The 55046-nt window shown below is 62.5% G+C and carries 58 protein-coding genes, 4 tRNA genes, 1 pseudogene and 1 riboswitch (1 of these 64 running past the window's edge); of the genes and pseudogenes, 30 read left to right on the top strand and 33 right to left on the bottom strand.

Features of this window, described 5'->3' with window-relative positions:
* From F6X37_RS25680 to F6X37_RS25645, 8 genes are all read right to left on the bottom strand, one after another.
* Positions 1 to 199: the beginning of an acyl-CoA thioesterase gene (locus F6X37_RS25680; RefSeq protein ID WP_187613231.1), read on the bottom strand. Its footprint begins 242 nt before the window's first position; the window shows 199 of its 441 coding nt (coding positions 1–199); it begins with the start codon at positions 197 to 199; its stop codon lies beyond the left edge, outside the window.
* A gap of 96 nt (positions 200 to 295) precedes the next feature.
* Positions 296 to 2020: a glycosyltransferase family 2 protein gene (locus F6X37_RS25675; RefSeq protein WP_187613230.1), complete on the bottom strand. Its 1725-nt coding sequence runs from the start codon at positions 2018 to 2020 to the stop codon at positions 296 to 298.
* On the bottom strand, positions 2020 to 3744 hold the full coding sequence (locus tag F6X37_RS25670) for an AMP-binding protein (RefSeq protein WP_187613229.1): 1725 nt from the start codon (positions 3742 to 3744) through the stop codon (positions 2020 to 2022). Before F6X37_RS25670 ends, F6X37_RS25675 begins: the two co-directional genes overlap by 1 nt.
* Positions 3744 to 4412, bottom strand: coding sequence for a hypothetical protein (locus F6X37_RS25665; RefSeq protein WP_187613228.1), 669 nt, complete (start codon positions 4410 to 4412; stop codon positions 3744 to 3746). Before F6X37_RS25665 ends, F6X37_RS25670 begins: the two co-directional genes overlap by 1 nt.
* A complete protein-coding gene (locus tag F6X37_RS25660; RefSeq protein ID WP_013090186.1) occupies positions 4412 to 4663 on the bottom strand; it encodes an acyl carrier protein in 252 nt (83 codons plus the stop codon). Before F6X37_RS25660 ends, F6X37_RS25665 begins: the two co-directional genes overlap by 1 nt.
* A gap of 2 nt (positions 4664 to 4665) precedes the next feature.
* Positions 4666 to 4965, bottom strand: coding sequence for a phosphopantetheine-binding protein (locus F6X37_RS25655; protein WP_090801395.1), 300 nt, complete (start codon positions 4963 to 4965; stop codon positions 4666 to 4668).
* A complete protein-coding gene (locus F6X37_RS25650) occupies positions 4940 to 5734 on the bottom strand; it encodes a lysophospholipid acyltransferase family protein (RefSeq protein WP_187613227.1) in 795 nt (264 codons plus the stop codon). Before F6X37_RS25650 ends, F6X37_RS25655 begins: the two co-directional genes overlap by 26 nt.
* Positions 5718 to 6443, bottom strand: coding sequence for a beta-ketoacyl synthase chain length factor (locus tag F6X37_RS25645; RefSeq protein ID WP_187613226.1), 726 nt, complete (start codon positions 6441 to 6443; stop codon positions 5718 to 5720). The genes F6X37_RS25650 and F6X37_RS25645 overlap by 17 nt, the downstream gene beginning before the upstream one ends.
* A gap of 494 nt (positions 6444 to 6937) precedes the next feature.
* Positions 6938 to 7150, top strand: a riboswitch (yybP-ykoY riboswitch).
* 11 nt (positions 7151 to 7161) lie between these two features.
* Here F6X37_RS25645 and F6X37_RS25640 point away from each other — a divergent pair.
* Complete coding sequence (locus tag F6X37_RS25640; RefSeq protein WP_090805421.1) at positions 7162 to 7734, top strand: TMEM165/GDT1 family protein; 573 nt, start codon at positions 7162 to 7164, stop codon at positions 7732 to 7734.
* Position 7735: 1 nt separating this feature from the next.
* Here the strand turns inward: F6X37_RS25640 and F6X37_RS25635 are convergent, their stop codons facing one another.
* Positions 7736 to 8431: a DUF4136 domain-containing protein gene (locus F6X37_RS25635; protein ID WP_187613225.1), complete on the bottom strand. Its 696-nt coding sequence runs from the start codon at positions 8429 to 8431 to the stop codon at positions 7736 to 7738.
* Positions 8432 to 8753: 322 nt separating this feature from the next.
* Between F6X37_RS25635 and pepN the strand changes: the two genes are divergently transcribed.
* The 5 genes from pepN to F6X37_RS25610 all read left to right on the top strand — a co-directional run bounded on the left by pepN (position 8754) and on the right by F6X37_RS25610 (position 13648).
* The gene (pepN, locus tag F6X37_RS25630; RefSeq protein ID WP_187613224.1) at positions 8754 to 11450 is read left to right on the top strand and encodes an aminopeptidase N; all 2697 of its coding nucleotides are present in this window, start codon (positions 8754 to 8756) and stop codon (positions 11448 to 11450) included.
* Between the two features lie 196 nt (positions 11451 to 11646).
* Positions 11647 to 11928: a type II toxin-antitoxin system RelE/ParE family toxin gene (locus F6X37_RS25625; protein ID WP_090801404.1), complete on the top strand. Its 282-nt coding sequence runs from the start codon at positions 11647 to 11649 to the stop codon at positions 11926 to 11928.
* A gap of 16 nt (positions 11929 to 11944) precedes the next feature.
* The gene (locus F6X37_RS25620) at positions 11945 to 12397 is read left to right on the top strand and encodes a HigA family addiction module antitoxin (RefSeq protein WP_090801406.1); all 453 of its coding nucleotides are present in this window, start codon (positions 11945 to 11947) and stop codon (positions 12395 to 12397) included.
* A gap of 85 nt (positions 12398 to 12482) precedes the next feature.
* Entirely contained in the window at positions 12483 to 13499 is a 1017-nt protein-coding gene (locus F6X37_RS25615) for a class 1 fructose-bisphosphatase (protein WP_184053084.1), read from the top strand.
* Positions 13500 to 13572: 73 nt separating this feature from the next.
* A tRNA-Thr gene (locus F6X37_RS25610) sits at positions 13573 to 13648 on the top strand.
* A 23-nt stretch (positions 13649 to 13671) separates the two neighbouring features.
* On the opposite strand, the gene F6X37_RS25605 is transcribed toward F6X37_RS25610, so the two are convergent.
* Positions 13672 to 14289 (bottom strand): hypothetical protein, encoded by a 618-nt coding sequence (locus F6X37_RS25605; RefSeq protein ID WP_187613223.1) that lies wholly within the window; start codon positions 14287 to 14289, stop codon positions 13672 to 13674.
* Positions 14290 to 14478: 189 nt separating this feature from the next.
* Here F6X37_RS25605 and F6X37_RS25600 point away from each other — a divergent pair.
* Together F6X37_RS25600 and F6X37_RS25595 are read left to right on the top strand one after the other, a co-directional pair.
* Positions 14479 to 14823 (top strand): annotated as a pseudogene (locus tag F6X37_RS25600) (IS3 family transposase); the annotation flags it as partial.
* Positions 14820 to 16934 (top strand): acyltransferase family protein, encoded by a 2115-nt coding sequence (locus F6X37_RS25595; protein WP_187613222.1) that lies wholly within the window; start codon positions 14820 to 14822, stop codon positions 16932 to 16934. The pseudogene F6X37_RS25600 and the gene F6X37_RS25595, both read left to right, overlap by 4 nt.
* Positions 16935 to 18017: 1083 nt before the next feature.
* Here F6X37_RS25595 and F6X37_RS37125 read toward each other — a convergent pair.
* The 7 genes from F6X37_RS37125 to F6X37_RS25565 form a co-directional block, all read right to left on the bottom strand.
* Entirely contained in the window at positions 18018 to 18281 is a 264-nt protein-coding gene (locus tag F6X37_RS37125; RefSeq protein ID WP_410451429.1) for a hypothetical protein, read from the bottom strand.
* 120 nt (positions 18282 to 18401) lie between these two features.
* Complete coding sequence (locus F6X37_RS25590; RefSeq protein ID WP_187613221.1) at positions 18402 to 19373, bottom strand: Tim44 domain-containing protein; 972 nt, start codon at positions 19371 to 19373, stop codon at positions 18402 to 18404.
* Between the two features lie 126 nt (positions 19374 to 19499).
* Positions 19500 to 19856, bottom strand: coding sequence for a hypothetical protein (locus F6X37_RS25585; RefSeq protein WP_090801418.1), 357 nt, complete (start codon positions 19854 to 19856; stop codon positions 19500 to 19502).
* A gap of 385 nt (positions 19857 to 20241) precedes the next feature.
* Positions 20242 to 20547: a DUF4148 domain-containing protein gene (locus tag F6X37_RS25580; RefSeq protein WP_184068778.1), complete on the bottom strand. Its 306-nt coding sequence runs from the start codon at positions 20545 to 20547 to the stop codon at positions 20242 to 20244.
* Between the two features lie 491 nt (positions 20548 to 21038).
* Positions 21039 to 22298: a putative Na+/H+ antiporter gene (locus F6X37_RS25575; RefSeq protein ID WP_187613220.1), complete on the bottom strand. Its 1260-nt coding sequence runs from the start codon at positions 22296 to 22298 to the stop codon at positions 21039 to 21041.
* Between the two features lie 82 nt (positions 22299 to 22380).
* Positions 22381 to 22506, bottom strand: a complete 126-nt coding sequence (locus F6X37_RS38030) for a PliI family lysozyme inhibitor of I-type lysozyme (protein ID WP_187613219.1) — start codon at positions 22504 to 22506, stop codon at positions 22381 to 22383.
* Between the two features lie 271 nt (positions 22507 to 22777).
* Complete coding sequence (locus tag F6X37_RS25565) at positions 22778 to 23320, bottom strand: SgcJ/EcaC family oxidoreductase (protein WP_316251999.1); 543 nt, start codon at positions 23318 to 23320, stop codon at positions 22778 to 22780.
* Positions 23321 to 23938: 618 nt separating this feature from the next.
* On the opposite strand from F6X37_RS25565, the gene F6X37_RS25560 reads away from it, so the two are divergent.
* Complete coding sequence (locus F6X37_RS25560; RefSeq protein ID WP_187613218.1) at positions 23939 to 24622, top strand: ureidoglycolate lyase; 684 nt, start codon at positions 23939 to 23941, stop codon at positions 24620 to 24622.
* A 148-nt stretch (positions 24623 to 24770) separates the two neighbouring features.
* Here the strand turns inward: F6X37_RS25560 and F6X37_RS25555 are convergent, their stop codons facing one another.
* Both F6X37_RS25555 and F6X37_RS25550 read right to left on the bottom strand, forming a co-directional pair.
* Entirely contained in the window at positions 24771 to 25802 is a 1032-nt protein-coding gene (locus F6X37_RS25555) for an AI-2E family transporter (RefSeq protein ID WP_187613217.1), read from the bottom strand.
* A 47-nt stretch (positions 25803 to 25849) separates the two neighbouring features.
* Positions 25850 to 26449, bottom strand: a complete 600-nt coding sequence (locus tag F6X37_RS25550) for a DedA family protein (protein ID WP_260321038.1) — start codon at positions 26447 to 26449, stop codon at positions 25850 to 25852.
* A 6-nt stretch (positions 26450 to 26455) separates the two neighbouring features.
* Here F6X37_RS25550 and F6X37_RS38025 point away from each other — a divergent pair, with 6 nt between their 5' ends.
* The 3 genes from F6X37_RS38025 to F6X37_RS25535 all read left to right on the top strand — a co-directional run bounded on the left by F6X37_RS38025 (position 26456) and on the right by F6X37_RS25535 (position 27679).
* Positions 26456 to 26731, top strand: a complete 276-nt coding sequence (locus F6X37_RS38025) for a hypothetical protein (protein WP_410451428.1) — start codon at positions 26456 to 26458, stop codon at positions 26729 to 26731.
* A gap of 3 nt (positions 26732 to 26734) precedes the next feature.
* Complete coding sequence (locus F6X37_RS25540; protein ID WP_187613215.1) at positions 26735 to 27076, top strand: hypothetical protein; 342 nt, start codon at positions 26735 to 26737, stop codon at positions 27074 to 27076.
* A gap of 144 nt (positions 27077 to 27220) precedes the next feature.
* Positions 27221 to 27679 carry a hypothetical protein gene (locus F6X37_RS25535; protein WP_187613214.1) on the top strand — a complete coding sequence of 153 codons (459 nt, stop codon included), beginning with the start codon at positions 27221 to 27223 and terminating at the stop codon, positions 27677 to 27679.
* A 618-nt stretch (positions 27680 to 28297) separates the two neighbouring features.
* Here F6X37_RS25535 and F6X37_RS25530 read toward each other — a convergent pair.
* Entirely contained in the window at positions 28298 to 29152 is an 855-nt protein-coding gene (locus F6X37_RS25530) for a hypothetical protein (RefSeq protein ID WP_187613213.1), read from the bottom strand.
* 341 nt (positions 29153 to 29493) lie between these two features.
* Complete coding sequence (locus tag F6X37_RS25525) at positions 29494 to 29745, bottom strand: hypothetical protein (RefSeq protein ID WP_184053110.1); 252 nt, start codon at positions 29743 to 29745, stop codon at positions 29494 to 29496.
* A 664-nt stretch (positions 29746 to 30409) separates the two neighbouring features.
* Here F6X37_RS25525 and F6X37_RS25520 point away from each other — a divergent pair.
* Positions 30410 to 30559: a hypothetical protein gene (locus F6X37_RS25520; RefSeq protein ID WP_018421453.1), complete on the top strand. Its 150-nt coding sequence runs from the start codon at positions 30410 to 30412 to the stop codon at positions 30557 to 30559.
* A 278-nt stretch (positions 30560 to 30837) separates the two neighbouring features.
* On the top strand, positions 30838 to 31434 hold the full coding sequence (locus F6X37_RS25515) for a chorismate mutase (RefSeq protein ID WP_184023301.1): 597 nt from the start codon (positions 30838 to 30840) through the stop codon (positions 31432 to 31434).
* 38 nt (positions 31435 to 31472) lie between these two features.
* Here the strand turns inward: F6X37_RS25515 and F6X37_RS25510 are convergent, their stop codons facing one another.
* Both F6X37_RS25510 and F6X37_RS25505 read right to left on the bottom strand, forming a co-directional pair.
* Positions 31473 to 32621, bottom strand: coding sequence for an exonuclease domain-containing protein (locus tag F6X37_RS25510; protein WP_187613212.1), 1149 nt, complete (start codon positions 32619 to 32621; stop codon positions 31473 to 31475).
* Positions 32622 to 32952: 331 nt separating this feature from the next.
* Positions 32953 to 33156 carry a cold-shock protein gene (locus tag F6X37_RS25505; protein WP_090801445.1) on the bottom strand — a complete coding sequence of 68 codons (204 nt, stop codon included), beginning with the start codon at positions 33154 to 33156 and terminating at the stop codon, positions 32953 to 32955.
* 391 nt (positions 33157 to 33547) lie between these two features.
* Here F6X37_RS25505 and F6X37_RS25500 point away from each other — a divergent pair, with 391 nt between their 5' ends.
* Together F6X37_RS25500 and F6X37_RS25495 are read left to right on the top strand one after the other, a co-directional pair.
* Positions 33548 to 33796 carry a hypothetical protein gene (locus F6X37_RS25500; RefSeq protein WP_184058062.1) on the top strand — a complete coding sequence of 83 codons (249 nt, stop codon included), beginning with the start codon at positions 33548 to 33550 and terminating at the stop codon, positions 33794 to 33796.
* A 525-nt stretch (positions 33797 to 34321) separates the two neighbouring features.
* Positions 34322 to 35491, top strand: a complete 1170-nt coding sequence (locus F6X37_RS25495; RefSeq protein WP_090801447.1) for a porin — start codon at positions 34322 to 34324, stop codon at positions 35489 to 35491.
* Between the two features lie 134 nt (positions 35492 to 35625).
* Here F6X37_RS25495 and greB read toward each other — a convergent pair whose 3' ends face one another.
* Entirely contained in the window at positions 35626 to 36195 is a 570-nt protein-coding gene (gene greB, locus F6X37_RS25490) for a transcription elongation factor GreB (RefSeq protein WP_184053119.1), read from the bottom strand.
* 123 nt (positions 36196 to 36318) lie between these two features.
* Here greB and F6X37_RS25485 point away from each other — a divergent pair.
* Positions 36319 to 36395, top strand: a tRNA-Arg gene (locus tag F6X37_RS25485).
* Between the two features lie 74 nt (positions 36396 to 36469).
* Positions 36470 to 36546 (top strand) — tRNA-Arg (locus F6X37_RS25480).
* A 74-nt stretch (positions 36547 to 36620) separates the two neighbouring features.
* On the opposite strand, the gene F6X37_RS25475 is transcribed toward F6X37_RS25480, so the two are convergent.
* The 5 genes from F6X37_RS25475 to F6X37_RS25455 all read right to left on the bottom strand — a co-directional run bounded on the left by F6X37_RS25475 (position 36621) and on the right by F6X37_RS25455 (position 41579).
* On the bottom strand, positions 36621 to 37106 hold the full coding sequence (locus F6X37_RS25475; protein ID WP_187613211.1) for a phage protein NinX family protein: 486 nt from the start codon (positions 37104 to 37106) through the stop codon (positions 36621 to 36623).
* Between the two features lie 123 nt (positions 37107 to 37229).
* The gene (locus tag F6X37_RS25470) at positions 37230 to 39590 is read right to left on the bottom strand and encodes a RelA/SpoT family protein (RefSeq protein ID WP_090801451.1); all 2361 of its coding nucleotides are present in this window, start codon (positions 39588 to 39590) and stop codon (positions 37230 to 37232) included.
* Positions 39591 to 39688: 98 nt separating this feature from the next.
* The gene (gene rpoZ / locus F6X37_RS25465) at positions 39689 to 39892 is read right to left on the bottom strand and encodes a DNA-directed RNA polymerase subunit omega (protein ID WP_008921215.1); all 204 of its coding nucleotides are present in this window, start codon (positions 39890 to 39892) and stop codon (positions 39689 to 39691) included.
* A 60-nt stretch (positions 39893 to 39952) separates the two neighbouring features.
* Positions 39953 to 40636, bottom strand: coding sequence for a guanylate kinase (gmk, locus tag F6X37_RS25460; protein ID WP_090801453.1), 684 nt, complete (start codon positions 40634 to 40636; stop codon positions 39953 to 39955).
* 19 nt (positions 40637 to 40655) lie between these two features.
* Complete coding sequence (locus tag F6X37_RS25455; RefSeq protein ID WP_090801455.1) at positions 40656 to 41579, bottom strand: YicC/YloC family endoribonuclease; 924 nt, start codon at positions 41577 to 41579, stop codon at positions 40656 to 40658.
* Positions 41580 to 41779: 200 nt separating this feature from the next.
* Here F6X37_RS25455 and rph point away from each other — a divergent pair, with 200 nt between their 5' ends.
* From rph to F6X37_RS25425, 6 genes are all read left to right on the top strand, one after another.
* On the top strand, positions 41780 to 42517 hold the full coding sequence (gene rph / locus F6X37_RS25450) for a ribonuclease PH (RefSeq protein ID WP_090801456.1): 738 nt from the start codon (positions 41780 to 41782) through the stop codon (positions 42515 to 42517).
* On the top strand, positions 42514 to 43176 hold the full coding sequence (gene rdgB / locus F6X37_RS25445; RefSeq protein WP_090801458.1) for an RdgB/HAM1 family non-canonical purine NTP pyrophosphatase: 663 nt from the start codon (positions 42514 to 42516) through the stop codon (positions 43174 to 43176). Before rph ends, rdgB begins: the two co-directional genes overlap by 4 nt.
* The gene (gene hemW / locus F6X37_RS25440) at positions 43173 to 44402 is read left to right on the top strand and encodes a radical SAM family heme chaperone HemW (protein ID WP_187613210.1); all 1230 of its coding nucleotides are present in this window, start codon (positions 43173 to 43175) and stop codon (positions 44400 to 44402) included. The genes rdgB and hemW overlap by 4 nt, the downstream gene beginning before the upstream one ends.
* Positions 44403 to 44456: 54 nt before the next feature.
* Positions 44457 to 44546: transfer RNA gene (locus tag F6X37_RS25435), tRNA-Ser, on the top strand.
* Between the two features lie 287 nt (positions 44547 to 44833).
* The gene (locus F6X37_RS25430; RefSeq protein ID WP_187613209.1) at positions 44834 to 45610 is read left to right on the top strand and encodes a hypothetical protein; all 777 of its coding nucleotides are present in this window, start codon (positions 44834 to 44836) and stop codon (positions 45608 to 45610) included.
* 11 nt (positions 45611 to 45621) lie between these two features.
* Complete coding sequence (locus tag F6X37_RS25425; protein ID WP_090801462.1) at positions 45622 to 46041, top strand: DUF4279 domain-containing protein; 420 nt, start codon at positions 45622 to 45624, stop codon at positions 46039 to 46041.
* Between the two features lie 181 nt (positions 46042 to 46222).
* On the opposite strand, the gene F6X37_RS25420 is transcribed toward F6X37_RS25425, so the two are convergent.
* Positions 46223 to 46462 (bottom strand): hypothetical protein, encoded by a 240-nt coding sequence (locus F6X37_RS25420; protein WP_222944933.1) that lies wholly within the window; start codon positions 46460 to 46462, stop codon positions 46223 to 46225.
* Positions 46463 to 46512: 50 nt separating this feature from the next.
* On the opposite strand from F6X37_RS25420, the gene F6X37_RS25415 reads away from it, so the two are divergent.
* Positions 46513 to 46950 (top strand): DUF4279 domain-containing protein, encoded by a 438-nt coding sequence (locus tag F6X37_RS25415; protein WP_244144925.1) that lies wholly within the window; start codon positions 46513 to 46515, stop codon positions 46948 to 46950.
* A gap of 146 nt (positions 46951 to 47096) precedes the next feature.
* Here the strand turns inward: F6X37_RS25415 and F6X37_RS25410 are convergent, their stop codons facing one another.
* The 3 genes from F6X37_RS25410 to F6X37_RS25400 all read right to left on the bottom strand — a co-directional run bounded on the left by F6X37_RS25410 (position 47097) and on the right by F6X37_RS25400 (position 49249).
* Complete coding sequence (locus F6X37_RS25410; RefSeq protein WP_090801464.1) at positions 47097 to 47501, bottom strand: RidA family protein; 405 nt, start codon at positions 47499 to 47501, stop codon at positions 47097 to 47099.
* 82 nt (positions 47502 to 47583) lie between these two features.
* The gene (locus tag F6X37_RS25405; protein ID WP_187613208.1) at positions 47584 to 47814 is read right to left on the bottom strand and encodes a hypothetical protein; all 231 of its coding nucleotides are present in this window, start codon (positions 47812 to 47814) and stop codon (positions 47584 to 47586) included.
* Between the two features lie 214 nt (positions 47815 to 48028).
* Entirely contained in the window at positions 48029 to 49249 is a 1221-nt protein-coding gene (locus F6X37_RS25400; RefSeq protein ID WP_090801465.1) for a Bcr/CflA family multidrug efflux MFS transporter, read from the bottom strand.
* Positions 49250 to 49532: 283 nt separating this feature from the next.
* Between F6X37_RS25400 and F6X37_RS25395 the strand changes: the two genes are divergently transcribed.
* From F6X37_RS25395 to F6X37_RS25375, 5 genes are all read left to right on the top strand, one after another.
* The gene (locus F6X37_RS25395) at positions 49533 to 50024 is read left to right on the top strand and encodes a hypothetical protein (protein WP_187613207.1); all 492 of its coding nucleotides are present in this window, start codon (positions 49533 to 49535) and stop codon (positions 50022 to 50024) included.
* Between the two features lie 140 nt (positions 50025 to 50164).
* Complete coding sequence (hemL, locus tag F6X37_RS25390; protein WP_187613206.1) at positions 50165 to 51448, top strand: glutamate-1-semialdehyde 2,1-aminomutase; 1284 nt, start codon at positions 50165 to 50167, stop codon at positions 51446 to 51448.
* Between the two features lie 63 nt (positions 51449 to 51511).
* Complete coding sequence (ribD, locus tag F6X37_RS25385) at positions 51512 to 52663, top strand: bifunctional diaminohydroxyphosphoribosylaminopyrimidine deaminase/5-amino-6-(5-phosphoribosylamino)uracil reductase RibD (protein WP_090801471.1); 1152 nt, start codon at positions 51512 to 51514, stop codon at positions 52661 to 52663.
* Positions 52664 to 52678: 15 nt separating this feature from the next.
* Entirely contained in the window at positions 52679 to 53314 is a 636-nt protein-coding gene (locus F6X37_RS25380) for a riboflavin synthase (protein WP_187613205.1), read from the top strand.
* Between the two features lie 270 nt (positions 53315 to 53584).
* Entirely contained in the window at positions 53585 to 54403 is an 819-nt protein-coding gene (locus tag F6X37_RS25375; protein ID WP_187613204.1) for a hypothetical protein, read from the top strand.
* The last annotated feature ends 643 nt before the right edge of the window (positions 54404 to 55046 follow it).

Genomic DNA, 55046 nt, shown 5'->3' with positions numbered 1-55046 from the left:
CGATCGGCCACAGATAGCCGGACGCCCGCATCTCGCGATAGTCGTAATCGAACGCGCGCAACAGCGCCGCGCGGCCCAACTCGAAGTACTTCAGATAATTGCCGTGCCAGCACACGTTCATCGCGTCGACGTCGTGAAACGGCACTTCGACGGTCGCGCTCGCGGCGAGCACGTGCTGCGTTTTCGCGGGCTCGCTCATGCGTTGACTCCTTGGCGATCGGCAGCGGCACCGGCATCCACATGCGCCGCGGCACTCGTAACAGCGCGTACGCGTACGTGCCGTACATCGTTCAGATCATGGTCGGCCATTTGCGCCTCGCTCGGGGCTGGCCCAGAAATCGAAGAAATTGAACCATTGGTAAGGGGCCTTGCGGCAATAGTGTTCGAGGCGCAGCGCGTAGCGTTGCGCCCACGCTGCCAGATGCTGCGCGCGTTCGCGGCGCGGCAGCTCGATGCGCTCGGCGAACGGCTCGAAATACATGCGGTAACCGTCGCTTTCCTTCAGGCAGAAGAACAGGTAGACCGGACAGCCGAGCGCATGCGCGAGCACGTAGGGTCCTTGCGCGAACGGCGCGCTCGCGCCGAGAAATTGCGCGTCGGTGGTGCGTCCCGCCTCGCGCGCCGGCACCCGATCGCCGACGATCACCAGCAGCTCGCCCGCATCGATGCGCTGCTGCATCAGCACCGCCGTCTCGGGACCGAAGTCGCCGACTTCGAGCAGATGCCGCGCGAAGTCGCGATTCGACGCCGCCAGCACCTCATTGAAGCGGCGCGCGTGCCCGGTGTAGACGACCGCCGTGACCTTCGCGTATTCGCCGCGGATGGCGAGCGCGCGCATCATCTCCAGATTGCCGAGGTGCGCGCCGATCACGAGCGCGCCCTTGCCGCTCGCGATCAGTGCTTCGAACGCCGCAGGATCGTCGAACGTGACGTCGGTGTCGTCGACGCGGCCGGTCCATGCGGCGAGCTTGTCGAAGCCCGATTGCGCGAACGCGAGCATATGGCGATACGCGGACAGCCAGCCCGGGCGCGGCGTATCCGCCGACGGCGCGACCGCGCTCAGATGCGCGAAGTAGTTGTCTGAAGCGGCGCGCGCGGCGCGGCCCGTCAGCAGAAAATACGCGACGACCGGATGCAGCCACAGCGCGGTGAAGCGGCGGCCGAACAGCTTGCAGCTCAGCGCGAGCAGGCTCATGCCGAGGCGGCTGCCGCGTTCGGCGATGCGCCACCAGGCTTCGGGCCGGGGTTCATCGGCGGCGTCGGCCAGCGCGCCGCGGCGCGGCATCAGCTTGTGCGCGAGCAGCATCGGCAGACGCCACAGCATCCCGAACACGAGCCGCGTATGGCTGCGGCTGATTCGCACGTTGTCCCACAGCACGTCGAAATGCGACACGCCATCGGCCGCGTAGGTCACGCGCGTCGGGATCGAGCGGAACGCGGCGCGGCGCCAGTAGAGACGCACGAGGATCTCGATGTCGAAGTCCATGCGCGTGGGCAGTCGCACGCTGTCGATCAGCTCGCACGCGAGCGCGAGCGGATACAGACGAAAGCCGCACATCGAATCGCGAATCGCCAGCGACAGCGTCTCGATCCACACCCACACGTGGGTCAGATAACGGCCGTACAGACGTGCCTTCGGCACGCTGTCGTCGTAGACCGGACGGCCGAGAATCACCGCGCCGGGTTCGGCGCGCGCGGCATCGATGAAGCGCGGCACGTCGGTCGCATCGTGCTGGCCGTCGGCGTCGATCTGCAGCGCGTGCGTGTAGCCCGCGGCGCGCGCCGCGCGCAGGCCCGCCATTACTGCCGCGCCCTTGCCGCCGTTTGCAGGCAGACGCAGCAGCGTCATCTGCTGCGCGTATTGCAGCGCGAGCGCGGTGAGTACCCGCTGGGTCGGCGCGTCGCTGCCGTCGTCGACGACGAAGATCGGCAGGCCATGCACCGCGAGATGCGCGACGCTCGCTCCGATCGCGTCCTTGTGGTTGTAGATCGGAATGACGATGCAGGGCGCGAACGTCATCACGCGTCCTCCCGATGCACGAGCAAGCCCGACGCGCATTCGCGTCCGTCGAGCCGGTACGCGAACTGCACGCGCCGGCGCGCGGCATCATAGGCGAGCGTGAGCTCGAGCACCGCACCGGGCGACACCGGCGCCATGAACTTCAGGCGGTCGACCGATGCCACCTCTCGCACGCGCGGCCAATGCCCGGCCGCGAGCCGCGCTGCCCAGTCGACCTGCACGACGCCCGGCAGAATCGGCAGACCCGGAAAGTGGCCGGCGAAATGCTGGAGTGACTGCGGCACGCGCAGCACGTAGTGCAGCGTGTCGCAGACGCGCATGTCGCCGACGCGCATGTCGCCGACGCGCGTTTCGGCGAGCACTTCCATGCCCTCGGCGAGCGGCGCGAACGCGGCCGCAACCGCGCTCGCGGGCAGCTTGCCGCGCGCGTCGAATGGCAGGCTCACGCGAAAACGCCAATGACGCGGCAGCACGACCGCATCGAAGTAATCGGCCAGATGCCGGCGCAGCGTTTTCGCCAGCGCGACGCGGCCTTCGTCGCACAACGCAGCGCCGCCCGCTTCGGTCAGCGCGACCACCGCGCCGACGCGTTCGCGCGACGCGCCTATGAGCGGCACCAGCGCCGCCTGCGCGACATACGGATGCAGCGCGAGACGCGCCTCGAGTTCGGGCAGCGAGACGCGCTTGCCGCCGAGCTTCAGCACGCGGTCGAGGCGCCCTTGCAAGCGGAAGCGCCCGTCGGCATCGAACGCGATGCGATCGCCGGTGCGATGCCAGCCGTCGTGGTCGAGATGCGGCGAGCGCACGCACAGCGCGCCGTCGTCGTCGCGGCGCACCTCGGCGCCGGCGACCGGCTGCCACGCGTCGCCCTGATCCTGACGCCGCCACGCGATCCCGCCGGTTTCCGTGCTGCCGTAGATTTCGAGCGGCGCCGCGCCGTAGCTCGCCGCATAGGCCTGCGCGGCGTCGGCCGCGAGCGGGCCACCCGACGAAAAGAACGCGCGCGGCGCGGGCGTAAGCGCGGCGAAGCCCGGCAACTCGGGCCAACGCGACAGCTGCGCGGGCGTCGACACCACCGCCGTCGCGCCGCATTGCGCGATGCGCGCCTGCAGCTGCAGCGGCTCGACGCCGATCGCGCGATCGAAGGCGCGGCCGGCCGCGAGCGGCCACAGCACGCGAAACAGCAAACCGTAGATGTGGTGATGCGGCACGCTCGCGAGCATCGTCGCGTCGCCGAGCAATGCGCCCCATTGCCGTTCGAGCGTGTGGACTTCGGCGTTGAATTGCGCGAGCGTCTTGCGGATCGGCTTCGGGATGCCGCTGCTGCCGGATGTGTAGAGCGTCATCGGCGCGTGGGCGTCGATCGGGCGGGCGGTGTGAGCCGCGCGATGCGTCGCTGCGACGAACGGCGGCAGATCCGCATCCGTCAGCAGGAAGTCGTAAGCGTGCGCGAGATCGGCGAGATAGCCCGGCGTTGCATTGGCCGGAATCACCGGCTCCTTGCCGCACGCGAGCAGCGCGAACAATGCGCAGGCGAACTCGAACGGATCGTCGATGCAGAGCGCGCAGCGCCGCGCGTCGGGCGTTCGCACGAGCTCGATCAAGCCCTCGACGCGCGCGCGAAACGCCGCGCGATCGAGCAGCACGGCGCCATCGCGGCACACCGGTGCGGCGGACGTCGCAAGCGCGGCATCGGCCGACAACAGATCATGCAGCGCGAGCATCAGGCGGCCTCCGAATCCGCTCGCGCGGCGCGCGGCAGCACGAACAGACGTCGCCATACGTATTCGCCCGCCAGCAGCGCGCCGATCAGTGCATAGGCGATCGCGCCGTTGTACAGCGACCAGGCCGCGCGGCTCCAATAGAGCGCGGTGTAGACGGAAAACGCGCCGTTCAGCACGAAGAAAACGCACCAGACCTGGGTCACGCGCCGCGTATAGCGCACCGCACCCGGCGGCAGATCGGGACTGCCGAGGCGCGCAAATTTTTCGATCATCGACGGCCCGCGCACGAGCGTCGCGCCGAACGCGATCAGCAAACCGAGATTGACGAGCGACGGATAGAAGCGCAGCAGCAGCTCGCTATCGGTGACGACGATCGTCGCCGATGCGCAGCTCAGCATCGCCACCACGCTCCAGTCGAGCGTGGAAAGCTGCCGCAGCGACATCGCAACCGGACCGCCGCCGGCCCAGCGCTGCAGCCATAAAGTCACCAGCAGCATGCCGCCGACGAGACGCGGCGCGTCCCAGCGCCATGCGCACAAGATCAGCGCGGGGTAAGCGAGTTTCAGCAGCACCTGCAGGACGGTCCTGCTCCAGTGAGGCCGCGCGCCGGATTCGCTTGCGGCGGGACGTGGCTGCGACCTCTGCGTGCGCGGGTGCGCGACCGGCATCAGCCTTGCGCCGCGAGCAGCGATTCGACCGCGCCGATCACGTCGCCGACCGTGCGCACGGATTTGAAGTTCTCCGGCTTGATGCGGCGGCCGGTCATCTCCTGCAGCTTGATCGCGAGATCGACCGCGTCGATGCTGTCGAGATCGAGGTCTTCGAACAGGTGAGCGTCGGGCGTCACGCGCTGCGGCTCGATCGCGAAGTTTTCCTGAAAGATCGCGCGGATGCGCTCAAGAATCTCAGTCTCGGTCACGATTAAACTCCCTTCCTTGCGGTTTCGTTCGCAGCGTGCGCCGCTTCGCGCTGACTCTCGACCAACGCGGCAAGCGTGTTGATCGAGCGAAAGTGCTCGCGCGTGCGTTCGTCGTTCGCCACGATGGTCAATTGGTATTGTTTGCGCAGCACGATGCCGATTTCGAGCGCGTCGATCGAATCGAGACCGATGCCGTCGGAACCGAACAACGGGGCGTCGTCGTCGATATCGGCGGGGCTCAGGTCTTCGAGATCGAGGGCTTCGATCAGAAGCTTTTTAATTTCCAGTTTTAAAGAATCCATAGTCGAACAGGTGCTGGGTAATGTGGGCTTCTACGGCATTCGTCACGCTGCGCGCCGCGATGGCCGCGGTGGTGTCGTGCGCGGCCAGCTCGTTGACGCCAAGCGGCGCGAGCACGTTCACGCGCATCCGGAAAGCGCGCGCCGGCACGTCGTACCAGCGCATCTGCCGCGTGAACGCGGGCGGATCGCAATCCATCAATACCGGCACGATCGGCGCGCCGGCCTTCAGCGCCATGTGCGCGAATCCGCGCGAGAACGCGTGCAGCCGGTTCGGCGCCGGGCTGCGCGTGCCTTCCGGAAAAATGATCATCGTGTAGCCGGCCGCTAGCTGCTTCGCGCCGGCCTCGACGAGCGCGATCGCGTCCGCGTTGCTCACGTATTCGGCCGCGCGCACGATGCCCCAGAAACACGGGTTGTGCCAGTGCGCGTGCTTCACGACGCAGCACGCACGCGGCGTCAACGACAGCAGAACCATCACGTCGAGGTAAGTCGGGTGATTCGCGACGACGATCGCCGGCCCGCCCGCGCACAACGCCTCGGCGCCGGACACTTCGAGTTCCATCACCCCGAGACCGCGCAGCACCGCGACGAGCGCGCGGAAAAACCGGTGAATCACGACGGTCACCGCGCGCTGCCGCGACGCGCGATGCGGCCACAGCCACGCGAGCAGAAACACGAGTACCGAAAACAGCACGCCGCACACGCCGAACGCGACGAAAGCGAGGCCAGTCGCGCAAAAACGCCACGCGTAATCAAGCCGCGCGCTCATCCCACCTCCAGTGCCACAGCGCGCCGGCGCGCTGCCAGCGCGCGGGCTGGCCGGTTTCGAGGCAGTGCAGCAGCGCCTGGCTCTGGGTCGGAAAGCTCGGGGCGTCGCTCAACGCGGATCGCGGGTCGCCGCGTTGCTCGGCTACCTCCTCGTCAGCGCGGGTCAAAGAGCAAACAACCTGCCCAGCCGATGCATCTTTGTCGAGCAACACCGCAATCGCACCGCCGTGCACTTCGTCTTCGATCGTGCCGTACGCGAGATCGGCCGGTTCGTCGGCATACACGAGCAGCACCGGCGCATCCGGTTGCGTTGCGTATTGCGCGTACGCTTCGAGCAGCGCATAGCCGAGCGTCTGCGCTCCAGCCGATACCGCGCTCGCGGCCGAGCGGTCGCCGCGCGCAATCCCGAACACGCCGGTCATCGCGTTCAACACCGACAGGCTGAAGGCGGTCGGCGACACCGGCTCGCCGGCGCTGATGCTGCGCAGGATGTCGGTGGTACGGCGCAACTCCCCGTGCCGCGAAGCGAACACCACGCGCGCGGGTTCCTGCGCGACGCAGTCGTGCGCGACCTTGAGCGCCAGCTTGGACAGCGTGCTGAGACGCCGCCGCACGATCGGCTCGATGAAGTCGATATCGGGTGCGGCAGACGAGGTAGCCGGCCAGCTAGACCAGCGACCGACCGGAATGGTCCAGTGCAGATCGGGCATATTGGTGTTCGCGCGTGGAAACGGGGAAGGGGCTCAAGCGCCTGACGGAATACACAGCCGTCACGGCGAGCGCCGCCGCGCGGATCGGGAAGTTCCAGCCCGGGACCGACCAGTCTGCCAGTCAGGGAATGCAGCACCGGCGATCGGGCCGATTTGTCAGGCGCCCCTGACAATCGGTGTAGTGGATAGCGGCTCAGGCTCCTTTTGTGGCCGAATAGTACCGGGTATTTTGAATCAGATCGGCGAGGAAAGACGTATCCATCTGTATCCGCGCCTGTCACGCAACACATTGTTAGACGATTTGACAAGACCGGCCGCGCCGACGCACCGGAAAGGCGATCTCGTGCGTCGGCGCTGGCGCGACAACGCCGCCGGAACCGACGAAAAACCTTTCATTCGTCTTTCTTCGAATAAGCCGCAGAGCGAAAACACCGACGCCGCGTCGTGCGTGCAAACAACATTCGTGGCAATGATGCGCCCGCGCCTGCTATACTCCGGCCCTCATTGGGGAGTAGCCGCCCCGCGGCACGTCCGCACCGCTTCGCCGGTGCGTCGCACGTGTGGTTCGCGGGGGCGCCTGTCAACAGACTTGGCCTGCACGGCCATGGCAGTCGCAGCCTCTGGCCTGGCGAGACCGATGATCCACACGCGCCGCAACAGGGCCCGGCGTGTCGTGGGTCGTCGCTCGTTCATCTTCGGCCCGAGGAATCCGTTCAACGTGAATCAAGCTTTTCTGATTTCGACCGGAGCGGTCGCGCTCGCCGAGATCGGCGACAAGACGCAACTGCTATCGCTCGTGCTGGCCGCGCGCTATCGCAAGCCCGTGCCGATCATTCTCGGCGTGCTCACGGCGACGCTGATCAATCACGCAGGAGCCGGCGCGCTCGGCGCGTGGCTCGGCTCGATGCTGACGCCGACCATCATGCGCTGGGCGCTGGCGGCGTCGTTTATCGGCATGGGGCTGTGGATTCTCGTGCCCGACAAGCTCGACGAAGAGGAAGCCAACACGAACCGCACGCACTTCGGGGTGTTCGGCGCGACGGTCGTCACGTTCTTCCTCGCGGAAATGGGCGACAAAACGCAGATTGCGACGGTCGCCCTCGCCGCGCGCTTTCACGATTTCTTCGGCGTGGTGGGCGGCACGACGCTCGGCATGATGATCGCGAACGTGCCGGCGATCCTGCTCGGCGACCGCTTCGCGCATCGTCTGCCGACCAGGCTCGTGCACGGCATCGCCGCGGTGATGTTCGTCGTGCTGGGCGCGATGGCGTTGTTCGGGGTCGGGGTCTGAGCTATTGCGCGGCCTTCGGCGCCGACGCCGCGCCCGCGGGGGGCGTGGCCGCCGGCAGCGACACTTCGTTGGCGTCCGCGCCGCCACCGCCGCCGAGCGGAATCTTCACGGTGCGCACCGCGCCGTTGGCCAGCGGGAAATCAGCCAGCGCGCTACGCGCCAGATATGGCATTGCCCGCACCAGCGACGACTCCTCGCCGACATTGCGCGCCGTGACGTTGTAGACCTCCCGGCCGCTCGCGCGCTCGGTGATCCGGATGCCGAGCAGATGCGTGAACACCGGATAGCTCTGGTTCACGTACGTCGCCGGGAAAGGCCCCCACGGTCCCCACATATCGAACGGCCGGCCCCAGTAAGGACCGGGCCACGGGTTGTAGTAGACCGGCTGCGCGACGGTCACGATGTCCGAGCGGATGCCATAGGCGAGCTCGACCAGATAGCGCGCGTCGTCGTGCGAGACTTCGCGGAACGCGTGCAAGGCGAGCTCGTTCGCGACGATCCGCTCGTACGCGCTCAGTTCGAGATTGTTCTTCTGATCCTCGTGCCGCGTGAACGCATAGGTGCGCGTCGCGTCGCTTCCGCTCCAGTCCGAGAACGCCGTGACCTGCGTGGTCACGTAGGTCGTACAGCCGGACAGCAGCGCCGTCAGCGCGACGAACAGCAGCGCGACGCGGCGGGTCCATCGATCGATGTTCATGGTCTGCCTCGTGATGCCTCTGATTGCATCTATTCTGCTTCAATTAAAACTCTGCTTCAGTCGAGATTATTCCGTCGCGCGATCCGCTGCGCGGCGGACGATGCCGGCGCTCCGCCACGCGCGGCGCCCGATAATACGCTGACCTCGCCAGCCGGTAAATGGTTCTTCCCTGTCCGTCGAAAGCGGCAGCGCTACCCGGCGCCGAGACTCGGCCCCCTTCCCTTCCGCACGATTGCCCGAGGCTTTGTACAATGAGTCGACCAAGCCCGGCTCGCGCGCCGTTTGCGCGCCCGACCGCTCGAGTACACCACCACAGAACGCCATGGCCGATACCGCAACGCCCAATCTGATCCGCCGCGCCGATTACGCGCCGCCCGCCTTCCTGATCGACACCGTCGCGCTGGAGTTCGATCTGATCCCCGAACGCACGGTCGTCAGGAACACGATGCGTGTTCGCCGCAACCCGGATGCGTCGCGCGCCGCGCATCTCGAACTGATGGGCGAGCAACTGGAGTTCGTCAGCGCCGCGATCGACGGCAAGCCATTCCCGAACGCGCACCCCCACGAGCACGGCCTGCTGCTCGACCAGGTGCCGGACAGCTTCGAGCTGACCCTCACCAGCATCTGCAATCCCGCGGAAAACACCACGCTGTCGGGGCTGTATGTGTCGAGCGGCAACTTCTTCACGCAGTGCGAGGCCGAAGGCTTTCGCCGCATCACCTATTTCCTCGACCGCCCCGACGTGATGGCGAGCTTCACGGTCACGCTGCGCGCGAGCAAGGCCGACTATCCCGTGCTGCTCTCGAACGGCAATCTTCTGGAACAAGGCGAGTTGCCCGACGGCCGCCATTTCGCGCGCTGGGAAGACCCGTTCAGGAAGCCGAGCTATCTGTTCGCGCTCGTCGCGGGCAAGCTCGTCGCGCTCGAAGAACGCGTGAAGACCGGCTCAGGCAAGGAAAAGCTGCTGCAGGTGTGGGTCGAGCCGCACGATCTCGACAAGACCCGTCACGCGATGGATTCGCTGATCCACTCGATCCGCTGGGACGAACAGCGCTTCGGGCTCGAGCTCGATCTGGACCGCTTCATGATCGTCGCGGTCAGCGACTTCAACATGGGCGCGATGGAGAACAAGGGGCTCAACATCTTCAACACGAAGTACGTGCTCGCGAACCCCGAAACGGCCACCGACACCGACTTCTCGAACATCGAGGCGGTGGTCGGCCACGAGTACTTCCACAACTGGACCGGCAATCGCGTGACCTGCCGCGACTGGTTCCAGCTGAGCCTGAAGGAAGGCCTGACGGTGTTCCGCGACCAGGAGTTCTCGGCCGACATGGCGGGCGGCGCCACCGACGAAGCCGCGCGCGCGACCAAGCGCATCGAGGACGTGCGGGTGCTGCGCCAGATGCAGTTCGCCGAGGACGCGGGCCCGATGGCGCATCCGGTGCGCCCGGAAAGCTACGTCGAGATCAACAACTTCTACACGATGACCGTCTACGAGAAAGGCTCGGAAGTCGTGCGGATGTATCAGACGCTGTTCGGCCGCGACGGCTTTCGCAACGGCATGGACCTGTACTTCAAGCGTCACGACGGCCAGGCCGTGACCTGCGACGACTTCCGTCACGCGCTCGCCGACGCGAACGGCCGCGACCTCGCGCAGTTCGAGCGCTGGTATAGCCAGGCCGGCACGCCGCGCGTGTCGGTGCGCACGCGCTACGACGCCGCGCAGCAGCGCTACAGCGTGACACTGCGCCAGGGCTACGGCGATGCCGTGCCGGCCGCGCGCGAAACGCAGAAGGGGCCGCTGCTGATTCCGTTCGCGATCGGTCTGATCGGCAAGGACGGCCGCGATCTGCCGCTGCAGCTCGACGGCGAGCCGAAGGCGTCGGAGTCGACCACGCGCGTGCTCGAATTCACGCAGACCGAGCAGACCTTCACGTTCGTCAACGTCGGGCAGGAACCGCTGCCGTCGCTGCTGCGCAATTTCTCGGCGCCGGTGATCGTCGAATACGACTACACGGGCGAACAGCTCGCGTTCCTGCTCGCGCACGACAGCGATCCGTTCAACCGCTGGGAAGCCGGCCAGCGGCTTGCCACGCGCGAGTTGCTCGCGCTGGCCGCGCGCACGGCCACGGGCGCGGCGCTGCAGATCGACGACTCGGTGGTCGCCGCGTTCGCGCGCGTTTTGACCGACGAGACGCTGTCGCCGGCGTTCCGCGAGCTCGCACTGATGCTGCCGTCCGAAGCGTATCTGGCCGAGCAGATGGCCGAATCGAATCCGGCTGCGGTGCACGCGGCACGGCAGTTCGTGCGCAAGCGCCTCGCGAATGCGCTGCGTGACGACTGGCTGAAGGTCTACGAGCAGCATCGCACGCCGGGCGCCTATGAAACGACGCCCGAGGCCGCCGGTCATCGCGCGCTGAAGAATCTGGCGCTGTCGTATCTGACCGAACTCGACGACTCCGCGGACGCCGTGCGTGTCGCGGCCGCGCAATATGAAACCGCGAACAACATGACCGACCGCGCGGCCGCGCTGTCGGCGCTGCTCAACGCGGCCGCGCCGCAAGGCGGCAGCCCCGAGGCGCAGCACGCGCTCGACGACTTCTACCGACGCTTCGAGAAGGAGCCGCTCGTCATCGACAAATGGTTCGCGTTGCAGGCCACCCAGCGCGGCGGCGCACGACATCCGGTGATCGATACGGTGCGCAAGCTGATGACGCATCCGGCCTTCAACCTGAAGAACCCGAACCGGGCGCGTTCGCTGATTTTCAGCTTCTGCGCGGCCAACCCCGCGCAGTTCCACGCGGCAGATGGCTCCGGCTACGCATTCTGGGCCGAGCAGGTGATCGCGCTCGACGCGCTCAATCCGCAGGTGGCCGCGCGCCTCGCGCGCTCGCTCGAACTGTGGCGACGCTTCACGCCGGCGCTGCGCGACAGCATGCGCGCGGCGCTCGAGAAAGTGGCCGCACAGGTCAAGTCGCGCGACGTGCGCGAGATCGTCGAGAAGGCGTTGGCGTGATGCCTCTCTGAGTTCCCGAGTCACATCGGAAAGCCGGCACGCGTTGCCGGCTTTTTTTCGCGCTGTTTTCAGCTGCGTTCACGCGCTCGCGTGGCGCCGTTAGCCGTTTGGCCGACTGTTCATCGGACCTCGCCGGGCAGAAAGTATACGTACAGGTTTGATGGTTTACATTTAACGCGGTACGTTATACGATTCGATGATCACGACATTCGCAGACAAGGCCACCGCAAGAATTTTCCAGGGCAGGTTCGTGCATTCGTTGCCACGCTCGATCCAGGCGCTAGCGCATCGCAAGTTGCTGATGATCGACGCCGCGAGCTCCGTCTCGAATTTGCACGCGCCGCCCGGAAACCGGCTCGAAGCCTTGCAAGGCCAGCGCAGCGGGCAATGGAGCATCCGCATCAATGCGCAGTGGCGCATCTGTTTTCACTTCGTCGGCGAGGACGCGCTGAATGTCGAGATCATCGACTATCACTGACTACTGGGAGACCGACATGGTCATCAAACGCTCCGCGCTCAACAGCATCGATTTCTCCGACATCGATACGGGCGCGGCCATTGCCGAGATCCATCCGGGCGAAATTCTGCGCAGCGAGTTCCTCGAGCCGCTCGGCATGTCCGTCAACGCGCTCGCGCTCGCGCTGCGGGTGCCGGCGCCGCGCATCAACGACGTCGTGCGCGGCCGCCGCGCAATCTCCGCCGATACCGCGCTGCGGCTCGAGCGCTACTTCGGCGCCAGCGCGCAGTTCTGGCTCAATCTGCAAATCGCCTACGACCTGCGCGTCGCCACCGCCGCCGCCGGCGAGCAGATCGAACGGGAAATCGAACCGATGCCGCGCGCCGAGCGCCCGAAACTGCCCCGCGTGCCGGCCGGACACGCCCGGGCCGCGGCCCTCGCGGCCAGCGTCAGCGGCACCGTCTCGGCCAAGGCGCGCCGCAAGACCTGAAGCCGGCCGTGCGACCAAAAGCACGAAGCCGACACAAACGAGCGGTTAAAATCCCATCATTCTTCTAGCCTTCCGGAGTACAGCAATGTCTTTGCAACGTCGTACCACTCTCACGAAGTATCTGATCGAGCAGCAGCGCGAAACCAACAACCTGCCCGCCGACCTGCGCCTGCTGATCGAAGTCGTCGCGCGCGCGTGCAAGGCGATCAGCTACCACGTCAGCAAGGGCGCGCTCGGCGATGCGCTCGGCTCGGCGGGCAGCGAAAACGTCCAGGGCGAAGTGCAGAAGAAGCTCGACATCCTCTCGAACGAAATTCTGCTCGAGGCGAACGAATGGGGCGGCAACCTCGCGGGCATGGCCTCCGAGGAGATGGAACAATTCTTCCCGATTCCGGCCAACTATCCGAAGGGCGAATATCTGCTTGTGTTCGATCCGCTCGACGGCTCGTCGAACATCGACGTGAACGTGTCGATCGGTACGATCTTCTCGGTGCTGCGCTGCCCGGACGGCCATCAGGCCACCGAGCAATCATTCCTGCAGCCGGGCACGCAGCAGGTCGCCGCGGGCTATGCGGTGTACGGCCCGCAAACGGTGCTCGTGCTGACCACCGGTAACGGCGTGAACTGCTTCACGCTCGACCGCGAGCTCGGCTCGTGGGTGCTCACGCAAAGCGACATGCGGATTCCCGTCGAAACGCGCGAGTACGCGATCAACGCGTCGAACGAACGCCACTGGTATCCGCCGGTTCAGCAATACATCGGCGAGCTGAAGGCGGGTAAGGACGGCTCGCGTCAGGCCGACTTCAACATGCGCTGGATCGCGTCGATGGTCTCCGACGTGCATCGCATCCTGAATCGCGGCGGCATCTTCATGTACCCGGCCGACAAGCGCACGCCGGACAAGCCGGGCAAGCTGCGTCTGATGTACGAAGCGAATCCGATGGCGTTCATCGTCGAGCAGGCGGGCGGCGCCGCAACCAACGGCGAGAAGCGCATTCTCGACGTCCAGCCGAAGAGCCTGCACGAGCGCGTCGCGGTGTTCCTCGGCTCGAAGAACGAGGTCGATCGCGTGACCCGCTATCACCTCGAAGCGAAGAAGTGATCTCGAAAGAAAAAAATGCCTCAAGGGCTTGCCAAGGCACTAAAGTAGTCCCTATAATTTCGTTTCTCCTGATGCCGGAATAGCTCAGACGGTAGAGCAGCGCATTCGTAATGCGAAGGTCGGGGGTTCGATTCCTCTTTCCGGCACCAACAGATTCAAGCACTTAGCCCAGTCATTGCGACTGGGCTTTTTGCTTTTCGGGCTCCATGTAGGCATGGTGTAGGCATTTCCCGTCAGCGCGACGACACCAACCCTCTGTCCAAAGGACGCGATCGCGCAGCTGGACAAACTGGCGAGCCACGCCGGTGGGGCGACGTTCGTGCGCGAAGGGACCTTCCGCTTGCGCTTCGTTTCGACGCTCGGTGTCATGCTTGCATTCGCCGTCGGAGTCTGGGTCGGTATTGATCGGGCCGTTGCGTGTTTCACGCTGGCAGTCAGCGCTGTCCTCATCGTCGAGCCTGCGACACGGCCCTGTAGAGATCGTGGAACTTGTGGCCGATGGCGGCGTGCAGCCGGTTCCACGCCTGCCAGAACGTGACGAGGTGTCCGGCTTGCGGTGCAGCAGACAAGTCGCCCGCACGAGGTGGTCCGAAACGCCGCTCGCGCGGTCCATGGCGCCGAGCTTCTGGTCCAGCCCGCCAGCGAAGGCAAGCGGATTGTTACGCTGGTTCCGCAGGGCAACGCGCGTCGCACCGATGCGCGATGGATCCTCCGGTTCGCGCCGATGAAGTTCCTCGACGATGAAGTCGACATTTCTTATCGCTTCTGTGGGGGAGCGCACGAAATACATCGCGGGCCTATACATTTCCCTAAACTTTTTACGTCACAATCGTCCGTAAAAGCAAACGAGAGAAAGGGCAACGGCACCTTGGCTTTTTCTGGTTATTTATCGAGATGAAATATGCAATGATCGCCGCGGAATCAGCGGAGCAGGTCTGAACCCCGCGCGAGCAGACGTTCCGGCAACCCTGCGGCGGGCGGCAGCCAATATTGCGCGCATGCTTACCAGAATCTTGTCAGCCAGTTCGGCATGCAAGCCTCAATGAGCAGACGAGGAAACTGCTTTGACAACGCATCGATCGAATCATTTTGGGGAACGCTGAAGAGCGAGTTGGCCTATCGTCGGCGGTTCGCCAGTCGGCAGCGGGCGCAGCAAGAGATCACGGAATACATCGAGATCCTTTATAACCGGCAGCGGACACAAGCGCAGCTTGACTATCTGTCTCCCGCGGTTTTCACGCAGCGTTTCTACTTGAACAAGATCGCTGCTAAACCCGTTGGCGTCCACGGATTCCGACCGGCCTCATTAACTCTCATGCCATGAATCCACGCCATAACGCTACTACTGCGCCGCAACTCGCCCGTCCTGCGCACGCGGCATACATCGACGGTTTGCGTGCGGTCGCAGTGTTGTCGGTCATCGTTTATCACCTGTACGCGCAGTGGTTACCCGGCGGGCTTGCAGGGGTCGACATCTTTTTCGTGGTTTCCGGGTTTGTTGTCAGCGCATCCGTTGGAAACCTCGAATCGATGCAGTTTTCGCGCTTCGTGTTCTATTTCTATTCGCGTCGAGTGCAGCGGATCGTGCCAGCGCTCGTGGTGTGCCTGCTGGTGACCGGCTTGTTTTCAGCACTGTTCATTCCAAACGCGTGGCTGAGCGATACCAACAAATACACCGGCTTCTTTGCTTTCTTTGGGTTGAGCAATGTGGTGCTCGCGTTCATCGGCGATGACTATTTTTCGCCACGCGCCGAATTCAACCCGTACCTGCATACCTGGTCGCTTGGGGTAGAAGAGCAGTTTTATCTGATCTTTCCGTTGCTTTTCTTCATGTGGGTGAGCAAACGTCCGAGAAAGACGCTTTGCGTTGTTCTGTTCGCCGGCGGGCTCGCTCTGTCCGTGTTGAGCGCATGGTGGCTTTCGAGGCGAAATGAGGGGCTAAACTTTTACCTGATTCCAGGGCGCTTCTGGGAATTGGCATCCGGTATCCTGCTATACCAGTTCCTCGCGCTCGCGAAGCGCCCGCTCGGCGTGATCGACCGCAATGGGACGCTGGGTTCGATGGCGTTGCTCGTTGGTTCGCTGGTGCTGCTTGCGGCCGGTTTCAAGGTCTTGCGCCCGGAGCAGCTTCCTTTTCCGGGAGCGCTGCTGCCGGTTGCCGGCACGCTTGGCGTACTGTACGCGCTGCACGGAAGAGCGCCGCGGGATTGGCTGCACAGGCTGCTCATTTCACCAGCGGTGACTTTCGTCGGCAAGATCTCATATTCGCTTTATCTCTGGCACTGGCCTGTGATCGTGCTGCTGCGGTGGACGACGGGGATCGATGCGCCTGTCTGGCGCGTGCTTGCGGCCGTACTGAGCTTCGCGCTGGCGACAGCGTCCTGGTACTACGTCGAGAATCCTGTGCGGCGCTCGGCGGTCCTGAAAGGCATGCGGCGTCCCGCTCTCGTAGGTGCGGGCTTAGCTACGTTGACGTGCGGAGCGCTGTTGTGGGTCGGCATTCAGGCAGCCCAACTGAAACTGAATCTGTCGCTGAGCGTGGTGTCACAACGTGCCGACGACTGGTATCCGAGCCGCCCCCTTGAGCCCAGCAATGACGGATGTCTGGACACGTGGAATAGGACGAAGCTCAACGGGGGGCCCGTATGGACATATTCACGTGCGGGATGTTCGCTTCCGGCGACCTATCGCGGGCGCCTGTACGTGATCGGCGATTCGCACGCGATGGCCTACAACAGGATGTTGCGCGAATTCGCCCGGGATACTGGCGTGAAGGTCTTCGCGTACAACAATGGAGGCTGTCCGTTCATTGCTTTGCTGCCGCGCAAACAAGATGAGGTGGCGAGCTGTGCGGCGGGGACGGATGCGGCAATCGCTCAAATCGAGGCGCAGGTCAGGCCCGGTGACGTGGTCTTCCTGCCTTCGCTGCGGCTGCCACGTTTCTCCGACGAGTGGGCCCGCTTCGACGACTCGAGCGCCTGGGGCTACATGTTTGGTCCAGAGGCCGTGCAAAGCCGGGTAGACGGCGTGCGAGAGGCCATTCCAATCTTGCAGAAACTGGCAGCCAAAGGGGCGAAGGTCATCCTGGAGGGGCCGACACCCGAGTTTCGGAGCCAGCCGTTCCGATGTTCGGACTGGTTCAATCGCGACAATCCCATCTGTTCCGGCGGCGACCGCATCGCCCGTGCGGATCTGGAAGCCTTGCGGGCGCCGGTGCTCGAATCCTATGCGCACATCGTGCAGGCGGTCCCCGAAGTTAGCGTATGGGACCCGTTGCCACCACTGTGCCCAGATTCGGTCTGCTCAACGCACACCGCCGACGGCCGGCCGCTCGTCTTCGATGGCGATCACCTCAGCGGCTATGCGAACAGGCTTCTGTTGCCAAGCTTTAAGCAGCTCGTCGGCAAGCTTATGGAAGCGGGGTCCGCGAGCTGATGCGGGGAAGAGTTCCGGCGATGGCTGGCGAGGTAGTTAGTCCGAAGATCGAGTACCGGCTGTGCGAGCTTGGGTATCCACCGCAACGAGGGGCGCAGGGTTATCCACCGCGGCACCCGCGGCCCTTCTCTGGCCCGGGCGGGTGTCGCGGTGGATAACCTGTGAGAAGGCCCTCCCGGTTCATCCGTTCATCGGTAACATTCCCCAGGTCGTCAGGGACACGATTCGGCATCCAGCGGCGAGACAGGCTGCGCACCGATAAACGGCCTTGCTGGGCGGTGTCGTTGCATGCCCGGGCCCGGATAATAACCGCGCAGCAGGACTCCATTCGGGACTCGGTGTACGTTGTCACGTCACCAGGTTGTAGCTCGAGTTCGCCCGCTGCCGGTCAGACCTTGTCGCTACCCTTGCCGTTGTGTCCTTGGTGTGGTCCCCACGTGCGTGGGGATGAACCGTACGGCATTAGCGCGGCCTCGTATGCGAACAACATGGTCTCCACGTGCGTGCGTGGGGATGAACCGATGACAAAATAGTCGTGGACGGCGCCAATCAAGTTGGCCGACCGGCCGTGCTGCTTGACGCTGTCTAAGTCGCCCGATCAGGCGCACGAGTGGTCCCAACGCGTTTCCTCCAACGAAGCGTCGGAATCGGCGCAACATTCGCGTGCCATGTGTTCGGCAAGCGCCAACTCATCAAGCCACGATTCGCAGCCCGCGTTGTGCAGTGATTTATACCGGCAACGCCCTTGGCAAGGGGAGCCGAGGCTGCGGCGAACCGGTTCAACCTCACCGGTTGCAAGGTATTTCTGGAAAGCGAAAATCCGGCCAGCGTGAGCGTCCGTTTCGGATCAAGATAACAGGCCGTTGTGGGTCGCTATGTAAACCTCTGCATAGCGACCCTGCCCTGCCGTTTGCTTGTCCGTCGGCCGAATGGCCGCCTTGAGATGGGGATGCGACACAGCCTCCTGCCGGCATAATCAGGAAATCTGCCAGTGCCGACAAGTGGGGCCAAGCCGATTCCATCGAGCATGCACGCTGCTCGCCCGAGGCCATCGTTGACGCGTCCGCGCATTGAAGTCATTGATCAATCGGCTGATCCAGTCGTGCAGTAGTGAGCAAACTGTTCTGCGGAGAGCGCGAAACCCCTCTGCCTGGCGAGTTCCCAAGGACGTTCGCATTGGTGCGTGGATTCACACCAGGAATACCCAGCCGAACCAATACAACCATGTGCATCGCGATCTGCACCGACAACGGGTGACGGGCTGCTGGGCGGCGAGGCCGCGCAAGCGCTTAGCAAGCATGTCATCGTGACAGTGGCCAGGTAAAGAGAAAAGTAGTCTCGGCGCATAAAATGAGTCCCGGATTTGTGTGACGTCGGATTTTGGTCTTTTTGCCGTTTGCGAGTCGCGCAATAGCGCTTGTGGGCTAACCGGCAGCGAGCCGCTGCCGGTTCCGACCGCGCTCGATGCTAACGGCCAATCTGCTGTATCCCCGCCAGTCGCCAGGCCGGGTCGCCATGCTCGTGGCCCACGATGTTCCAGACCTCCTCAAACGGTTGCGCCGTCTGCGCGTCCTCGTCTTCCCGCATCTGGCCGTGAAAGCGAAGGCTAACCAGTGTTTCGCTGCCATTGTGTTCCGTGCTCAACAATTCCACGTCCAGCTGCGTGATTTCCGTATGGCTCGGCTGGTTGCCCCGATCTTCCAGGTCCCGCTTGATCACCGCGAACATTTCCGGGGTTGTCAGCTCGAAAAGGTCGCCTTGTTCGTTCTGGTCCCAGGCGCGTTGCAGACGCAGGAACAAGGTCCTGGCCGATGCCAGCAAGACCGCCTGATCGAGCCCGACAGGCAGCCCCGGCACTGTCGTTGTTTGTGCCGCTGCGGCGGAATTCATCGCTGTGCGCGGCCAGGCACCGAAATTCGTCTCAGGCGCCGCCTGCCCGCTCTGATTCATGAGCAAGGAGCCGTTCATGCGCTGCCCGTTCGCCGCGTCGTGCCCATAAGCGAGATCCGGACGGCGCCGGTTGGCAAGGAAGCGGAACAGCATGATGCCGGCGACAATCACGAGGCCGATCACCACTACGCTCGACAGCATCTGGGCCAGCCCTTCACCCAGCCCCAACGACGACATCAGCGCGGCAATGCCGAGTCCTGCGGCCAGGCCGGCGAGCGGGCCCATCCAGCGGTTGGCTGGCTTCGCGGCAGCGGCCGCCGGCGCGGCCTGCTGCGCCGGTTGAGCTTGCTGGCTCCGTTGGCCTTGCCCGGACGGCGACACCGTCTGCGACTGGCGGCCGACACTACTACCACCGCCAATACGCTTCGCTTCGGCATGGTTGGAGGCGACAGTGCCCGCGACGAGCACTAGCGCCATGGCCAGGACAGCTGTACCACGCGTCACGACACTCGCAAGGCGTCGCAACTGATTGATTGTGTGCGAATACATAAGAATCTCTTTCGTGTAGGACAGAAACTCGCGAAGGTCGCCCGAACGCGTCTTTCCATCGCGAACCGCAAATAGCGAACAATACCGCTCGTACGATGCCACCGTAGCCGTGCAAGCATGGCTTGCTTAGACGGCATCAGGCTCAGCGCTCCAGGTGCACTCGCGTTGACTCGCGCGGCGCCTCGCGACGCGCGCCTGGCGCCTGCGGACGATCGAAGAAACGGCGCGGGCAAGCGCGAGATCGAGGGCGCCGCGCCAGTCTTTCGCAATCGACGTCACCACGACCGGATTCGCACCGGGCACCTGCACCTGCACCTGGCAACGCTTATCGAGTCCGCGGCGCGGGCCGTTGACGTCGGAGAGATTGACGGTGGCCCGGGAAACCAGCCAGGCCATCCGGCGGAACACAAACTGGGTGCGTTGGCGCGCAAAGCTGCGCAAGCGTGCAGCTTCAATGTCGCAGGACTTGAACAGGACTTGCATGAGACCTCCATCAGAAACAGAAAGAAAAGACGGGTTAGCGAAACAACGACCGCCGGGGCGGAAGCCTGAGTGCTTAGTCGTTGAAGCCAGTTTATCGGTTTAACGCGCCATTACAATCACCTTTCACCCAATAGATACTTGTCGCGTCTGCAACGTCACCCCCAGTGGGCGGAAAGCAATTACAAACGACGAAACGCCGGAGCGAATGACGAATTCGCGCCGGCGCAAAAATGCAATGAAACGCTAATACTGGAAGGGGATGGAATGCCGGTCTGCGCGGCTGAATGCAGGCCCGGTTGCAGACGATGAAGCGGCGACGATGCCGCTCGCTGGAGATCACCGGGCCGGGCAGTCGAAAGCGCCCGGCCATCCGGCTGATAGCCCATTAACTTCCTTTGTAGATCGAATGATCCGAGGCCACCTGGGTCGGTGCGCCGGAAGCGGCCGAGCCCGATTTCACGCCACCGTGGCCACTGAGTGCCTGCTGAGCCGCCACGCTTTTCAGCGCGGCCTGGAGGTGCGTGGGGTAGTGCGCGTCACCGTGGTTGCCGTCGTAGCCCGCTTGCCGCAGCTGGGCCAGCTCCGCGCGCACTTGCTCACGGGTGAGGGGGCCGTTGCTGTTAGCGGATGCAATCGTCGGCAGAACGAGGACCGAAACGAGTGCGATAACCGGAATGAATGTTTTAGCCATGGTTAATTCTCCAATTTAATTTCAGAAACAGAAAATACTGGGTTAGCGAAACAACGACCGCTGGGGCGGAAGCCTGTGTGCTTAGTCGTTGAAGCCAGTTTATCGGTTTAACGCATCATTACAATCACCTTTCACCCAACAGATACTTTCCGCATCTGCAACGTCATCGGGGTACCTCGCGGCGCAAAGCAATTACAAACGACGAAACGCCGGAGCGAAACGAATTCGCCCCGGCGCAAGAATGCAATGAAACTGTCGCTAATACTGGAAGGGGGATGGAATGCCGGTCTGCGCGGCTAAGTGCAGGCTGCCGTCACGCGCGTTCGTCAGGCCGCTGGCCGCGACCTGCGCAGTCGTGGTGGTCTCGCGCAAAATCCAGGCCGGTGTTGGTTATCGCCGCAAGACGTTATTCATCGTGGCCCGCCGTCCTGCGACTGCGCGCCATCGAATCGCACCCAGTTGGGCGCACTGCCGGACAGCGGTGCGGCAGCCTACAGCAAAAGCAGCGTTGCCGAGACGACGCACGTCGGCACGACGGCAGCGAGCAACAGGCCGAGCAGGCTGACTGACTCATCATGGAATCCCTTGTGCACGATGGCGAGTCCTGCGGGATTCGGCGCGTTGGCGATCACTGTGAGACCGCCTCCAGCGACTGCGCCGGCCAGCAGCATGTACTTCGCCTGGTCCGGAAGGCCCGCGATCAGCGAGCCGAGATAGGTAATCGCCGCGTTGTCCATGATCGCCGTCAGGCCAAGCGCGCCGGCATAAAGTGCGTAAGCATCGAGCGATGCGACGACCGGCTGCAGCCACCATCGCTGCAAACCCCCGAGCACGACCAGGCCGCCGAGAAAGAACGCTACCAGCAGGCTCTCGCGCAACATCAACGGCGACTGGTACTGCTCGTATGCCTGCGTGAAGCCCAAAAAGAAAAGCAGGAGGCCGATGAAGATAACCGGGTGATGGGCCGACAGCACCACCGCGACGAGAAAGCCGGTGTGTATCAGCGTGACGCCCGTCGGAACGGGAACCGCGGCGGCGGGCGCGTCGTTGCGCTCTGCGTGCTTCGGGAGCTTGCGGTGCATGAATAGCAGCAGGCCTGTGGCGTTGACCAGCACAGCAATGGCCGCCTTCCAGCCAAACTGCGCCGCCATAAACGCGCTGTCCCATCCCCAGGCGGCGGCAACCATCAGCACCGGAGGCGCGGCATAGGCGGTCAGCATGCCGCCGACCGACACGTTGACAAACAGCACCGCGAGCGTCAGATATTTCCAGTGTTCGGCGATCGGCGACCTGAAAAGCCGGTCTCGCAGGATCAGCGCTGCCAGCGTCATTGCGGCCGGCTCCGTGATGAACGAGCCGAGCAACGGAACGAGGGTCAGGGAAAGCCAGATGACGCCTGTTTCCGTCTTGACGGGAAGGACACGCGCGATGTGCGACACGAGCGTCGTGACCGCGTCGAGAATGGGCCGGCTCGCGGCGATCACCATGATCACGAAGACAAACAGGGCTTCGGTGAAGGAGCGCGATTCAGCATAGGCCACGGCCTGCGCAGAACCGGTTAGCGCGACGATAGCCAGACACAGGATCAGGGCCCAGAGGCCGAAGACGACTTCCACTTCGCCGAGAAAGTGAAACAGGCCCGCGTGGTGCGGGTACCGGTGGGCCAGAACCTCGAAGCGTTTCGCGAGGAGCGTATGAAGCAGGGCCAGTCCGAAGATGACTGTGCCGGCGATTTCAACTGAATGTGGCATGTGTTCGCTTTGAATGGCGATGGAACGGACTCTGGAACGCACGCGGTTGGTGTTGCCGCCGGCCGGATCGCTGGCCTCGCTTTTAGGCAGCTCTCAGCGTAGCCACGACATCGTGCCGCGTATCGGTATCGACGCGGGCAAGCAGCCTGACCGTGCGGAGGCCGATCCTGAGCGCGTCGACTTCGAGAAAGTTTCCGGAGGCCGCCATGAGGTTTGTAGTGCAAATTAATTGTGTCAATCCAGAATTCTGGCGGCAGGGCCGAGCGGCGCCTGGAATTCGTTGAACTTAAATTCTTATCGAGGGGCTAGCCGGACTCAATCGCCAGTTGACAGTTTCATTTGATCTATGAGGGTTGGCGGCCGAAATTCCCCTCGATTCTGCGCGTGAAGCATGCGCGGCAGCAATTGGCGTGAGGCGTCTAACGCGCTCAGCCATTCACATCTGATCGCCTGGCACGGACCCGTTGTTCAATGGAGTGTTACTCCGGCATCGCCGACGAATGGTGATTGAGGATCTTCCACTCCCCATCAACCTTCTTGTACACGAATGTATAGCGCGCATGCACCTTCTGATGCTTGCCGTTCTTCACCATGTCGAACGTATAGACGCCCGTGTCCAGCGCCGAATCGTCGCTCAGCAAGCGGATCTCGCGGAGGTTGATCGTACCGTGCGGTTTCAGCTTCAGAAACCTCACGAAATAGTCCTTGATGCTGGCGGGAGTCGTGCGGACTTCATTGGAAACCGTTGGCTCCAGTACGGCATCGGGTGCGTACAGCCTGGCAACGGAGTCGGCGTCGCCCGTTGCGAGCGCCTCATTCCACCGATCGAACAGCGACGCGATTTCAGCTTCGCGCTGATTCGTCGGCGCCACGGCGATTTCGCGATAGACCTTCGGTACGAGGGCTTCGCCTGCAAACACGCTAGTGCTGAAAACAATTGCGGCGGCGATCAAAATCTTCTTCATTTTTGCGTTCAATCCATTTAAACGAGAGCCAACGAGGAGTCGGGAAACTACAGCCACCAGGCGCCTTAGGCTACAAGGGAACCTTTCAGGTATCGCCGGCTGCCAACGGCCAGCCAGCTATGTCGTCAGTCGACCTGTCTGGGACGTATTGTGATATTACACCCAATATTGATGCGCTCGTCAACTATGACGTCATAGGAAAGTTTTAGCCTCGTTGTTCGCAAAAGCTTCGCGCGAACAGACGCCTGATGACGTTGCAAGCGCGGAAACTCACGCGTCGACGCGCACGACGCAACGCTACGACCCACATTCGAGCGCGATCCAGTTTGAAGAGGTTGAGCCGATAATCAAGCAATTCGCGCCGTCGAAAATTCTTTTCACGTTCGACGGCATGCACGATTTGGACAGAGTGATAGATCGCCTCGCTAATGCGTTCCAGAACGCATTGTTGACAATCCAGCCCGCTGTGTCGAACGGCCGAAAGGGCCGGCCCCGGACGGTCGACCTGTGTTGCTGCGGTTGCGCCGCAGCATCGCCGCCAACTTCCGTAGCCGACCCACTTCCGACGTCAGGTCCGGCGTTGTGCCAGTGGCGGTTTCCACGTGGACAAGCGGCGGTCAAACTCTTTGTTCGACCATCGGCGGTCGGTACGTTCTACTCCTGTAGACTGCCGCAATGACCCAAGAAATCGATTACCTCAATCCCAGCCTTCCTTCTGGCCTTCGGTGCGTGTCAATGCCCGTGGTCGATGCGACCCCCACAACGCTTGATGGATTCGGCAGGCTTGTAGCAGACCCGAGCGAGTGTTCGATCGAGATTGTGCAGTGGCCGGCAGTGGGTGCAAGGCCCGTTGACCCTGGAACCGGTGATGAGGCAGGCACGACCGAAGGCACATTTGTGAGCGAATGGCGCGGGGACATTCTGTACGGTCGAAACGAGGCTGTGGGCGGCAACTACATCCTTGCGTACGCAGTGGAGCCTGAAGCAGCCCGTGACGACAACACCAATGTACCGGAGCGCATGTTGCTTTGGCACGCGAACTACCACCCAGACGGTGGACAACTGTTCTTTCCTCTCGACCATCGCCCGTTCTACGTTCCCTTGGCGCTGCCCGGGGACGACATAGCGCCAGAGAAGTTCGTGTGCTTTCGCTTTGATGGACAGCAGGGCCTCTACATCCATCCAAACATCTGGCATGAAGGCGTGTTCACTCTCGAAGGAACCCAGCGGTTCTTTGACAAGCAGGGCGCCGTCCACGCGCGCGTCTCCGTCGACTTTGCCCGCGAGTTTGGTTGTCTCCTCGAGGCACCGATTGCCCGCGACGCCCAACCTCTTCGAGGCGGCAGCCTACAGCTGTAGCGCGTAGGGAACACCCGCTCCCGCCAGGTCCAGCGGACATACGTCCTCGGTTCGCCAGTATCGCATCCCTTTATGAGAGTGATGAGGCGCGCGCCACGCGCGCGAAGTATCCCTGAAATTAACGGACGTCACCGACAGGCCAACAACGTTAGTCATCGTTCGTCAGGAGAACTGCGAAACGACGTGTCGATTCGAACGTGGAAAACGCAATGACCAGGCCGACGGTGATCGGCACTGCGAGGAAGGCGCCCGCGATGCCCCAGATCGACGACCACACCGCCAGACTGATCAGGATCACCGCGGGGCTCAGGTTCAGTGAGCCGCCCATCAGCCACGGGTCGAGGAGATGGCCGACCACGAAGTTCGCGAGCGTGAGCGAGATGAACAGCACGATCGCCGCGTTCCACTGGCCGAACTGCAGCGCGGCGAGCAGCGTCGGCACCGCGACCGAGATCCACGAGCCCGCATACGGGATGAAGTTCAGTAGGCCGGCCAGCACCGCCCAAAGCCCCGCGAATTCGAGTCCGACGAGCCGCATGCAGGCCCAGCTCGCGATGCCAAGGATCGCGCCGAGCAGGGTCTTCATCGCGAGATAGACGCCGATCTTCGAGTTGATCTCGTCGATTACCGACACGATCCGCGTCGAGTCGCCCGCGAAGTTCACGAGCTTGCGGCGATATTTCGCGTGCTCGATGAGAAAGAACGTCGCATAAAGCAGCACGACGATGATCGCCGCGAGCAGCGACGACACCGACGACAGCGTGGCGGTTATGATCGCCTGCACGTTGACGCTCGCTAACAGGTCGCGGCGGATCGCAGCCCAGTTGGCCTCCGTTTCGATGTGCAGCAGCGCGGCGAACTTCGTAAACAGTACGAGCAGCGTCGCCTCGTACTTCGGCGCGACGGCCATCAGCCGGTCCCTGTCGGACAGCAGCAGGTCGACCGACAGGTAGACCGTGAAGAGCATCAGCGTCGCAGCGATCGCGTGGCGCAGGCCGTCCCGCAGGCGTGCACCGAGGTAGGGAATGCGGCGCAGCAGGTTGGCGCGACCGAAGACCACGTACGTCGCGATGATGCCGAACGCAATTGGCACCAGCACGGGGCGGCCGACATACAGTCCCCACCCGGGCAGTGTGGCGAGCACGGCCGCACATGTGCATTTCAGCAGGCCCGGGTCCATGCGTTTCCTCGCGAGCAGCGCTGCCTGGCGGGTTGTGGGCCGCCGCGTCAGTCGCAGGGGGACTTTTCGTCGGGTAGCGTCGGGTCGGCGGTGCGGCGCTTGCGCCGTCCTCGCCACAGCAGGCTGACGACGAGCGCGACGACACCCGCGCCGATCACGATCGCCATCGCAGCCGGCAGGTGCGAGCGGACCCACGGCACGTTGCCGAAAAAATACCCGGGACCCGCAAGTGAGCATATCCAGATCACCGCACCGCCGGTCGCGAAGCGCACGAAGCGGCGAAACGGCATCTTCGTCGCGCCGGCGAGCGCGGGCGCGACCGCCCGGACGATTGCGATGAACGGAGAGTACAGCAGCAGCGCGGCGCCGTGACGTACGTAGAGCGCGCGCGTTCGCGCAGTCACCTTGTCGATCCAGCCGCTGCGCTTCGGGTTCCATACCGACGCGACGGCACGTGCCAGCGCGTAGTTGAACACTTTTCCTGCAACCGCGGCCGCGACCAGCAACGGCGCGAGCCACACAGGCTGCAGCACGCCGACGGCAGCGAGCGCGCCGGACAGGAACAGGAGCATGTCCGCGGGCAGAATGACGAGCGGTAGTACGCCGACACTGCAGAAGACGATCGCCCCGAGGATTGCGTAGGCCAACGGCCCATGCCGGACCAGCAGCGCTTCGAGGTCCTGGTCCAGTTGCAAGACGAATTGCACGAACGTGGCCATGTGTGCCGGCTACGTGTCCGTTGGTGGAGGGGGAAGTATAGCGGCAAGCGCGCAGCAGTCCCGCGCTTCGGCGAAGCGCTCTACAACTCGCTGGCCGAACCGAGACAGCTGATGGTGGTGAAGGCGGCTGAACATAACGACTGGATGGGCCGCGTCGACGAAACCTGGTGGCGGGAGGCGATCGGCTTGCTGCTCACGCCTTCGCATTGAAATATGAAAGCACGCTCCGTCCCGTCGAGCTGGAAACGCTTCTATGTCCTCGATGCGAAGAACAGGCCTGTCGAGGTGTTCGACCGCGGCGAGTGGTCGCGCTGGATGACTGAGAACGAACTGATCTTCCGCCGCACGCTGCTGGACGAATCCGGCGTGACGGTCACGACCCGCTCCCGCGGTGTGTCCCAACCGAAAACCGGGGAGGTTTCGCTATTCGTGACGCGCATCGCCGGATTGGAAGCGCGAGACAACACGAGCTATGGAGCAAGTACGCTCGATGAGGCGCTGGAGCAGCATGAGCGCATCGTGCAGAAAATCCTCCGGATCCTGACCGCGCGGTGATCGCCACAGCGCGACGATTCTCCGCGAGACGCAAATGCCACAGAAGGCGCAAGGGCGTGTAGATTAGGATCTTGTTGCGACCCACCACTGTGTCTTCGAATCGGTCGCCATCCGAACCAGTCCTGAAGTTGCACAGGAGCCGGCATGAACACGAAGCACAGCAAGAAAGGGCATCTCGAAGCCGCGGCGTCACACCACGAGCAGGCCGCGCGACATCACCGCGAGGCGTCGCGGCATTTCGATGACGGTCAAGACTTTGCCCACGCCGCACATCAGGCGATGATGGCCCATGGCCACACGTTGCATGCGATCGATCAGGCACACGACGCTGGCGCGCACAGCGCCAATACGCCATCAATAACGCCTCCATCGACCGGCTCAGCCGCAAGTGCCGCGGACGTGGCAAAACATCATGCGGCGGCCGTGGAGCTTCACATTCAGGCGGCGCAGCATATGCGCCACGCCGTCAAGCTCTTCGATCAGGATCGTAGCGCAGCCTCCCACGACGCACAGCTAGCGCTCTCCCTTGCACTGCGCGCTTTGTCCCATGGCAACGAAGCAGCCAGACTATTTGTCAAGCTCGCTGCCAGTGGTGCATCGTGAGTTAAGGCCGGTTGAATTCAAGCCAGTCACATCTTATTTGGTGGAGTATTCGGAGTGGTGCGGTATCCGCTTATACCAATTCTTGAGCGTACCGAAAGCTGAATCGCTTTCTGCACGGCATGCACGCCGTACAGCACCAGGTTGTCGCGCGGATCTACGGTCGCGGGCCTGCCGCAAAGATCCGCGCATTGATAGGTATGGCGCAATCCAGCGCGCCACTCGCGACCAGGCCTTTCGCTCCACTCAGGTGAAGCCGGTAAGGAAAGGTGCTCAACCCGCGTAGCGCTGAAACTGGCTCGTTCAACTACACTTCGTCGCCTGAGCGGACGGGCAAGGAGGAGCGCGCTGGTCATCTGGGAACGAGCTGTAGATGCGGTGCTGCTGTACGCGCTTAAACCGCGACCGCTAAAAGAGCCGCTGATGGATGTTGGATTCGCTCGTTGACAATGAGATCAGGACTCAACTCTTGTTTGTTGAACGACCCAAACTGGGCCGAACCAGAAGTTCCTCTCCCTGCTCGCGCGAGGCCACGCAAGTACTAGTGCATGGTATGCGTGACGTGGAAATAGATTTCAGGCGCCTCATCGCGCCCCGTCCTGCGCTTCGCTGTCCGACGCATCAATGCACGCATATGCGACCCACGTACGAGATTTGCCGAAACCGCCGCATTGGCATCGCGGAGTGCAGTGGCCAGTTCGTGCGCAAATACGCGTTGAAACACCGCCAGCGCTCGTTCATTTCCTCTACCACCCGTTGCGAATAGCCAGCGAGCGAGTCACGACAACCATTTGCGGTATCGCGCTCGAACAACTCATCCGCTATCCGCTGCGCCGCCGTTTGCCAGTTATCCCGATTCGCCGGTTCACCAGCCTCGGTGGGTAGTTTCGCATCGCACTCTGGGAGCGCCATTTCGTCGGGCAAAGTCATCCCAGATGTCCCGCGCCATGCCTGCAACACGATCCGTAGCATACCGAACGTGGTCAGCCCGACATCGCCGTCGTTATAGAGGAAGCAGTACACGCACAACGTCAGCCAGCACACCAGCACGATCACACCGAAAGTCACGCGCGACAGCCGGCTCAGCACTCTCGCGCACCGCGAAAACAGAAACAGAACGGCAAACCATTCGGCGCTGATCGACCACGACACGAAGTTCCAGCTCGCTTCGCGACGAAACATCGGCCGACGAACACCAGAAACGTCACCAGATACAGCGGATACACGCGCGCAAACCGCTTGACGATAAACGATCGCGATAGTCGACCCAGCCGAACGCGGTCGCTCGCGAAGGAAGATATGTATAGGCAAGGATGAAGCCGCGCAGCATGAAAAAGATGTCAACACCCCAGACCCAGTTATCGATGAGTTGCACAATGCCCGGTGGCAGCCCCCTTCGTTGTCGGCAAAGTGATGAACGACGGCGAGCAACGCCGCGAACGCACGCAGCCCAGTCAGGCCGTAGATCTTTCGCATTGAATTGCCCGGCGATCACGCAAGTGAGCACGACGCAGCGCCAGGTAAAAGAGGTGCGGCCACGCGATGCGCGGCTCCCAGCGGCAAATAGTGTTGATGCAACGATGTTGCGAGACAGACCTACCCTCCTCGCGCTGCCGGCCTTCGGTATCGGCTGTTTGCAGACTGATGCGGGTGTGGTTACCGGTTCGCCCGACAACTGGTGAGAGGCCGACGGCAGCACGGCAATTGCATCGTATAAGTTCGCCGCAACGCGGTGTGTGCGCTAACACCCCACTTGATCTGTAAGGTCTCGAGGGTGCGCCGACGAGTCGCTTCGGGCCTGATACAGCCGTTTGCGGTCAGCGTTGCGCCGCGTCCGGCGCGACGTCGTGGCGCAACGCATGGCCAGCCTGGTCGGGAACGTGGAGCGGGTCGTACGACCGTGGCATCGCGAGGTTGCGCGCAACGACGGTATCGGCCTGTGCGCTCGGCTGCTGGCGTGGCGCGCCGTATGCGGCTATCGCTTGCGCGGGTGCCGACGCGAACCACAAGATCCTGCCGGCGCATTCGATGCCAACCTGACGTCCGTTCCAGTAGACAGCGTTTTCCATCGCGACCTCTCCCGAACATGAAGAACGTCATCATCCGCGCTGCGCCTCGCGTGTCCGTCTGCCAGCGCACGTCGAGCCATCAGTAGTCGCTTCAATCATAGGTGGCCCGGTGCGCTGCGCATGACTTGTCACCAAATGAGGTCCTTTTGTCACGGCGATGCGGGAATGTGTTTGCCAACCCCTGTCAGTCAGTTGATTAATGACCAAATCTTTAAATAGTGTTTTGCGCGGTCAACGCGATGGGGAATGGGTCGTTTACAAAGAATTAGACTGCGAGTTATGCAATCGGCAAATTGCGTACGTTCAGTTCAGGAAAAGCGAAACACCTGTCGATGCGGCAATGCACAAGTTTGTCACGTTTTAGTCATGCGACAACGTTAGATGCAGCGCGGCGAAAATATCGATCGGTCGTGCTGAAACATAGGCTGGGCATGGCTCGAGAGGGACTGGCAGAAGGAGCGGGACGAGATGATTTCGCGCTGGCAATTAAGCGGATCAAGCAGACCGCGAAACGCAGGCAATAGTCAGACGATAAATTTTATTCAATCCTTCCGCTGGTGTGTCGGCTTGTGCCGTTAAAGCAACAGAGTGTGTATGACTCGCATCGGACACTGGTGCGATGCAGGGAACGAGGCCGATAATCGATTCGCAAAGGAGAAAGATCATGGATGCCAAACCACCGAAGATTCCGACCCCGGACAAAGTTCTTTACCCGGATCCGGAACCTGTGGCCGTCGAGTTTTTGGGAGCCGAGCTGCCCGAGCATGTTCGCGCTTTCTTTGACGAACAACGCAAGTCGTGCGATCCGAAGTAACGGTTCCTTGGCGCGGCGCAGCATTCGCGCTCGTTGATTTCACGCGCAGCGAATACTCGCGTCCTCATTACGCGTCCGACATCTCCGTCATGACGGTGGATCAGCTCGCCTGAGCACAGCAGTTGCACTGGGCCACGCGGCTCGAGCGTGTACGCGCGTCCTTCTCTCGCCCACTTCGCCCCGACGATCCGTGTGAATCGACCCGGTGCTCGCAGGTTGCGGCGCATCATTTATTCTTCTGGTTTTTCCGTCAACGGCCGCCCGGCCACGTCCATCTCATGAATCATTTGCATCGCTTCGGCGCGTCATGCGCGCTCGTCATCGCCGCCGCCTTCGCCTTCTCGCCCGCCCCAGCCCTCGCCGACGGTGACGACACCGCGCTCACGAGCCTGATCGCGCTGGTTTCGCAGCGCCTTGCACTCGCGGAACCGGTCGCACGCTGGAAGTGGGCGAACCACCAGCCGATCACCGATACGCCGCGTGAAAACGCGCTGCTCGCCGAGGTGGAAAAGCGCGCCGCGGCGGCAAACGTCGACCCGGCGTTCGCCCGCGCGTTCTTCCAGGATCAGATCGATGCGAGCAAAGACGTGCAGAACGCGCTCTTCGCGAACTGGCGTCGCACCCAGCCACCGCAAGGTCCCGCACCTGATCTCGCAACCAGCACCCGACCGCAGCTCGACAAGCTGACACAGTCGTTGATGGCGAGTCTGGCGCGCGTGCAGCCGCTGCGCGCGGCGGACGATTGTCCGTCGCGGGTCGCGCAATCGCTGGCTAACTGGAAGGCGCTGACGCGCTATGACTCTGCGCATTCGAGCGCGTTGACGCACGCACTAGGTCACGTGTGCGAGACGGGCGGAGTCGGCGCCACCGGCTGATTCCGGTAACGCCACGGCGCGCGCCCGTCGCATAAGCGTCACGCGACGATGCTCGACTCAGGGCTGTCACGCGACACGCTCAACGGCATCACGCGCAGGCCTCGCGCCAGATGGCTTTGCAGGATACGGTACGTCGAGAGTTCGAACGACCCAGCCAGCGTCGACGCATGCAGCTGCGCCGCCGCGACGAGCGAGGGCGCGTGTCCGAGGTAGCGCCAGCGATCGACCACGTGGAAGATACGCTGCGCGTCCTCACGCTCCTCGAACACGATGGGCCCCTCGAACGGCCACGGCGCGTTCGCGGGATCGCTCTTCGTCACGCGCGGCAAGCGGTTGTGGCCCGGCCGCAGCGTTGCGATCCACTGCGCCTCCGCGAGCATCGCGCCGAGTTCGCCGCCAGTCGCGTGCCATTCGACGCGTCGCACGAGCTGCGCTAGCCGCATATCCTTCGACGAACGCCGCTCGCCAGTCAGATGCGAGCGCAGCCGCTGACGCACGCGCACGCTGCGACCGACATACAGCGGCGCATCGTCTTCGCCATAAAACGCATACACGCCACAGCCAACCGGCGCGGTGTCGAGCAAATCTTCGGTGATGTCGCCGGCGAGCCGGTAGCGACGCGTCGTGCGCTCGATCTGCGCGCGCAGCGCTTCCAGCGGCACGAGCGTCGGCAGACGCTGCCAGAACTGCCAGATCAGATCGGCGTCGGCGAGCGCGCGGTGGCGGTCGGACGGCACCAGCGCATGGCGTTCGACCAGCGCATCGAGACCGTGGCGCTTTTCGCCGGGAAACAGCGCGCGCGACAGCCGCACCGTGCACAGCACGTCCGGATCGAACGCGATTCCCGCGCGACGAAATTCGCTGCGTAAAAATCCGCGATCGAAACTCGCGTTGTGCGCGACGAACAGCTTGCCGTTCAAACGCTCGAACAACGCGGGCGCGATCGACTCGAACGTCGGTGCGCCGCGCACCATGTCGTTCGTGATGCCGGTCAGCTGTTGGATGAACGACGGAATCGGCTGCTGCGGGTCGATCAGGCTGCTCCAGCGCGAGACGCCGGCCAGCCCGACTTCGACGACGCCAACCTCAGTAATGCGGTGCTCGCTCGTGGAGCCGCCGGTCGTTTCGAGATCTACGAAAACGATGGGTGCATCGAGTGCCGGTTCCGGCGAAAGCAGTTCAGACATGGGACAAGGGATTCGGGCGCATGAATTTGCGGCAAGTATGCACCAGTTGGACGTTGCGCATGCAGACCGCGCCGCGTGCGCAGCTGGAAACTGCGTCGGCATGGGCCGTCGATTTTGCGCTGAAATCCCGCAGACGCTTAAACCAGACCATTAATCCTGACGTAGTCAATTCGTTTCGATGGATTATCTTCCGACAATAATGCGTATTGTTGAACCACGCAGTTACCGAAGATCCGACCTGGGAGACATCTAGATAAAAATAAAAACCCTCGCGCGACGGCGAGGGTTTTTCGCTCCCGATTGCGCGGGCGGCGCGCCCAGCCCAGCGCATTTACAGCGGCTGAATGTTGGCCGCCTGCTTGCCCTTCGGGCTGGTCTTGACTTCAAAAGACACGCGCTGATTTTCCTTCAACGACTTGAAGCCCTCGCTGCGGATCTCCGAAAAGTGCGCGAACAGATCCTCGCCACCCACGTCCGACGTAATGAAGCCAAAACCCTTAGCATCGTTGAACCATTTGACGATACCAGTTTCCATTTCCTGTTTTCCTCTGTGATTTATCCAAAGCGGGCGTTGCCCTTGAATCGATCCAACCCCGATTCAATTGCCTATATCTGGTCAAGGCAGAAACAGCCAATCAAATTCGGCTTTGCCGTTATACGGGGAACAGAGAATGACCGTCAAGTAAACTTTTCATATGCGTTTAGCGTATAAAAAGATAAGACTTCAAACTACACGGATATAGGTCGGGGCGTCAAATTTACCTGAACGAAAATAATCCGAAGTCCGCAAACGGGAAAATTTGCGAAAATATGCAATACGAATGTAACAAAGTCTATCTTTGCGTAAGTGTTTGTCCGACTTGTTGCGGCGCCGCCTCACTCGCATGATGCAAGTCAGTTGTAGCGATGCGCTTCAGGAGGTTGCCATGCTGTCCAAGGAAATTCACCGTCTCTTCACCTGGCTCACTCATTCGCACGCAAAGGTCATATCAGACCAGCCCGCACAGATTGGGGATTCACGCACCGTTTTCGACTTCGATCCGATGTGGCACGGAGACCACTGGCAGAACCTGCTCTCCTCGCCAATGGATGCGCGCCGTTATGTGATGGAAGACTGGAGCGTGCCCGCGCAGGCGGACTGGGACGACGTGGAAGGTACTGCGCCCGCTCATTAGAGACATTCGCGAAACTCGTCCGCCATAAAAAAAGCGCGACTGAAAGGTCGCGCTGACAAAGGTTTGGAGATCTTTTTCGTCAACGAAAAAGTCTGCTTCGGAAAGCAGAAGTTACAGTATAGCGGTCATAGGCAAGTTCGATTATTCACATAATTAACAATCGTCTATTGCCGCCGCAACAACAATCGTTTTCCCGCATTTCTTCCCGTTGTTTTTCCGCATCGTTCGGTGTCGCGAATCAGCAACGCGCTTTAGGAAAATTCAGACGCCGAATCCGCCCAGTCGGCGCAAAGCCTTTATCCATAAGGCTCGAATGGCGATTAACGATCGTTTCTCCTCGCGTAATACTTTATTGCGCGAATCGGAACGCCAACTCCCGGAAGTGTCTCTCTACACTCTGCCTAATCGGAAACCGGCGCGGATCTGGTCAACGCGCTTCTCACGCGGATTCCGCTTCTCGCAGCGCTCGCGTGAAGGTCTCCTAAGCCAGGGTTTTATATCTCTCTCGCTCTTGGAGTTATATCAATGAAGAAGACACTCATGGTCGCTGCCCTGTCGGGCGTTTTCGTAACGGCAGCGCACGCGCAAAGTAGCGTCACCCTGTATGGCCTGATCGACGCCGGAATCACTTATACGAACAACCAGCATCCGAATCCGAGTAGTAACCAGCACGGCGCCAACGTGGCGATGACGAGCGGCTCGGTGAACGGCAGCCGTTTCGGCCTGCGTGGCGCTGAAGATCTGGGCGGCGGTCTGAAGGCCATCTTCACGTTGGAGAACGGCTTCGGCATCAATGACGGCACGCTCAAGCAGAACAGCCGTCTGTTCGGCCGTCAGGCCTTCGTCGGTCTGTCGAGCGACCAGTTCGGTGCCGTGACCCTCGGCCGTCAATACGACAGCATGGTCGACTACGTCGGACCGCTGGCACTGACCGGCACGCAGTACGGCGGCACGCAGTTCGCGCACCCGTTCGACAACGACAACTTGAATAACTCGTTCCGTATCAACAATTCGGCCAAATTCCAGAGCGCGAACTACGGCGGCTTCAAGTTTGGCGGCTTGTACGGCTTCTCGAACCAGGCTGCCGGCTTCGCCAACAACCGCGCTTACAGTGCGGGCGCGTCGTATAACTGGGGCGGCCTGAACGTTGCCGCTGCGTACATGCAACTGAACAGCAATGGCGCGAACAGCGCAGCCGCTGCGTTCAACTCGGGTGGCGCGGTGTCGGGCGACAACACGTTCTTCGCTCAGCGTCAGCAAACGTGGGGCGCAGGCGCCAACTACGCGTTCGGCCCGGCAACGGTCGGCCTCGTGTACTCGCAGACGAACCTGCATGGCTTGGCAGGTATCAGCGCGGCCGCATCGGGCATAACGAGCGGCATCGGCTTCCCGACCAACAGCGCTCAGTTCCAGAACTTTGAAGCCAACGCCCGTTACGCGCTGACGCCGGCAATCAGCATCGCTGGCGCGTACACGTACACCCGCGCCAACCTGTCGAGCTCGCACGTGCACTGGAACCAGGTCAACCTGCAAACCGCGTACGCATTGTCCAAGCGTACCGACGTGTATCTGCAAGGCGTGTATCAGGCAGCAAACGAAGACTCGATCGTTAACGCCTACATCAATGGCGTGGGCGGTGCTTCGGGCAACAACAAGCAAGTCGCTGTGACCGCAGGTCTGCGTCACCGCTTCTAAGCACTGCGCAAGGACTGGCAGTAGAGAAGGCGCCGTTCGCGGCGCCTTTTTTTATGTCCGTGCCGACGTGGGTTTTTGCCGCTTTGTGCGCAGGCCTGCGTGCGTGCACGTGAGCCCAGGTCCTCGCCAGAGGCCTAGCGGCCGCTATCAGGCAGCGGATACTTGACGTCGAGAATGTCGATCGACTGCGGACCGGCCGGCGTGAACAGCGTGACCGTATCGCCGACTTTAGCCTTTAGCAGCGCACGCGCAATGGGCGAAATCCAGCTTACGTGCCCGATGTCCAGGTCGACCTCGTCGACACCGACGATCGTGACCTGATGCTCTTCGCCGTCCTCGGTCGCATAGTCGACCGTCGCGCCGAAAAACACCTGGTCGACGTTTTCCTGCCGGCTGCTATCGACGACCTCGGCTAGATCGAGCCGCTTGGTCAGAAAACGGATGCGCCGGTCGATTTCCCGCAGACGGCGTTTGCCGTAGATGTAGTCGCCATTCTCCGAGCGGTCGCCGTTCGACGCCGCCCACGACACGAGCTTGACAACCTCGGGCCGCTCGACATCGATCAGATGCAGCAATTCATCACGCATACGCCGATGACCGGCGGGAGTCATGTAGTTTTTGGTGCCTGCGGGCACGTCGGGCTGGGCGATGTCGAGATCGTCATCGTTGTCTTCGCTCGACTCTTTGACAAAGGCCTTGTTCATAATCATCCATTAACAGCAACTAGCAACAATCTCATAAAAGGTTACACGATCGGGCCGGAGACACAAATCGCCGTGATGGGCTTCCGTTTTTCAAATCTGTTGGCTATAATCTCGTTTCTGTGTGCGGCTGTAGCTCAGTTGGATAGAGTACTTGGCTACGAACCAAGGGGTCGTGGGTTCGAATCCTGCCAGCCGCGCCACCTTATTCGAGAGCGCCCTTACAGGGAGCTCTCAGGTTTCATCAGTTTTTACAGTAAGCATCACCGTTTTGCGTGCGGCTGTAGCTCAGTTGGATAGAGTACTTGGCTACGAACCAAGGGGTCGTGGGTTCGAATCCTGCCAGCCGCACCACCTGTGAAGGGCCTTCCAACCGGAAGGCCCTTTGTTTTTTCTGGCGCACCATGCCGTGCCCGTGCGCCAGCAACTCATCGCGGCGGCGACTGGATATCCCCAATTTGCCCATCAGGGTGCGGCAAGTCCTCGACGACCCCGCCCACCGTTTGCTCGCTGATCGTGTCGGTCCGCATGCCGGTCAGTGCCTGGCGCTCGCGCAGCACGTCGTCGACGGTATCGCCGAAACGGCTCACGACAAACGCCCGCAGCAAAGCAATGCGCAGCGAGTCGCCCATTCCCTCCGAGGCTCGCTGCCCGCCCTTGAACTCAGCGACGCATACCGCGCCTTTATCGCTCTGCTCGCGCACGTCGAGCCGCATCGCGCGCTCAAGCACAACGGCAGCCGCCTCCCATGATGCGGAAGGTGTAAAACGCCCGTCCCACGGACGACCACGATCGTTGCCGCGGATCGCAACAGTCTCGCCACTATCGGTAAAGTAGATTTCGCGCACGAAATCGTGCAGGCTGCGCGCCACCCAGTAATCGAGCGCCACGCCAGCGAGGTCGGACACGTTCATCTGCGTTCCCCCTGGAGTTCAGGTGAGACCTGCCTTGAGTTGTATCCTGAGCCGCCGCACGAAAGATGCCTGACTGGCGTGAAGCGCTAGTCCAAGCCGCGCCGACGCCCAGCCGGAAGCCGTTCAGTAGTCCGCGCGCTCGCGGTCGATGCGCATGCCGCCGTCGTGGCGGTGATGCCCCTCTTCGCTCGGCCGCTCACGCGTGATGCGCATCACATCGGGATTCGTGCGCACGCGCCGCATCACATTGGCCAGATGCACCCGGTCGCTGACCTGGATCACGAAGCGCAGAATCGTGGATTCCTGCGACAGATCTTCGTCCATCGCGATATGGACGATGTTCGCGTCCGCCGATGTGATGTCGGCCGCTACGCGGGCGAACACGCCCTTGGTGTTCTTGACCAGTACCTTGACCGCGACATCGAACAGCCGCCCCGGCTGCGGCGCCCACGCGACGTCGATCCAGCGGCCCGGATCGCGCCGGTGGATACGCTGCGCGACGCGGCAGTCGGTGGTATGAATCGCCATGCCGAGACCGATGCCGATATAGCCCATGATGTCGTCGCCCGGAATCGGACGGCAACACGCGGACAGCTGCACCGACATGCCCTCGGTACCGGTGATGACGACCGGCGGCGCGTGCGGCGTCGAACCGGACTCGGAGCGCGAGCCGTCGTCGTCGGCGTCGCGCCCGCTCATCAGCACTTCGATGCGCTTGGCCATCACCGCGGCGACCCGCCGGCCGAGACCGATGTCCGCGAAAATTTCCTGACGGTTCTTGTTGCCCGTCCACTGCACGAGCTTTTCCCACGCCTCCGGCGTCACGTCCGATAGCGCAAGGCCATAGCCCTTCAACGCCTGATCGACGAGACGCTCGCCGAGCTGCACCGACTCGTTCAGACGCATCGTCTTCAGATAATGACGGATCGCCGAGCGCGCCTTGCCGCTGCGCACGAAGCCGAGCCATGCGGGGTTCGGCTTCGAATACGGCGCCGTGATGACTTCGACGATGTCGCCGCTCTTCAGCTCGGTACGCAACGGCAACAGCTCGTTGTTGATCTTCACCGCGACGCACTGGTTGCCGAGGTCGCTGTGGATCGAGTACGCGAAGTCGAGCGCGGTGGCGCCGCGCGGCAGCGCCATGATCTTCGACTTCGGCGTGAACACGTAGACCGCATCCGGGAACAGGTCGATCTTCACGTGCTCGAGGAATTCGCTCGAATCGCCCGCTTCGCTCTGAATGTCGAGCAGCGACTTCAGCCACTGGTGCGCACGCTTCTGCACGTCGTTCAGATCCGCGCTGCCGTTCTTGTACAGCCAGTGCGCGGCAACGCCCGCCTCGGCGATCTCGTGCATCTTGCGCGTGCGCACCTGAAACTCGATCGGTGCGCCGAACGGGCCGACGAGCGTGGTGTGCAGCGACTGATAGCCGTTCACCTTCGGGATCGCGATGTAATCCTTGAACTTGCCCGGAACAGGCTTGAAAAGCGCATGCAACGCGCCGATGCAGGTATAACACTCGAGCGCGCTCTCGACGACCACGCGAAAACCATACACGTCGAGCACCTGCGAAAACGACAGCTGCTTGTCGCGCATCTTCTTGTAAATGCTGAAGATGGTTTTCTCGCGACCGGTAACTTCGGCGTCGAGCTTCGCGTCCGCAATCGCGCGCTGCACCGATTCGAGAATCTTGCCGACCACCTCGCGACGATTGCCGCGCGCCGCCTTCACGGCTTTTTCGAGTGTCGCGTAACGGTGCGGGTTGAAGTTCGCGAAACTCAGGTCCTGCAGCTCGCGATAGGTATTATTCAGGCCGAGCCGGTGAGCGATCGGCGCGTAAATGTCTAGCGTTTCGCGCGCGACACGGCGACGTTTCTCCGACGGCACCGCGCCGAGCGTGCGCATGTTGTGCAGCCGGTCGGCGAGCTTCACGAGGATCACGCGCACGTCGCGCGCCATCGCGAGCAGCATCTTGCGGAAGTTCTCCGCTTGCGCTTCCTCGCGATTGCGAAACTCCATCTTGTCCAGCTTGGACAACCCGTCGACCAGTTCCGCGACCTTCGCGCCGAAGCGCTCGGCGAGCTCCGCCTTGGTCACGCCCTGGTCTTCCATCACGTCGTGCAGCAGCGCCGCCATGATCGCCTGGGCGTCGAGATTCCAGCCCGCGCAGATTTCCGCGACGGCGACCGGATGCGTGATGTAGGGCTCGCCGCTCTGGCGATACTGGCCGAGGTGGGCTTCGTCGCTGAAGTGGAACGCCGCCTTGATGTCCTTGATCTCTTCCGGCTGCAGATAGCCGGACAGCGCAGACGTCAGATTGGCGATGGAGACGACGTCATGCCGGCGCGGCTGCTCCGGCGTGGCGGTCGGCCCGAACAGATGGCGAAACGACTGCTCGAGGACCGCGTCGATGTACTTGCGTGCAGAGGACGGCGAGTCGGTGTCGTGCTCCGCTTCCGTGGCGGTGGGCGGGGTAGCACTCATGGTCGCCTCCGGTAGCGGTCAGGGTTGGACGCAGTTCTGCACGTTGAGCAATCCGGTGTGGCGAATACCGGCAAGTCGAAAACGAAAATCCGTGCGCCTTAGACCGGCACCTTCTTCAGCATTTCGACGCCGACCTGACCCGATGCGATTTCACGCAGCGCGAGGACGGTGGGCTTGTCGCGGCTTTCGATTTTCGGCGTGTGGCCTTGAGCGAGCTGACGCGCGCGATAGGTTGCGGCAAGCGCGAGTTCGAAACGGTTCGGGATCTGTTTGAGGCAGTCTTCGACGGTAATGCGGGCCATGTTGGGTTCCTTCTCAGTATGTTGCTTATTCTACCTTATGTGCTTGACACCACGCCGCGCTCACGCGTGCGGCAGGTGGATGCCGAGCTGCATGAAAAGCTGCGTGTGACGCGCGTACTGCGACGCGAAGCGCGAGCGCGTCGCGCCGACGAGGCACTGCAACTCCGCCAGCGCGCGATCGAAGTTCTCGTTGATCACGACGTACTCCGCTTCGGCCGCGTGCGCGATCTCGCCGCCCGCCGCGAGCAAGCGTCGCGTGATTACGTTCGGCTCGTCCTGGCCGCGCTTTTTCAGACGCTCTTCGAGCGCTTCGAGCGACGGCGGCAGAATGAAAATCTCCACCGCGTTGTTGAATTGCTTCTTCACCTGCTGCGCACCCTGCCAGTCGATTTCGAGCAGCACGTCATGGCCGTTTTTCATCTGCTCCTCGATCCACACGCGCGACGTGCCGTAATAGTTGCCGTGCACTTCCGCGCTTTCGAGAAACTCGCCCGCGTCGTGACGCTGCATGAAATCTTCGACGCTCGTGAAGTGATAGTGCTCGCCGTCCTGCTCCTTCGGACGCGGCGGGCGCGTCGTGTAGGAGATCGACAGACGGATCGCGTCGTCGCTCGCGAGCAGCGCGTTCACGAGCGTCGACTTGCCCGCGCCTGACGGCGCGACGACCATGAACAGGTTGCCGGGATACGCGCCGGCGTACGAATGGCGCGCCGCGCCGGTTTCGCGTGGATGGTGGTCGGTCATGATGTGTGGTGCTCCAGCCTTATTCGAGATTCTGTACCTGCTCGCGCATCTGTTCGATCAAGAGCTTCAGCGTCATCGACGAATCCGCGAGTTCCTTCGCCGCCGCCTTCGAACCGAGCGTGTTCGCTTCGCGGTTCAGCTCCTGCATCATGAAGTCGAGCCGCTTGCCGACCTTGCCGCCCTTCTCGATCACGTGACGCGTTTCGTTCAGGTGCGCGGTGAGGCGCGACAGCTCTTCGGCGATGTCGATGCGAATGCCGTACATCGTCACTTCCTGGCGAATCCGCTCGTTGATCTCTTCGCGCGATACGATCGTCACGGCCGCATCCGGCGCGGCGATGCCGAGCGCTTCCTGCAGACGCTCGACGATTTTCTGCTGATGTCGCGCAATCAGCTCGGGCACGAGCGGGGTGATCTTCACGACGATCGTCTCCATTTCGGTGACGTTGGCGAGCAGCATCGTCGCGAGTTGCGCGCCTTCGCGCGCGCGCACGTCGATCAGGTCCGCGATCGCCTGCTTGCCGCATCCGAGCACCGCTTCGCGCAGCGTCTCGGGCGCGATGCCGCTTTCGGCGAGCACGCCCGGCCAGCGCAGAATTTCGCCGGTGCGCAGACGGCCGGCTTCAGGAAACGTGCCGAGCACCGTGCGTTCCAGCTGCGCGAGTTGCGCGAGCGCGTCGCGGTTGATCGCGCCCGCGTTCGCCGACTGCTCGCTGCGCTGCAGATTCACGCGAATGTCGACCTTGCCGCGCGACAGCTTGTTCATCAGCATCTCGCGCAGCGTCGGTTCGACGACGCGCACGTCTTCCGGCATGCGGAAGTTCAGATCGAGAAAGCGCGAGTTCACCGTGCGCAATTCGACCGACACGCTGACGCCACCCGTGCCCGAGGCTGCCACGAGTTCGCGCGTGGCGCTCGCATAGCCAGTCATGCTGTAGATCATCGTATTTCTCGCGATTGCGGCCATGCGGTAGACGATGGCCTGAGAAGCGGATCGCCCGGCGTGTACGAGACGCGGGGCGGGGAATCGGCATTATCCCATTTTTGTCGCAGCCATCCGTATGGGCAACCGCCCTATCCGATCGGCGGTAAAATTAGCGTTTTTCCTCCGCCCTCCTCCAGCCCATCCCGACCCATTCCGACATGAGCAACGACACCCAACGCCCCAGCGGCCGCCAGCCCCACCAGTTGCGCGACGTGCGCATCACGCGTCACTACACGAAGCATGCGGAGGGCTCGGTGCTGGTCGAATTCGGCGACACCAAGGTGATCTGCACCGCGAGCGTCAGCGAGAGCGTACCGCCGTTTCTGCGCGATCGCGGCCAGGGCTGGCTCACCGCCGAATACGGCATGCTGCCGCGCGCCACCCATACCCGCAGCGACCGTGAAGCCGCGCGCGGCAAACAAACCGGCCGCACGCAGGAAATCCAGCGGCTGATCGGCCGCGCGCTGCGCTCGGTGTTCGATCTCGAGAAGCTCGGCGCGCGCACGCTCAATCTCGACTGCGACGTGATCCAGGCCGATGGCGGCACACGCACCGCGAGCATTACGGGCGCGTTCGTCGCCGCGCATGATGCGGTCGCCAGATTGCTTGCCACGGGCCGCATCGAAAGCTCGCCGATCCTGGATTACGTCGCCGCGATTTCGGTCGGCGTGTACGACGGCGTGCCGGTGCTCGACCTCGACTACGACGAAGACTCGCAGTGCGACACCGACATGAACGTCGTAATGACGGGGGCGGGCGGCTTCGTCGAAATTCAGGGTACCGCGGAAGGCGTGCCGTTCTCGCGCGAAGAAATGAATGCGCTGCTCGATCTCGCGAGCGACGGCATCAGCACGCTGATCGCGAAGCAGAAAGAGGCGCTGGGAGTGCAGCAGTGAATGAGGTTCGTCAGGACGGTGGCGGGAACAATGCTCACGGCGTAACGTCGGGAATGCCGCTGAAAAAGGTCGTGCTCGCGTCGAACAACGCGGGCAAGCTGCGCGAATTTGCGGCGCTGCTCGGCGCGGCCGGCATCGAGTTGATCGCGCAAGGCGAACTCAACGTGCCGGAAGCGGAAGAACCGCATCCCACCTTCGTTGAAAACGCGCTGACGAAGGCCCGTCACGCTGCGCGGCTCACCGGCCTGCCCGCGCTCGCCGACGACTCGGGCCTTTGCGTGCGCGCGCTGCGCGGCGCGCCGGGCGTCTACTCGGCCCGCTTCGCGCAACTCGCCGGCGGCGAGAAAAGCGACGCGGCGAACAACGCGCGCCTCGTCGACGAACTGCGGGACGTGAGCGACCGCCGCGGCTATTACTACTGCGTGCTCGCACTCGTGCGTCACGCGGACGATCCCGAACCGCTGATCGCCGAAGGCCGCTGGCATGGCGAAATCCTGGACGCGCCGCGCGGCGAGCATGGCTTCGGTTACGACCCGTACTTCTATCTGCCGTCGCTGAACGCGAGCGCCGCCGAACTCGAGCCGGCGGTCAAGAACGCGAGCAGCCATCGCGCGATCGCGCTGCGGCAACTGCTCGCGCGTCTGTCGGGGGAAGCGTGATTCCGATCCGATCGACGCCGGCGGACATCGGCAAGGGTGTCGTCAGTGCGTTCACGTCGCCGGGCAGCATCCGTTTGACGTCGCTGCCGCCACTTGCGCTGTACGTGCATTTCCCGTGGTGCGTGCGCAAGTGCCCCTACTGCGACTTCAATTCGCACGAGTGGAAAGGCGAGACGTTCCCGGAGAACGACTACCTCGACGCGTTGCGCGCCGACCTGGAAATGGCCTTGCCACTGATCTGGGGCCGCCAGGTGCATACGGTGTTCATCGGCGGCGGCACGCCTAGTTTGCTATCGGCGGCGGGGCTCGATCGCATGCTGTCGGATATTCGCGCGCTGCTGCCGCTCGATGCCGACGCGGAAATCACGCTCGAAGCGAACCCCGGCACGTTCGAAGCCGACAAGTTCGCGCAGTTTCGCGCGAGCGGCGTGAACCGGCTGTCGGTGGGCATCCAGAGTTTCAACGAAACGCATCTGAAGGCGCTCGGCCGCATTCACGACGCGGCGCAGGCACGCCACGCGGTCGAAGTCGCCGCGACCACGTTCGACAACTTCAACCTCGACCTGATGTTCGCGCTTCCCAGGCAAACGCTCGCCGAATGTCAGGCCGACGTGGAAACGGCGTTGTCGTTTGCCCCGCCGCATCTGTCGCTGTATCACCTGACGCTCGAACCGAACACGCTATTCGCCAGGTTTCCGCCCGCGTTGCCCGACGATGACGCGTCCGCAGACATGCAGGACTGGATTCATCAACGCACCGCCGAGGCCGGCTACGGGCGCTACGAGGTGTCCGCGTATGCGCAGCCGCATCGGCAGAGCAAACACAATCTGAACTACTGGCGCTTCGGCGACTATCTCGGCATCGGCGCGGGCGCGCATACGAAGCTGTCGTTTCCTAATCGCATCGTGCGCCAGGCGCGCTACAAACATCCGACCACGTTCATCGAGCAGGCCAGGGCTGGTGCAAGCGTGCAGGAAGAGCACGAGGTCGGGCCGCGCGATCTGCCGTTCGAGTTCATGCTGAACGCGCTGCGCCTGGTAGAAGGATTTCCGGTGCATCGGTTCATCGAGCGCACGGGCCTGTCGATCACGACGATCGAGCCGGCGTTGCAGGAAGCGGAACAGCGCAAGCTGATCACACGCGACCACGAACGGATCGCGCCGACGCCGCTCGGCCAGGCGTTCCTGAACGACTTGCAGGCGCTGTTCCTGAAAGATCCGCAGTGATGGCGGGTCAGCCGGACTCGCAGCGAGGTCTTTTCAGGTTACAATTTGCGGCTTGGAGGTGTGGCCGAGTGGTTTAAGGCACCGGTCTTGAAAACCGGCGAAGGAGCAATCCTTCCGTGAGTTCGAATCTCACCGCCTCCGCCAGGCTTTCAAGAAAAACCCCGTAAGTTCAGTGACTTACGGGCTTTTTGTTTTTCTGGCCCGAGGTGGAGCAGTTCTCCGCTCTGATAGACCAGCGGTACGGTCGCTGCCCGCGAGCATCCGCGCTACGGGCGCGAAAAGCCGCAATGTTCGTGCGGGCGCTTTTTTCCGTTTCGTCGAGAGCCGTCGAGATTTTGGGCGGTCGCCCATGTACGGACTGCCTGTCGCACAGTAATTATCTGACTGCTGTCAACTCCGGCAGCGACTTCAGATAGACCATCGACACACCCATGTCCCTGTCCGTATTTGAAATGCACTCCGTGGAGCTGTTCTGCCGGCGGCCACCGGGTGCCTGTTATGTCATCTGCGACGAATGGCACTATAAGGCGTGCCTCGGCAAGGCCGCAGACCTTCAGAGGGCCAGGGCGGAGACCCGGGAATTTCTTGCTATCGCCGCACTGAATCGCAGGAAGTGGGAGGAGGACCGGAAACTGATTAGGAATCTCATTGGCAGTCACTGGCTGTTTTTTCATGATGTACGGGACCGCAACCCTGATACCAATGGCTGGTGGGTGATCGTTGCTCTTCTCGAAGAGATTCGCCGGGGCAAACTGCTTGCCGTTAAAGGTCCGCGTAATGGCCTGTTTCCGTCACCGTACAGCAGCACGCCGTTAATGAATCCCATAGCGAGGACAGGCAGTCACCCGGACGGCGAACCCATTTTGTCCGTCCAGTATGATCCGGCCACCTGGCAAACCCGGTTGAACGCTGCGCGGGCAGCCAGGGCTGGCGATAGAGGCTCATCAACGCTGCTCGGCGACGCGCAGCCGTTTGAGTATGTGCCTGATGCGTTGAGCGGCGATGTGGTTGAACTCGCCGAGAGCACGAACAACCCAAACTACGCGGCGAAGATGCTGGGGTATGACCGCAAGACCTTCGGCAGGATGATCCATATGATGAAAGAAGACAATCGAATGCGCGGGGACGACAACGTTATTTGGCACGACGATGGGAATGTCGAGTTCAGAGGCGCGATCATCGACAACATGCATAGCTGGGCACCCTGAGAGAAACAGAGATGGCACCCGAACACAAACTCGCCCACGCAGCGTTCACGATCTATCAGGACACCGAGCCGCCCGAATTCTGGACGAACTATTTTGGCGTATCACCATCTCGCGCGGGAGCCAAAGGGCAGCCCAGGTTAATGCCGTCCGGCATGATGAGCAGCATTCCTTGGCGGCAAGGCACATGGATCGTTTCGAGCGCGGAGGCAATAATGAGCGACGATCTGACGCCTCATCTTCGCTATCTGGTGGGCCACCTCGGGCTACCCCGTGCCGATTTGCGAGAACTCATCGAGCGCACTTGCGCGCAGATGCGCTTCTTCTGCTATTGGGACAACGAGAGCGGCGACCGCGTGCCTGACGTGCCCGACGATATTCGCACCATGATGGAAGCCATGGGCGGCACGGTCGAGATCGATGAATATCGATAGAGCCTCGCTCGAATGCACAAGCCGATGCTCGGGAATTGGCTTTTTTTGCAACCCTGCAAGGCACAGCGCGAGTGTTATGGGCCGCACTTCTGAATTAATCCTCTATGCTGCAAACAGGCACGGCCCACACTTCCATCATCGGCCGGCGCTGTTCCATCAAATCGGTGCGGTGATAAGCCGCCTAAATCTTGTTCGACACGGTATGGGCAAGCGCCCGCTCGGCAAGGTCGCGCGCATAGCCCTGTTCGCTGGCCCAATCGCGGGAGCTTGAACGGAAGCCGTGCAATGTCGCCGTGCGCCCCGGCGTGTTGCTGTTCGCCTTCACAGGCTGCGCAATTGTCGATTTTGGTCTCTTCGAGGATGCGCTCGCGGATTGCGGGCGCTGCGCGCGCAGCCAGGGCTGGCAATAGAGGCGCGTCAACGCTGCTCGGCGACGAATCTAGAAAAACATCATCGGCAATATGCAGGACTATGCAAACTGATCTTCATACGATGAACGCACATCAACTCGCACATGCATCATTTTCGATAGCCGGGGATGATTTAGATCCCGAAGTCTGGACCCGATATTTCAGCGTTACACCGGATACGGCGATAGTCAAAGGGGAGCGGTTTATGACTCCGTCGGGGCGACTGAGCAGCGTTCCGGGGCGTACCGGCGTATGGGGGGTGAGAAGCAAAGCCGCCGTTCGTAGCGACTCCCTGGAACCGCATCTCCGCTATCTTATTGATCGCCTGAACTTGCCGCGAGATGACTTGCGCCAGCTACTCGCAGACAAGGGCGCACAGATGCGTTTCTTCTGTTATTGGGACAACGAGAGCGGCGACCGCGTGCCTGATGTGCCCGACGATATTCGCACCATGATGGAAACCATGGGCGGCACCGCTGAGATCGATGAATATCGATAGAGCCTCGCTCGAATTCACAAGCCGATCCTCGCGAGTCGGCTTTTTTGTGCGACCTTGTAAGGCACAGCGCGAGTGTTATGGGCCGCACTTCTGAATTAATCCTCTATGTCGCAAACATGCACGGCCCCCGTACCCACCATCACGACCTAAACCACCGCCACCGCCTCAACCTCGATCTTGAACCCATAGTGCAACTGCGGCACCGGCACCACCGCGCGCGCCGGCCTTGCCTCGCCGGCCCAGCCCGCATAGATCTGATTGAAGCTCGCCCAATGTTCGACATCGACGACATACACGCGCACCTGCACCAGTTGCGCGACGCTGCTGCCGACGCTTTCGAGCGCCGCCTTCACATTGGCCAGAACCTGTTCGGCCTGCGCGTCGAACGACGCATCGGCGAGCTTTTCGCCTTGCGCGTTGATCGGCAACTGCCCGGACACGAAGACGAAGCCATTCGCGACCGCGACATGACTGTAGTGGCCGCCGGGTTTCGCCAGCGCGGCCGGATTGTCGGTATGGGGCAAACGTGAGGCGTGCGTGCTATCGGTCATCGACCACTCCAGAAGTGAAAATCTCGGAGCGATTCATCGCCGTGCTTCATTCAGCACGAACCCGCGCACGACGCATCACGCATCACGCGTCCGCCACCTCGAGCTTTTCGCGCGCATCCGCGCAACGACGATTCAGATCGCGATGCATCAACTGGCTATCGAGCAGAGCCGATACATCCGTCAAACCGTGATCAAAGCGCAAGACGTATTCGATGTCGGTGTAATCGTAATAAGCGCCGCTGTCGGCCAGCCGTTGCGCTTCGGCGAATGCGGCAAATTGCCGTTCGCCGTTCATCAGGTCTTTGATCGCCATGAGTGCCGCTCCGAGGAACAGTGACTTCATCATAGCAATGCAAACCGCAACGCACGGTGGTGCGCGCGCAACACCAGGTGTTTTCCGGAGACGCGTCCGATGAACTCACGCGTCGGCCGATGCCCACAGCCGCAATAGCACGATCGCCATCCGGTTTTCACGCCGTTTTCACAGCGCTCGCGCAGCGCTCACCCTCGATATCCGAACAACACGCTCACACAGCCGCAACCGGCGACTTCGTCCCGTGCCAACGCATCACGAGCATGCGTCCGACAAAGCACAGACAGCCCGCCACGCCGACCACGATACCCATGCCCTTCGGCGTGCCGTCCTGCCACAGTCCGACCGCGAGGCTCGACAGTGCGCCGAGCGCGAGCTGCACCGCGCCGAACACGGCCGCCGCGGCGCCCGCGTTGGCGGGATAGCGATGCATCAGATCGGTCGTGCAGTTGGCGGACAACACGCCCACCACGCTGACGACAAAGAACAGCCCGAACACGATCGACCATAAGCCGCCCCACCCCGTCAGCGACACGACTGACACGAACAGCGACGCGACGAAGCTCACGGTCGCCGCGAACGAGATGATCGGCACCGGCCCGAGCCGGCCGACGAGCCGCGTGTTCAGGTAATTGCCGAACATGATGCCGACAATGTTCAGCGCGAACAGGAATCCATAGTGCTGCGCGGACACGTGGAAATACTCGATGTATACGAACGGCGTCGCCGTGATGTACGCGAACATCGACGCGAACGCCATGCCGCCGCACAACATGTGTCCCCACGCGACCGGATCGCGCAGCAGCGTGCCATACGCGCCGAACGACTTCAGCAGCGCCGACTGCGCGCGCATCTCGCGCGGCCACGTCTCCGGCACCTTCAGGAATGCGGTCACCGCGCACACGGAACCGAACAGCGTCAGCGCGACGAACACGGCGCGCCAGCCGCCCAGCAGCAGCAACTGTCCGCCGATCAGCGGCGCGAGCAGTGGACCGATCGCCGTGACGATCGCGATCATCGACAGGACGCGCGCCGCGTCGCCCGGCTCGTGCGCGTCGCGCGCGATCGCGCGAGCCAGCACCGACGCCGCGCCCGCGCCCAACGCCTGCACGAAGCGGAAACCCACCAGCGAGCCGATCGAGACCGACAGCGAGCAGGCGATGCTCGCGAGCGCATACATGATGATGCCGCCAAGCAGGATCGGCCGACGGCCATAGGTATCGGACAGCGGACCGTACAGCAGCATGCCGATCGAAAAGCCGAACATGAAGCTCGTCAGCGTCGATTGCGCGGCGCCCGTGCCGACCGCGAAGGCCTGCGCGATGGTCGGCAGGCTCGGCAGATACATGTCGATGGAAATCGGCCCGCACGCGGCCAGCGCGCCGAGCAACAGGATCAGCCGGCCATCGGGCCGGCGTCTGACGACGTGAGACATGGGAAATCCGGATGGAACGCCGCGCCGGCATCGGCAGCGGAACGGGTGAAGCGGGAACGGCCATCAGTTGACCGGCTCGATTGTACGCGACGGTTAATCCGCTGACGGCGCTCGTGGCCCGCTGCGTGGACGTTGCGCGACAGCGCCGCGCGGCGCAGTCAGCCTCGATCGGTTAAGCTGCCGCCAGCATGCCCAACGCGCTTCCGTATGCGCAGCTTGACGGCCCGACATAAAAGCTCGACGTCGCGCAACAGCCTTCCCCCTGATCCCGTTCGAACCCGCGATGACCGCCTTCCTGCTCATCTGGAGCCCCAAAAAATGGCCGTGGCCCGAGTTGCCCGACATCGCGAAACGCGTGGCGGCCGGCGACGCGGTGGCCGACGTGTGGGGCTGCGGCTTTGCGCGCGGCATCCTGCCCGGCGATCGCGTGTTCCTGCATCGCGTCGCGCAGGAGCCGAAGGGCATCTTCGGTTCGGGCTACGTGACGCGCGCGCCCTACGAAGTCCCCGACGCGTCGACCAAACGCGGCTACCGGCTGTGCATCGATTTCGTCTACGACTGGCTCGTCGATGCGCATCACGCGCCGGTCATCACGCGCGATCAGCTGCGTGTGCATCCGCTCTCGGTGCAGACGTGGGATGCGCAAAGCTCGGGCACGATCATCAAGCCGATCGCCGAAGGCGCGCTGGAGAAGCGCTGGGCCGAATTGACCGGCAGGCGCAAGCCGCCGACGATACCCGCACCGGGCAGCCAGGCGAAACACGCGCCGCCGTGACCGCCCGCCCGCACAGCCCGCCGGCGCCGACTCCGGTACAATTTCTCGATCCATCCCAGCATCGCGCGAAGTGTCCGCGGGAATCGTCCGAGGCCCTTTGCGCCGCTGCGCAACCCCTGTTCCCTATTCCACCCATCGCCATGTCCAGAAACGAAACCCTCTTCGAACGCGCGCAACGCACGATCCCCGGCGGCGTGAATTCGCCGGTGCGCGCTTTCCGTTCCGTCGGCGGCACACCGCGTTTCATCGAGCGCGCGCAAGGCCCGTACTTCTGGGACGCGGACGGCCAGCGCTATACCGACTACATCGGCTCGTGGGGCCCCATGATCCTCGGCCACGTTCATCCCGAAGTGCTGGAAGCCGTGCAGCGCGCGCTCGTGAATGGCTTTTCGTTCGGCGCGCCGACCGAGTCGGAAGTCGAGATCGCCGAGGAAATCTGCAAGCTGGTGCCGTCGATCGAACAGGTGCGCATGGTGTCGAGCGGCACCGAGGCGACGATGAGCGCGCTGCGTCTCGCGCGCGGCTTCACGAACCGCAGCCGCATCGTCAAGTTCGAAGGCTGCTATCACGGCCACGCGGACAGCCTGCTCGTGAAGGCCGGCTCGGGCCTCCTGACCTTCGGCAATCCGACCTCGGCGGGCGTGCCGGTCGATATCGCGAAGCACACCACCGTGCTCGAATACAACAACGTCGCCGAGCTCGAAGAAGCGTTCAAGGCGTTCGGCAACGAGATCGCCTCGGTGATCGTCGAGCCGGTCGCTGGCAACATGAACCTCGTGCGCGCGACCCCTGAATTCCTGCAGGCGCTGCGGCGCCTGTGCACCGAGTACGGCGTGGTGCTGATTTTCGACGAAGTGATGTGCGGCTTTCGCGTCGCGCTCGGCGGCGCGCAGCAACTCTACGGCATCACGCCGGACCTCACCTGTCTCGGCAAGGTAATCGGCGGCGGCATGCCGGCGGCGGCGTTCGGCGGCCGGCGCGACATCATGGCTCACCTCGCGCCGCTCGGCGGCGTCTATCAGGCGGGCACGCTGTCGGGCAATCCGATCGCGGTCGCGGCCGGCCTGAAGACGCTGCAGCTGATCCAGGCGCCCGGCTTCTACGACACGCTCGCCGCGCGCACCACGCGTCTCGCGCAAGGGCTCGCGCGGGCGGCACGCGAAGCGGACGTGCCGTTCGCGGCCGATGCGCTCGGCGGCATGTTCGGCATCTACTTTCGCGAATCGATCCCGACGAGCTTCGCCGACGTCACGAAGAGCGATGTGCCGCGCTTCAACGCGTTCTTCCACAAGATGCTCGACGCGGGCGTGTACTTCGCGCCGTCGGCGTATGAGGCCGGCTTCGTGTCGAGCGCGCACGACGACGCGGTGATCGACGCGACGATCGACGCCGCGCGCGGCGCGTTCGCAGCGTTGAAAGGCTGAAGCCGGGCCCGAAGCAAAGGCCGCAACTCGCACGACCCAGACACCGCACCACTACGGACACCGATGTTCTCGCAAACCGATTTCGTCCACATGGAACGCGCGCTCGCGCTCGCGAAGCGCGGCATGTACACGGCCGACCCGAATCCGCGGGTCGGTTGCGTGCTCGTCAGAAACGGCGAGGTGATCGGCGAAGGCTTCACGCAGCCGGCCGGCCAGGATCACGCCGAAATTCGCGCGCTGAAGGACGCGCGCTCGCGCGGCCACGACCTGCGCGGCGCGACCGCCTACGTGACGCTCGAACCGTGCAGCCATTTCGGCCGCACGCCGCCGTGCGCGAACGCGCTGATCGAAGCGCAGATCGGCCGCGTGATCGCGGCGATGGAAGATCCCAACCCGCAGGTCTCCGGCCGCGGTCTCGCGATGCTGCGCGAAGCCGGTATCGAAGTGCGCTGCGGGCTGCTCGCGAACGAAGCGCGGGAGCTGAACATCGGCTTCGTGTCGCGCATGACGCGCGGCCGTCCGTGGGTGCGCATGAAAGTGGCAGCGTCGCTCGATGGCCGCACCGGCTTGCCGTCGGGTGAGAGCCAGTGGATCACGAGCGCGGCCGCGCGGGCCGACGGTCATGCGTGGCGTGCGCGCGCGTCGGCGATCCTGACCGGCATCGGCACTGTGCGCGAGGACAATCCGCGCATGACCGTGCGCGCGGTCGATACACCGCGCCAACCGCACCGCGTGCTGATCGACAGCCAGCTCGACGTGCCGCTCGACGCGCTGATCCTGGCCGGCGCGCCGACGCTGATCTTCTGCGGCGAGCTCGACGCGCGTCTCGAAGAACGCGCGAGCGCGCTGCGCGAGCGCGGCGCCGAGATCGTGCCGCTGCCGAACGCGTTCGGCAAGGTGGATCTCCCGCGCATGCTGAGCGTGCTCGGCGAGCGTCACGTCAACGAGCTGCACGTCGAAGCCGGCTACAAGCTGAACGGTTCGCTGTTGCGCGAAGGCTGCGTCGATGAACTGCTGGTCTATCTCGCGCCGAGCCTGCTCGGCGTGGACTCGATGAGCATGTTCAATCTGGACGCGCCCGACCAGCTCGAAGACCGCGTGAAGCTGAATTTCCACACGGTCGAGCGGATCGGCGACGATCTGCGGATCCTCGCGCGTTTCGCGCCGACAGCCTTACCCGGGACCGACACCGTGTCTCCCACCGTTTCGAAATGATCAAGGACTAGCACGATGTTTACAGGAATCGTCGCGGCAGTGGGCCGCATCGAATCAGTCAAGCCGCTCGGCACGGGCGGCGACGCGGGCGTGCGCCTGAACGTCGAGGCGGGCGGGCTCGACCTCGCCGATGTGCAGCTCGGCGACAGCATCACGATCCAGGGCGCCTGCATGACGGTGGTCGCGAAGACCGCTCATTCGTTCGAGGTCGACGTGTCGCGCGAGAGCCTGAACCGCACGGCCGGTCTCGGCGAAACCGGCGAGGTCAATCTCGAGAAAGCGCTGCGCGCGCATGACCGGCTCGGAGGACATATCGTGTCCGGACACGTCGACGGACTCGGTGTCGTCACGCGTTTCGCCCCGATCGGCGAATCGCACGAGCTGCGCATTCTCGCGCCGCGCGACATCGGTCGTTATCTCGCGTACAAGGGATCGATTACGGTCAATGGCGTGAGCCTGACCGTGAACTCCGTCGTTGATCGCGACGACGGCTGCGAGTTTTCGATCAATCTGATTCCGCATACCGTGCAGGTGACGGCGCTCAAGCATCTGCACGACGGGGTAAAAGTGAATCTGGAGATCGATCTGATTGCGCGGTATGTGGAGCGAATGCTCACTTCGACCCAGGATGGCCCTAAGCCATTGAAATGATTTGTTTTTTGACGATTCGGCTGTCTACCACCGTCTCGTCAGAACCACCCAAATCTACCATTACATGACGGTATACTTGACGGTATACCGTCGATTTCGGCGACAAGTATACCGTCACGCATCCAAGAATCAGCCGCTTCAACACATCGGAATTGGCGGCCTCCCGCGCCAGCATTGGGATTGACGGCAATCGACAAAGACTACTTAGCCGCGCCGCTCGCCCTGCCTCGCTAGAGGCAAGGCGCTTTTTAATCGAAAGACGAGGTTGGATTGACCGAATATGTCGTCGTAGACAAATCGTACCTTCAGGGCGCACCGAGGATCGCGATAGCTGAGATTGCTTCTGTTCACGGCCTGTTGATGAGCGAGGCATTGCTGTACGAGCTCGTCAAAGCGGAAAGCATAGACAGGGCTAAATGGTTCTCTAAATTCCCCGACAAGGCTCGGCCTTTCGAACTGGTGCCAAATCCCGGCACGCTTTTCCGGACAGAAATCTCTGAAAACCGACCTTGCGGATTGCCAAGCAGGTATGTTCGTCACATCGATCACAGCTATACGAAGCTTTATTGTGATCCAAAATATGCGATTACTGGAAAGCTCGCCGATGTACTCGACGACAAGAGGAATGATATCCAAGAAGACGTTGATTTCCTTGTCGGCATGGTCAGTGATATACCCAAGCTCTTTCCTCAACTGGAATCAGCGCGCCCAGCGGATCGTCAAACCCTTTATGAAAGCGCGGAACTGAAGATTTGTAACGACGTCGACTTCGTGCGGGTGCACGCCACGGAGCTAGTCTTACACTCACCATACCACGCCGGAGAATCGCTTCCGGCTATTGACAAAACGTGGATCACATTCAGGTGGTTCCAGGTCAACATGCTGTTTGCCCTTGACCTGTGGTTCAAATATCCTCAGGGCGTGGCTTGTGTCGGAGGAGAGAAACTTAAGGAGCGGCTGAGGCACGATGCGCTCGATGCACAGTATCTGATTCTCGGACTACTAGAAGGTGCATTCGCGAGCAACGAGAAGAAACTTTGCAGATGGTGGAGCATGTTGAAACCGGAAGGCAAACTGTATAGCGTATAGTCACAGCGCGAAATGCCATGCGGCGCCTGCGCGACCAGCCTTCAGCTACGCGCGGGCAACATAAAACGCCTTAGGCTTCGACCGAATCTGAGTCTTCAGGCGCAAGCTTGCACACGGGATGTCCGAAGACGTACCTATGTACTGACCGAACGTCCTCCGACGCGCCGTCTCCGCAACAAAGGTAATCGACCGCCAAACAGCACCATCACGCATACTGCTTAGTCGCCGATCTGCCCACCCGTGTCAACGTGACCGATTTTTTGCATGACGACATTAATTGCTTGGATCTCCTACAGCGACACGGGTGAGTCACCACATCTACCCCGCGCGATGTACGTGGCTAGCGATAGCCGAATTACCTGGGGCTCCGCTGCCAGGGGATGGGAAGCTGGCCGGAAAATTTTCATGCCGCTAACAGAGCCACATATCTTTGGATACTGTGGGGACGTGGTGTTTCCCAGCCTCGCTCTAGGTCAAATAGTATCAGCCATCGATTACGGGATTCTGTTTCCCCTTCCCCCCGCGTCACAATGGTTGTCGCCTGGATAAAATTGGAATCTGGGGGCGATAAAGAGAGAACAAGTTGGCGCGTTACGGAAAGACATTCAAGGACAGAGCGGTGGCGCGGTTGCTGCCGCCGGAG

The organism is Paraburkholderia sp. 31.1, from assembly GCF_014397645.1.
GTDB lineage: Bacteria > Pseudomonadota > Gammaproteobacteria > Burkholderiales > Burkholderiaceae > Paraburkholderia > Paraburkholderia tuberum.
Note: the sequence above shows the minus strand (reverse complement) of the source record. Positions and strands in the feature narration are given on the sequence as shown.

What these genes read in the sequence shown, in the direction of transcription:
- F6X37_RS25675 (WP_187613230.1), bottom strand. Translation starts at nt 2,020, where the DNA reads ATGACGTTCGCGCCCTGCATCGTCATTCCGATCTACAACCACAAGGAC.
- F6X37_RS25670 (WP_187613229.1), bottom strand. Translation starts at nt 3,744, where the DNA reads ATGCTCGCGCTGCATGATCTGTTGTCGGCCGATGCCGCGCTTGCGACG.
- F6X37_RS25665 (WP_187613228.1), bottom strand. Translation starts at nt 4,412, where the DNA reads ATGCCGGTCGCGCACCCGCGCACGCAGAGGTCGCAGCCACGTCCCGCC.
- F6X37_RS25655 (WP_090801395.1), bottom strand. Translation starts at nt 4,965, where the DNA reads ATGGATTCTTTAAAACTGGAAATTAAAAAGCTTCTGATCGAAGCCCTC.
- F6X37_RS25650 (WP_187613227.1), bottom strand. Translation starts at nt 5,734, where the DNA reads ATGAGCGCGCGGCTTGATTACGCGTGGCGTTTTTGCGCGACTGGCCTC.
- F6X37_RS25645 (WP_187613226.1), bottom strand. Translation starts at nt 6,443, where the DNA reads ATGCCCGATCTGCACTGGACCATTCCGGTCGGTCGCTGGTCTAGCTGG.
- F6X37_RS25635 (WP_187613225.1), bottom strand. Translation starts at nt 8,431, where the DNA reads ATGAACATCGATCGATGGACCCGCCGCGTCGCGCTGCTGTTCGTCGCG.
- pepN (WP_187613224.1), top strand. Translation starts at nt 8,754, where the DNA reads ATGGCCGATACCGCAACGCCCAATCTGATCCGCCGCGCCGATTACGCG.
- F6X37_RS25625 (WP_090801404.1), top strand. Translation starts at nt 11,647, where the DNA reads ATGATCACGACATTCGCAGACAAGGCCACCGCAAGAATTTTCCAGGGC.
- F6X37_RS25620 (WP_090801406.1), top strand. Translation starts at nt 11,945, where the DNA reads ATGGTCATCAAACGCTCCGCGCTCAACAGCATCGATTTCTCCGACATC.
- F6X37_RS25615 (WP_184053084.1), top strand. Translation starts at nt 12,483, where the DNA reads ATGTCTTTGCAACGTCGTACCACTCTCACGAAGTATCTGATCGAGCAG.
- F6X37_RS25605 (WP_187613223.1), bottom strand. Translation starts at nt 14,289, where the DNA reads ATGTATTTCGTGCGCTCCCCCACAGAAGCGATAAGAAATGTCGACTTC.
- F6X37_RS25595 (WP_187613222.1), top strand. Translation starts at nt 14,820, where the DNA reads ATGAATCCACGCCATAACGCTACTACTGCGCCGCAACTCGCCCGTCCT.
- F6X37_RS37125 (WP_410451429.1), bottom strand. Translation starts at nt 18,281, where the DNA reads ATGCGCCGAGACTACTTTTCTCTTTACCTGGCCACTGTCACGATGACA.
- F6X37_RS25590 (WP_187613221.1), bottom strand. Translation starts at nt 19,373, where the DNA reads ATGTATTCGCACACAATCAATCAGTTGCGACGCCTTGCGAGTGTCGTG.
- F6X37_RS25585 (WP_090801418.1), bottom strand. Translation starts at nt 19,856, where the DNA reads ATGCAAGTCCTGTTCAAGTCCTGCGACATTGAAGCTGCACGCTTGCGC.
- F6X37_RS25580 (WP_184068778.1), bottom strand. Translation starts at nt 20,547, where the DNA reads ATGGCTAAAACATTCATTCCGGTTATCGCACTCGTTTCGGTCCTCGTT.
- F6X37_RS25575 (WP_187613220.1), bottom strand. Translation starts at nt 22,298, where the DNA reads ATGCCACATTCAGTTGAAATCGCCGGCACAGTCATCTTCGGACTGGCC.
- F6X37_RS38030 (WP_187613219.1), bottom strand. Translation starts at nt 22,506, where the DNA reads ATGGCGGCCTCCGGAAACTTTCTCGAAGTCGACGCGCTCAGGATCGGC.
- F6X37_RS25560 (WP_187613218.1), top strand. Translation starts at nt 23,939, where the DNA reads ATGACCCAAGAAATCGATTACCTCAATCCCAGCCTTCCTTCTGGCCTT.
- F6X37_RS25555 (WP_187613217.1), bottom strand. Translation starts at nt 25,802, where the DNA reads ATGGACCCGGGCCTGCTGAAATGCACATGTGCGGCCGTGCTCGCCACA.
- F6X37_RS38025 (WP_410451428.1), top strand. Translation starts at nt 26,456, where the DNA reads ATGCCGGACCAGCAGCGCTTCGAGGTCCTGGTCCAGTTGCAAGACGAA.
- F6X37_RS25540 (WP_187613215.1), top strand. Translation starts at nt 26,735, where the DNA reads ATGAAAGCACGCTCCGTCCCGTCGAGCTGGAAACGCTTCTATGTCCTC.
- F6X37_RS25535 (WP_187613214.1), top strand. Translation starts at nt 27,221, where the DNA reads ATGAACACGAAGCACAGCAAGAAAGGGCATCTCGAAGCCGCGGCGTCA.
- F6X37_RS25530 (WP_187613213.1), bottom strand. Translation starts at nt 29,152, where the DNA reads ATGCGAAAGATCTACGGCCTGACTGGGCTGCGTGCGTTCGCGGCGTTG.
- F6X37_RS25525 (WP_184053110.1), bottom strand. Translation starts at nt 29,745, where the DNA reads ATGGAAAACGCTGTCTACTGGAACGGACGTCAGGTTGGCATCGAATGC.
- F6X37_RS25520 (WP_018421453.1), top strand. Translation starts at nt 30,410, where the DNA reads ATGGATGCCAAACCACCGAAGATTCCGACCCCGGACAAAGTTCTTTAC.
- F6X37_RS25515 (WP_184023301.1), top strand. Translation starts at nt 30,838, where the DNA reads ATGAATCATTTGCATCGCTTCGGCGCGTCATGCGCGCTCGTCATCGCC.
- F6X37_RS25510 (WP_187613212.1), bottom strand. Translation starts at nt 32,621, where the DNA reads ATGTCTGAACTGCTTTCGCCGGAACCGGCACTCGATGCACCCATCGTT.
- F6X37_RS25505 (WP_090801445.1), bottom strand. Translation starts at nt 33,156, where the DNA reads ATGGAAACTGGTATCGTCAAATGGTTCAACGATGCTAAGGGTTTTGGC.
- F6X37_RS25500 (WP_184058062.1), top strand. Translation starts at nt 33,548, where the DNA reads ATGCTGTCCAAGGAAATTCACCGTCTCTTCACCTGGCTCACTCATTCG.
- F6X37_RS25495 (WP_090801447.1), top strand. Translation starts at nt 34,322, where the DNA reads ATGAAGAAGACACTCATGGTCGCTGCCCTGTCGGGCGTTTTCGTAACG.
- greB (WP_184053119.1), bottom strand. Translation starts at nt 36,195, where the DNA reads ATGAACAAGGCCTTTGTCAAAGAGTCGAGCGAAGACAACGATGACGAT.
- F6X37_RS25475 (WP_187613211.1), bottom strand. Translation starts at nt 37,106, where the DNA reads ATGAACGTGTCCGACCTCGCTGGCGTGGCGCTCGATTACTGGGTGGCG.
- F6X37_RS25470 (WP_090801451.1), bottom strand. Translation starts at nt 39,590, where the DNA reads ATGAGTGCTACCCCGCCCACCGCCACGGAAGCGGAGCACGACACCGAC.
- rpoZ (WP_008921215.1), bottom strand. Translation starts at nt 39,892, where the DNA reads ATGGCCCGCATTACCGTCGAAGACTGCCTCAAACAGATCCCGAACCGT.
- gmk (WP_090801453.1), bottom strand. Translation starts at nt 40,636, where the DNA reads ATGACCGACCACCATCCACGCGAAACCGGCGCGGCGCGCCATTCGTAC.
- F6X37_RS25455 (WP_090801455.1), bottom strand. Translation starts at nt 41,579, where the DNA reads ATGATCTACAGCATGACTGGCTATGCGAGCGCCACGCGCGAACTCGTG.
- rph (WP_090801456.1), top strand. Translation starts at nt 41,780, where the DNA reads ATGAGCAACGACACCCAACGCCCCAGCGGCCGCCAGCCCCACCAGTTG.
- F6X37_RS25430 (WP_187613209.1), top strand. Translation starts at nt 44,834, where the DNA reads ATGTCCCTGTCCGTATTTGAAATGCACTCCGTGGAGCTGTTCTGCCGG.
- F6X37_RS25425 (WP_090801462.1), top strand. Translation starts at nt 45,622, where the DNA reads ATGGCACCCGAACACAAACTCGCCCACGCAGCGTTCACGATCTATCAG.
- F6X37_RS25415 (WP_244144925.1), top strand. Translation starts at nt 46,513, where the DNA reads ATGCAAACTGATCTTCATACGATGAACGCACATCAACTCGCACATGCA.
- F6X37_RS25410 (WP_090801464.1), bottom strand. Translation starts at nt 47,501, where the DNA reads ATGACCGATAGCACGCACGCCTCACGTTTGCCCCATACCGACAATCCG.
- F6X37_RS25405 (WP_187613208.1), bottom strand. Translation starts at nt 47,814, where the DNA reads ATGGCGATCAAAGACCTGATGAACGGCGAACGGCAATTTGCCGCATTC.
- F6X37_RS25400 (WP_090801465.1), bottom strand. Translation starts at nt 49,249, where the DNA reads ATGTCTCACGTCGTCAGACGCCGGCCCGATGGCCGGCTGATCCTGTTG.
- F6X37_RS25395 (WP_187613207.1), top strand. Translation starts at nt 49,533, where the DNA reads ATGACCGCCTTCCTGCTCATCTGGAGCCCCAAAAAATGGCCGTGGCCC.
- hemL (WP_187613206.1), top strand. Translation starts at nt 50,165, where the DNA reads ATGTCCAGAAACGAAACCCTCTTCGAACGCGCGCAACGCACGATCCCC.
- ribD (WP_090801471.1), top strand. Translation starts at nt 51,512, where the DNA reads ATGTTCTCGCAAACCGATTTCGTCCACATGGAACGCGCGCTCGCGCTC.
- F6X37_RS25380 (WP_187613205.1), top strand. Translation starts at nt 52,679, where the DNA reads ATGTTTACAGGAATCGTCGCGGCAGTGGGCCGCATCGAATCAGTCAAG.